The following is a 57,671-nucleotide window of genomic DNA, read 5'->3' as shown; positions in this document are numbered from 1 at the left end:
GCAGCGCTAGTTTCCAACTGATTGATGTTGACCGCATCGGTGCCAAGGGTGCCGGGCGCGACATTGGAGATGGTGGTGTTGCCTGCATCAATGCCCGCAGCGCCGATATTAACCGGGCCAGCGGTCAGCGTGTCGGTTTGGATATCGGTGAAGGTGACGTTGTCCAGCGTGGCGATTTCGATCGCACCGCCATTATCAATCAGGTCGATATTCTGGCCGCTGACGAAATTGGCGACGTTGTCGTTCTGGTCCAGCGTTTTAACGTCTGTACCATCGATCTGGGTGACCACGGTTTGGAGTGCGGAGTCGGCCAGTGTCAGGCTGTCTTTACTGGCTTGACTAAGATCCACGGCGTAGTCAGTTACATTGTCAGCGTTAGGAGCAGCAGCGGTGACGTCGACGGCACCGGAACCCGCACTGACGCTCGCGCCCTCCGCATTCACGGTGTAGATAGTTCCACCATCGGGATTTTCGGTGGCCGTCACGTTGGTAATATTTGTGCCCGCTTCAACATTAGATTGTGCTGCAACTAACTGGCTGACATTAACCGCATCATCCAGCTCAGTACCAGCTGCTACGCTGGTAATCTGGCGGCTACCGATATCTACCGCTGCTTGGGTGGCAACGGTGCCATCTATGGCGGTCGTATCTGCAGCGGTTGCACCAAAGGGCTTATAACCTGATATTCCAGAAGCAGTATTCGCCACCGAATTAGAACCCAGTGCGACGCTATCATCTAGCGTTGCGTTGCTCGAATCACCAATTGCTGTTGAACTTTCGGCATCTGCCGTTGAAAAACTCCCAATCGCTGTTGCATATATTGCGTTTGCATTACTTTCTCCCCCAAGAGCCGTCGCATAATCAGCAAGGGCAAACGCGCCACGGGAAATGGCGATAGAACTCAGCCCAGTGGCCTTTGCTGCGGTTCCTAGTGCTACTGAATCCTGTCCGGAAGATTCTGTATTATGACCAACAGCAAATGATTGCAGGCCTGAGGCTTCAGAATTCCTACCGATGACAACGGCTGCTTCACCGGTGGCGACAACACCGCTACCAATCGCACTCGAATCTACACCTTGAGCAGAACTTAGATAGCCTCCAGCATAGGAGTTATTACCCACAGCCTTCGTTTGATAGCCAACCGCAGTAGAAAAATTCCCCTCTGCTGACGCTTCTGTACCTAAAGCACTCGAACGATCACCCGTTGCTGTTGCGCTTCGGCCGTAGGCGGAAGCATTGTTGCCACTGGCGGTGCTGAATTCACCGAAAGCCTGACCGCCGTTACTGGCATTGGCCCCGGTACCCACTGCCCAGGAGCCAGTAGCAACCGCCCCCCGGCCAATAGCGCCAGTGTCGATACCCGATGCGACACTGTCTTTACCAATAGCAATGGCATTGGTAGCGGATGCTTCGGCATCAATCCCCATCGCAATAGCATTTTCGGCAGAAGCTTCAGCTAAACTGCCTATCGCAATCGAGTCATCCCCACTTGCACGGGCATCAAAACCCTGAGCAATGGCACCACGCCCTGCTGCAATGGCAGGTGCATAGGCAGCCGGAGAAATAGCGATTGAAACATTGCCGATCGCCTGTGCGCCTGCACCTATAGCAGTCCCAGTATTCGTAGTTGCCCCAATATCCTGGCCTGCTACGGCATCGTGCCCAATAGCAGTCCCTGCAATGGCTTGAGAGCCTGCTCCCACAGCAGTCGTTGGTAAATCATCACCCAATGTATATCCATTTGGGTTACTAGCGCCGTCCAATGCATCAACTGATACGACGATGCCTTCGGACAAAGCATCATCACCAATAGCGACCGAACGATTACCTTGTGCTGTTGCATTAGTACCAAGAGCGCTAGAAAAATCACCCGTTGCTGTTGCACTTTGGCCGTAGGCGGAAGCATTGTTGCCACTGGCGGTACTGAATTCACCGAAAGCCTGACCGCCATTACTGGCATTGGCCCCGGTACCCACTGCCCAGGAGCCAGTAGCAACCGCCCCCCGGCCGATAGCGCCAGTGTCGATACCCGATGCAACACTGCCTTTACCAATAGCAATGGCATTAGTAGCGGATGCTTCGGCGTCAGTACCCATGGCAATGGCATCGTTATCCGTTGCACGCGCATCCAGACCTATACCAATGCTTTGAACTCCAGAGACTTCAGTACGCCGCCCCACCGCCACACTACTTTCAGCCAGCGCTTTTGCCGCTGGCCCTAATGCCAGAGAAGCAAGCCCTCCTGCTTCTGATTGCACACCTAATGCATTAGCTAATTGTGCTAATGCATTAGCACCTTGGCCAACAGCTAGACTATTCTCACTTGAGGCTATGGACGCTCTTCCCAACGCTGTTGCTGAAACACCCGTTGCAGAGGCTTGCCGCCCAAGTGCTGTCGCCCCAGCGCCTCCTGCTGTTGCATTTGAACCTATTGCCGTTGCTTGATTGAAGTTAGCCCGCGTGCGTTGATGTTCATGAGTACCGATAGCAATGGAAAAGTTACCTAATGCTTCGCTGCCCGCACCTATGGCAACTGAAGGAGAATTCAGTGATCCGCGAGCTAAATCTCCTATCGCTACGCCACCCCACGTTGCGGAATTAAAACCAATGGCCACACCCGCTTGCTCGTTACCACCAGCATTAACCACGTTAAATGCTTCAGAATTTCTGCCAATTGCAATTGTATTTAGAGTGCTAAGCGTCGCCGCTCCCCCTGCGTTTTGCCCGATCGCTATAGCGCCTTCACTACATGCGGTAGCGTCTTCTCCTATACCTATTTGCGTATCATTGCTAGCACAGGCATCTGCTCCAGCCACGGCATAGGCATAAGCGTTGTTAGGCGTAAAAAAAGCGCCACCAAGAGTTATGGAGGCGCTAAACATAAAAGCAGACAGCATTTTTTGCGGACATGCTAATAACGGAATCTGGTTTACTGTCCGACTGCAGTTTGCAGCCTTCCTACGACTACGCGCTGCTTCTGATGCAACTACTAACCGCCCAAGTGAACGATTCCAAACTAAGCGAAATACGTTATTCATGCTCTTGCTCCCATTAAACTCGCCAGGTGTTCTTATGATTAGTGTTCACTAGCTTCTTGGGCGACAGGCATGACGTTGCTAATTAAGCACACTTTTATAGGTACGCTTTGGAGCCGCACTCTCCCCGCTTCATAAGACTTTTCTACGAAGCAGTTATTAAATGCGTACAGAAGCAGAACCTGCGCTAGAAACAATATTTAATACTGAAGCTAGCACAGAGGTGTGGCCGTATCCACACTGTAAATAAACGTTAATTACTAGATTAATAGAAACTTTTTTAGTTTTTATTGATGAAAGATAGTGAAAAAATTGAACATTATCCTGGATCAAAACAATTATTTTTATCAGATACCACATGGCACAATGGCTAAAAGAAGAGTAATCACTTACTAATCAGCTCGCTAAAAAATCGATTTCCTTTATGAATGTCTGCTTTTTACTTAATTTTATTTTTGTAACTGTATTCACCAATTTACATTTCAGCCGACATGCGTATTCTTGGAAGCGGTTAGCCTGCAACGTGATCAATCATGCTTCGACCATGGCCTTACCGCTGCTAAGCCTTAGTTAAAAGAAAGCGAGAAGATACCAAGGCCTAACTGGGGGTAAGTTCAGTACCGATTACTAGATTAGTAGCTAATAAAAGAAGCACTTAACGAGTTTTTCTACTTGCAAAACTCTTATTTCAGAGTAAGTATTTAACAATGGCACTATGGTGGTTTCTAAAATCTAATAAAAATTGCGACCTATACTGCTCACTTTCACTGACGAGACCTAACTTGGACACAGCCTATGCGCATTGCAGTAGTAGAAGATGAAAAGGTGGTATCAGAGCGCATTGAGAAAGCGCTTACGGATGGCTTTGCCGAACGAGACATAGAAGCAAACATCTTCTCATTCGAGACCAGTAAGGCATTTATTCATACCGCCAGCCGCAATACGTTCGACTTAGTCATCCTTGACTGGCATTTGCCTGATGGCACCGGTATTGCGCTGCTCAACTGGATGAAAACCTATTTACAGATTATTCCTGCTGTCCTGATGGTTACTCTGAGGCAGGAAGAAACCGATATCATTCAGGCCTTGAATGCTGGGGCTGATGACTTCATTAGCAAACCCTTTAGGCCACGTGAACTTGCCGCGAGAGCCTACGCATCTACTCGGCGTCACTCGTTACGCACGCCAAGCGCCGCCCAACAGCAAACGTTAGAATTTGGCCGCATTAAGCTTAATACTAATCGCGAAACAGCCTATGTAGACGGAGAGGAAGTGTCGTTGACTAGGCAGGAGTTTCGTTTAGCATATCTTTTACTAAACCAGCTTGGCAGCCCGCTTTCGCGCTCATACCTCTATGAGTATGTATGGGGTAAAAGTGATCCCCCGGGCACACGTACACTAGACGTTCATATACATAGGGTGCGCAAAAAGCTGAATCTCACCTCAGAGTTTGGTTGGAATTTAGTCTCAGTGTATGGGTACGGCTATCGACTACAAGCGCTTGATGAAATTGAGGATGAGTCTACTAACGACACCCCTTCCAGTGATGAAGCTAAATAACCAGGCGATGAAACAAAAAAACCCGCTTCGGAGAAAACTTTCCAAAGCGGGTCTTGACTATGCTTGTATCGACTATGCTTGTCTTGACTAGGCGAACCTAGCTAACAGTAATGACCATTATCGATTAATCGATATGAATACCAATCCGCCGAGCTACTTCTTCGTACGCTTCAATGACGCCGCCTAACCCCTGTCGGAAACGATCCTTATCGAGCTTCTCACGAGTGTGTGCATCCCATAAGCGACACCCATCCGGAGAGAATTCATCGCCTAGTATTACATCACCTTTAAAGACACCGAATTCGAGCTTGTAATCGACTAGCAGCATGTCACCTTCGGCAAAAAGCTGCTTAAGAATATGGTTCACTTTAAAAGTAAGTGACTTCATTTCCGCTAGTTGCTCAGGCGTTGCCCAACCAAAGGTTTCTGCTAGTGACTCGTTAATCATAGGGTCTCCCTTCTCATCGTTCTTTAAGAACAATTCAAAGGTAGGTGGATTCAAGCTAATGCCCTCTTCCACACCCAATCGCTTAACGAGGCCACCTGCTGCAATGTTGCGCACAACGCACTCAACAGGAATCATTTCCATTTTTTTTACTAAACTTTCAGTATCAGAAAGCTGCTTTTCAAAATGCGTAGGAATCCCCGCCTCTTCCAGGCGTTGCATAATGAAGGCATTGAAGATGTTGTTTACTTTGCCCTTGCGGGCTAGTGACTCTTTCTTTTTACCGTCGAAAGCACTGGCATCATCACGAAAATGCAGTACTAACAAGTCGGGGTCGTCGGTGGTGTAAACTGACTTTGCTTTACCAGTGTAGAGTTCTTGGCGCTTTTCCATAGGGACTCCGATGGGTTTTAAAATCGAAAATTAACGCAGATAGCCGGAGACACGCTCAAGCAGCTCTCGCTGATCGTCAGCATTTAAACGACGCTCACTGGCATTAATCGCACGCAAAATAGTTTGATCACCGTTTGGCTGAAGGGCAAGACGAATTTGCTGCGACATACGGCGCACATCAGGACTAAAGACGATTTGCAGTGGATTACGGCCTCGCTCAGTCTGCGTCATGTACTCAACCAGGAATTCATAGCTTTCAGCAGAAGTGGCTAATAGATCTCGCTGGCCTTCGACACTAAAGTCGAGCTCAAGATAATGATCTAACTCTGCCCATACTCGATCAATGGATTGAGGAATCACAACTTCCCAGTCGTCGCCCTGCTGTCGCATTTGAAGCGCCTGATCTTGGGAAAGTCGCTGGGCCGTCCAAGAGGAAGCGCTAGCAGTGGCGCTACGTGCGCCTAAATACTGTTCTAAGGCATCAAGGCACCCAGCAACGCTTTGTCCTGCTTGTTCACAGCGCACTTCGCTACTGCCTGCTCTGAGCGCGCTTTGCAGCGACAATGTGGCTTGAGAGGTCACGATGACGCCTTGATTCGCGTCGCTTTGCTGCACACCTAACTGGCGACTATTCGCAAACGATTCTAACTGAGGCCAAACAGCTCCTGTGTCTGCCGCCACCACCAGCCATGTCTGATTACCCACCTGGCGACGCTCTACAAATTCAGGTTCTAGACCACTCCCAATCGTTAATGTCTGAGGAGGAGCAATCTCGGCCGCCTCGTCAACACGACCACCTTGCACCGCCACCTGAGGCACAGGCATTGCATCTCGATACCGCTGAGTATTGCGGGTTTCTGGAAGTACTAAGGGAGGCGCTGGGGCGGCTTCAGTGTAATCCAAATTGCGGTCGTGGTAGTAACCATCGCGTGCGCACCCAGCAAGTGCTACAGCCGTTGCGAGAGCCAGCGGTATCCATTTAAGCGCACGTTTTTCAAGCACAGAGCTCATCAAGCCACCTTAACAGTCAACAGATCGAGTACTCGGCGCATAAACGAAGCACGCCGAGTAGCAAAGGGGTTGCGTCGAATTACTCCTCTACGACGCCCGCCAACTGCAGCGCTTCACTAACAGTGGCGTGGTACTTTTCCGACAGCCAAGTCAATGGCAGACGAATCCCCGCGTCCATATACCCCATGCGATGCAGTGCCCACTTAACCGGGATTGGGTTGGCTTCGATACCTAGGTTGGTATGAAGCGGCATCAAACGCGTATTAATTTGGTGAGCCGTGTCAGAGTCACCAGCCACAGCTGCAGCACATAATTCATGCATCACTTTTGGTGCTACGTTCGCAGTAACAGAGATATCGCCATGGCCTCCCATCAACATAAAGTCACAGGCGGTGGCATCGTCTCCGGAGTAGAGCATAAAATCGCTGCCCTTCAAGCGGGTAATTAGATCCTCAGCGCGCTCAAGGTTCCCGGTAGCATCTTTCAAACCGATAATATTCTTTACCTCGGCCAGACGCACTACCGTTTCATTATACAGGTCAGAGCAGGTGCGGCCGGGAACGTTATAAAGAATTACCGGCAATTTGCTGCCTTCAGCCACTGCCTTGAAATGCTGATAAAGACCTTCCTGAGTCGGCTTGTTGTAGTAAGGGCAAACCGATAGGCAGTAATCTGCGCCGACTTCGCTGGCGTAACGTGCTAACTCAACCGCCTCTGATGTGGCGTTTGCTCCAGTGCCGGCGATCACCGGAATACGGCCATTCACCTCTTCTACGACGCTGCGAATCACATCAAAGTGCTCAGCAAATGACATGGTAGTCGGTTCGCCCGTGGTGCCCGCTGCGACGATGGCGTCAGTGCCATTATCGAGGTGGAAGTTCACCAGACGACGAAGCGCCTCCCAGTCGATGTCGCCATTGATCTTCATCGGCGTCGCCAGGGCGACAATGCTGCCTGTGATCATCCGTTTTTTCCTCACCTGCAAATTATAAAAGTAAGCTACTGACGATGTTCATTGAAAATCAAGCATTGAAAATCGAGAAGCTTTAACCATAAGCGCTCTTTTCATAAGCGCTCTTTCCATAAGAACGGGGCACATCGAGGCGATTTCACCTACTGCCCATTTATGCCTTGAGCACCGTGTTTTCGTCCCGAGGAATCCTACAGAAGGCAAATGGTACTCAGGCGGCTCGAACCTGTACAGCGTAAAGCGCTGAGAGTTTTCTCACCCACTAAGATGCCAGGCGTTTATTCGCTTTGACATAATAGCGTTACTTGCGTGTAATCAACTAAGTAAACCACCTCATTAAAGGCGCTACTCATGTCAGTAAAACTCAACCAATCAGTACCTGATTTTTCCGCCCCAGCCACTGGTGATACGACGGTGACACTGTCTGAACTCCGCGGCCAGCAGGTGGTTATCTATTTTTACCCTAAGGCCAGCACACCGGGCTGCACTACCGAAGGCGGCGACTTTAGAGACCGAAAGCCACGTTTCGATGCGGCAAACACCGTCATTATTGGCGTTTCTAGAGACGGCATCCGTGCTCAAGAGAACTTCAAAGCAAAGCAAGATTTTAGTTTCGAGCTTATCTCCGATAAAGACGAAACCGTGTGCCAGATTTTTGACGTTATCAAACTCAAAAAAATGTACGGTAAAGAGCATATTGGCATTGAACGCAGCACCTTCCTAATCGATAGCGAAGGTAAGCTCGCACAAGAATGGCGCGGCGTTAAAGTACCTGGGCACGCTGATGAAGTATTAACTGCAGCAGAAGCGCTTCATGCCAACTAGCTGAACTATTTCATAACGCACCTAAGAAGCGCTTTATCGCAAAGCGCTTTATCACGAAGCGCCAATAATGCCGGGCGCGTTATTTATCAACTATATTTTATCAACTATATTCAAAAACTTAATGCACTATGATTGTTAGCGCGGCTATTGCAGTTCCCGCTCAACCGCTGGAAGCTTTTTTCCTCCATCTCTCTCTGCAATTCCTCTTGGCCACGCATAAACCAACGCTTTGAGCAGTGTGGCCAGGGGTATTGCAAAGAAAACGCCCCAGAACCCCCATATACCGCCAAAAAACAGCACCGCAACAATAACGGAGACCGGATGGATATTGTTCGTTTCTGAAAACAAAACCGGTGCAAGCACGTTTCCGTCAAGCGCTTGAATAACCCCATAAGCGACAACCACATAAGCAAACTGATCGCTGATTCCAAAATGAAACCCTGCCACGGCTGCCACGGGAATAGTGACCACTGCCGCGCCAATGTAGGGCACCAAAACAGAAAAACCAACAAGGACAGCTAATAAGGCGGTATACGGCAAACCAAAGAAAGCGAAGGTAAAAAAAGCGACCGTGCCAACAATAATAATTTCTATCGATTTACCGCGGATGTAATTGGCAATCTGACGATCCATTTCACGCCAGATACGGGTTAGCAGGGTTCGCTTTTGCGGCAGCAACGACAGCGTAAACCCTACCAACGACTGACGATCCTTTAGCATGAAGAACACTAATATCGGCACTAACACCAGATAAATGATCAACGACATAATGTTGCCAAGCGATGCCAATGACAGTGTTAATGCACGCTGCCCTAGCTGGCTAATTTCGCGGCTGGCAACGCCTATCCAGCTTTGCATTTGATCGGGGGTTATTAAATTTGGATAACGGGCCTGAAGCTCGTCTAACCACCCTTGGCCGCTAGCAAACATCCGCGGGGTTTCCTGAACAAGCCCGACGAGCTGATTCCATATCAGTGGCATCAAAATAAAAGCTAAGGTCAGCAAAACACTAACAAATCCCACAAACACGACGATGACTGCCAGTAAATGAGGCACACCTCGTCGGGTAAAGGCACTCACTACGCCCTGCAGCAAAAAGGCTATCACAAGCGCGGTGAAGAACGGCGCCAACATCCTGCCAAACCAAATAATGGCCGCAAAACCGCCTACTAATACCAAGAGAAGAATTAACGCTTCTTCGTCTGAAAAGTAGCGATCAATCCAACTTTTCAGAATAGTGCGCATGGTCATGAGTGAGACATCCCTGCTTTACGTATCCAAAAATAGTACACATCACCATGCTGCTCGCGTGCCTCTAACACATGATCACTAAGCTCTGTGAATGACGCCATATCTCGCCACGAACCAGCATCGGTTGCCCTAACTTCAAGCAACTGGCCAGGGGCTAGTCCAGCCAATGCCTGTTTGGCTTTTAATAATGGCAGCGGGCAGTGCAACCCGGTAGCATCCAGCACTGTATCGGGCTTAATGCTATCGTTCGATCTGGACTCTGTGTGCTCAGACATACCCTCTCCCTCAAAATACTGACTTGAATACGGCATTGTTACATAAACTATTTCTTTAAAATGAACGCTGCCAAATTGATTTAACGGCACTTCCCTGCCTGAATCAATGTCACATCGCTGTTTGCTGCATATATTACTTGAACTCAGGATCATCAATGAGGATGCCATGCCGCACCTTCGACTCGCACTTTCTCGCCGGACCTTCGCGTTAGCGCTTATGCTGAGTGTCGCCAGCGTTAGCTCTCCTAGCATTGGTTTCGACGATTACCAGCTTCCTAGCCTTGGCGGCGCTTCAACCTTTGTCAGTAACGAGGAGTACCGGTTGGGTCGCGCTTGGCTTCGTCAATTCCGTGCCCAGGCACCCCAGTGGCAAGATCCTATCGTAAATGACTACCTAAGCAGCCTCGTTGCACGCCTTGCTCCCCATAGCCAGATTGGCAGCCTTCGTACGACTACCGTGATGGTTGATAATGGCTCTCTCAATGCTTTCGCAGTGCCCGGCGGCGTTATAGGCATCAATTCAGGGTTATTCGCCTTTGCTGAAGATGAAGGCGCTTTTGTATCGGTTATCGCCCATGAACTGGGCCACTTATCTCAACGACACTACGCTAGAGGCAGTGCGCGCGCAGAGCAAACGCAGCTGCCAGCAATGGCCGCCATGCTGGCAGGCATGCTGATTGCCGCTAGCGGTGCCGGCGAAGCGGGCATGGCCGCGGCTATGGGTTCTCAAGCGGCGCTAATTCAAGATCAATTGTCTTATTCACGACGCTTTGAACAAGAGGCCGACCGAATTGGCTTGCAGGCAATGGCTAGTGCTGGCTACAACCCAGACGCGATGGTGCGAATGTTCGGCGCCATGCAGCGGATGGCACGCCTCCAAGGCGGCACGCCACCAGAGTTTTTACTTACTCACCCCGTGAGCGATAGTCGCCTAAGCGATGCTCAAGCACGCGCATCACAGCTAAACATTGCCGATACTTATACCAGCGACACTTTATACGACATGATGCGCGCTCGCGCACTTTTAAGTATCCATCAAAACACGCCGCAACAAGCGGCATCACGGCTTGCTCAAGAAAGTAGCGAAGAACAGGCACAACGCTATCTATCAGCGCTCATCGCCGCTCGAAACGGCCAAACAGACAACGCGCTGAAAACCATCGATCAACTAGCCCGCGAGCTACCTGACTACGGCATGCTCCCAGCTTCTGCCGCCACCGTCGCGCTCGAAGCACAACGCTATGATGAGGCGATTACGCGTAGCCAGCGTCTACTGCGCATCATGCCTAACTACTTACCTGTTCAGTTGGTGTTGGCCGAAGCCCAACTCCAGCGCAACCCGCAGGCCGCCTACGAATTATTACGCGACATGACTGCTCAGCACCCTGAAAACCCTCAGGGCTTCAATCTTCTTGCCGAAGCGGCAGGACGCAGTGGTTATAACGGTTGGGGACACTTAGCGCGAGCAGAACACTTACAACTAACAGGCAGAATTGACCGTGGTATTCGCCAGTTAAGCATCGCAAAAGATGCCGCACAGCAAGAGAACGATCAGCAGGCACTGGCGCGTATTGAGCAACGCCGGGAAGCGTTCATTGAATATCGTGAGGCACTAGAAAAGTTTTGACGCCGCTAAAAACACAGCCCGAATGCTTATCGCATCCGGGCTGTCGCCTTCGAGCTGTCATGGCGAGTATGCACTAGGCATTAAAATTCAACATCCGCTCTAATGGTTTTAACGCCTGCAGACGCAGCGTGTCATCTACAAAGATTTCACCACTCCCGTCACGCAACGCACCCGCCAAATTATCCAAAGCGTTCATCGCCATCCACGGGCAGTGCGCGCAGCTACGACAGGTAGCGCCGTTACCCGCAGTGGGCGCTTCGAACAACGTTTTATTCGGCACTGCCTGCTGCATTTTAAAGAAAATGCCGCGATCAGTGGCAACAATCAGTTTGTCATTGGGTAAGGTTTGCGCTGCTTTAATCAATTGAGAGGTAGAGCCTGCCACGTCAGCCAGAGCAACGACTGCATTTGGAGACTCGGGATGTACCAGCACCGCGGCTTCAGGATAAAGACGCTTGAGATCCTCAATGCCTTTTGCCTTGAACTCTTCGTGAACGATACAGGCACCGTCCCACATCAGCATGTCTGCGCCAGTTTTTTTCTGGATGTAGCCGCCTAAATGCTTATCTGGAGCCCAAAGTATTTTTTCACCCTTGGCTTGTAGATGCTCAACGACCTCAACCGCAATCGAAGACGTAACAACCCAATCAGCGCGCGCTTTCACGGCAGCAGAGGTATTGGCATAAACGACAACGGTCCGATCGGGATGCGCATCACAGAAAGCGCCGAACTCATCGGCAGGGCAGCCAATATCCAGCGAACAGGTAGCTTCCAGGGTGGGCATTAGTACGCGCTTTTCTGGCGATAGAATTTTTGCTGTTTCCCCCATGAAGCGCACACCAGCAACAACCAGCGTCGTCGCATCGTGCCGCGCACCAAAGCGCGCCATTTCCAGGGAGTCAGCAACACAACCACCGGTCTCTTCGGCCAGTTGTTGAATGGCATCATCGGTGTAGTAATGGGCGACAATCACTGCATTGCGCGCTTTCAGCAACTGCTTGATTTCGGCTACCCGAGCCTCATCTTCCGCAGGAATACGGGTGGGGCAGTACGGGCTGGGGAGCGGAGCATCGAACTCAGCTTTAGTAGTCATAATAGTCATCGTGTCTACCACTGTGACGAACAGGGAATCCCCCTGTTAAACACCGGCAACGGCGCGTGCACTCCGCAAACGCCGCACTCGATGCGACAAGTCGCTGCGTCTCTCGCGGTGACTCATCGCTCTGCCCGCCATTAGCGCGGACAGCGCTACCGTGACATCATTGGTAGCTACAACTAAGACCATTGTGGTGTTAAATCGTTGCCCGCTGCAAGCATAAAGTGTGCGTTAGGCCGCTTTATCACCAAATAGCAAAACGCCCCTGATAGCAAGCTACCAGGGGCGTTGAATTTGGTGGGTCGTGTAGGATTCGAACCTACGACCAATTGATTAAAAGTCAACTGCTCTACCAACTGAGCTAACGACCCAAATTTTTACTGCGCAGCTAGTAACTATATAGCGCTAAAAATTGGTTCGATTGGTGGGTCGTGTAGGATTCGAACCTACGACCAATTGATTAAAAGTCAACTGCTCTACCAACTGAGCTAACGACCCCCTCGAACGGATGCATATAGTACGGATAGAGCTTGCCAATAGCAAGCCTTTTTTACCTTCTACCGATAGGCATCCGTCAAAATCATTCTTATTAATTACCTTTAACTGTTATTGATTACGCTTAGGCTTGCGCATAGCTTGAACCGGGCGACGCTTGTGTTTATCGCGGCTCCAGCGGTTTTTCTCATCGGGTGTTAATGCGGGTACCTTGCGGGCTTCCAAGTTTGCCAGCGTGGCCAAGTCGTCGACCTCATCCTGGGAGAGCTCCACCCACTCGCCTGCTTTAGCGCGCTTATCCAGGAAGATATTCCCATAGCGCACCCGCTTCAACCGGCTAACCGTAAGCTCCTGGGATTCCCACAGGCGGCGCACTTCGCGGTTGCGACCTTCTAAAATCACCACGTGGAACCAGGTATTAATGCCTTCACCGCCAAACTCCTGCACGTCAGTAAAGCGCGCGGGGCCATCCTCTAGCATCACGCCATCGACCATAGCAACAATGTGCTCGCGTTTGACTTCACCCATCACTCGAACCGCGTACTCACGCTCCACTTGGGTCGAGGGGTGCATTAGACGGTTAGCCAGCTCGCCGTCTGTGGTGAATAACAGCAACCCACTCGTGTTGATATCCAAACGACCAATGGCAATCCAGCGCTCACCTTTCAGGCGTGGTAAGCGTTCAAACACCGTGCGACGCCCTTCCGGGTCTTTGCGTGTGCACAACTCACCTTCCGGCTTGTTGTACATAATGACACGGCGCGGCACTTCCTCTTCAGGCCGTAGCGACACAGGGCGATCATCGAAACTTACCTTGTCGCGGGCTTCTACCCGGTCGCCTAACTTGGCTACCTGGCTATTAACTTTTACCCGGCCATCGGAAATAGCCGTTTCCATTTCGCGGCGTGACCCCAGCCCTGCCCGGGCCAGTACTTTTTGCAGCTTTTCGCTGGTAGGGGGCGTGGTGTTATTACTCTGACTCATGGTCGTCCGACCTCACATCGTTAGTCTGCGTGCGCGCATCATCGTCGTTGCGCTGCGCACGTGCCGCTAAGCGCGCCTCTAAATCGGCAAAACTCAGCGGCTGGGTTAACGCCGTCTCGGCGTGTTTATCAGCTATCTCAGCTGTGACGGGCTCTTCTCTTTGGGGTGGCGCATCCTGCACGGTTTCGGGCGTTTCGTCCAGTGCTGGTTGTGTCTCATCTTGGTTATGGCTGCTTTTTGGGTGAACACTGTTAGTAGTTTCTTCTAGCCCGCTATCGCTAACGTCTTGCTCAATAGCAGTGTCGCTGTCATCGGCATTAACCAATGCATGCATCGGCGGCAACGCATCCAGGGTTTTCAGGCCAAAATCATCTAAAAAGCTACGGGTGGTGGCGTAAACGGCTGGCCGCCCTGGCACATCTCGATGACCTACCACGCGGATCCAGCCCCGCTCCATTAACGTTCGCATAATAGAACTACTGACACTCACACCGCGTACGTCCTCAATATCTCCCCGCGTCACCGGCTGACGATAGGCAATCAGCGCCAGCGTTTCCAGCAATGCCCGGGAGTATCGTTGTGGCCGCTCATCCCAAAGGCGCGATACCCAATGAGAGAGCCGTGGCCGAATACGTAACTGGAAGCCCGACGCGGTTTCTACTAGCTCTAGTGCGCCTTCTTCATGGCGCAGAACAAGGCGGGACAATGTATCCCGCAGTGCTTTTTTGGACGGACACTCATCTTCTAAAAACAGCGTTTCAAGCCGCTCTAGGGAAAGCGGCTCGCCAGCAGCAAGCAATGCCGCTTCAATAATATCGTCTAACGTGGTGTCTCTCACAGCGACTCCTCGTCAGGCACAACTATTGGCTCTTCGAACGCAGACTCAGCGGCGTCATCGTCTGAATCAGCCTCTTCAAATGCGCTCTCTTCTCCATCCGTGAGTGCTGCACGCCGCGCACGCAAATGAATGGGCGACAGTGGCGCATTCTGAACAATTTCGATCATAGCTTCTTTGGCTAATTCTAAAATGGCCATAAACGTCACGACCACCCCGGCACGCCCTTCCTCCAGCGTAAACAACGCTTCAAACGGGGTATAACGCTGGTGATCACCAGGGTGATTTAGCTGCTCCATAATTGCCAGCATTCGCTCGCGGGTAGAAAGCACCTCACGGCTGATTTGGTGGGCTTGCGCCAGCTCAGCACGTTTCAGAATATCCGATAGCGCCCCAAGCAGCTCGTCTAACCCCACATCAGGATGAATCACCCGCGCCTCCAACGGTGGCAGCCCCGCCTGCACACTAAACCAGTCACGCCCTACCCTAGGCAGCGTGTCTAACGTTTCGGCTGCTTCTTTTAAACGCTCATACTCTTGCAGGCGGCGAATCAACTCGGCTCTGGGGTCTTCTTCGTCTTCGCCCTCAGCTTTCGGTGGGCGTGGCAGTAATGTGCGAGATTTAATTTCCGCCAGCATAGCCGCCATTAACAAATATTCTCCGGCCAGCTCAATCTCCATGGCTTTCATCAACTCTACATACTCAATGTACTGATGCGTAATGGTCGCGACATTGATCGACAAAATATCCAAGTTCTGACGACGAATAAGGTAGAGCAGTAGATCAAGCGGCCCCTCGAAGGCTTCCAGAAACACCCGTAGCGCCTCTGGCGGTATGTAGAGATCTTCCGGCAACTGCATGATTGGCTCATCAAACAGACGGCCAAGCACTTCCACTACCGGTTCGGCAGTTAGCTCGACAGGGTCATGATCAATGGTGGCATTTGGCGTCTCGCTCACGCGGGGCGTGTTCCTTTATTGGTTATACGTCCATGTTTAATTAAATGGCCATGATTGATTGAACGGCCACGCTAGGCAGTGTAACAGCGCATCATCTATTGAGGCATCATCGTTACCCAGCCTCCGCCGCCTTGCGGTAGCGCCCTTGGTAGTCGAACAGCTTGTCGCGAAGCTGCCAGTGTCGCCCGGCTTTACGGCCCACGACAAAATCTGGATAGCGCAGGCGACGCTGCTCCTCAACCACTTCGTTTGGCGTGACAGGCTGCCACTTAGTGCCTGGGGCACGCAGGTGATTGCGTAAGAAAACAGCATAAAATGCTCGCCGCTGAGCAGGCGTTTCTAGCGCAAACCATTCCGCCAAGCTCGCGCCATCTTCATCGTAATAGGTTACTTTTAAGCGCGGCAGCCCCCGCCCGTTGGTGGTTGCCTCTAACTGCATACCACTGACGCGCAGCACCTTGGCATCCTTTAATTGAAGGGCATCTTTCAGCTTATCGTCAGCATCCACCAGCAGTTGCTCGCAGCCGTGGCATCGGCGGGCAGCAATATCATTTTCTGCACCGCAACACTCGCAGACCTTAAAGCGAAAGCGGAAATCACACTGCTTTTGATAACTGCTCTGCCTGCCCTTTCCTGCCTCAACAGGCGAGTTGGGATGATCTACCAGCCCCTGACAACGACGGCCAAAATGCTCTATTACCAGCTCGCCATCACGTTTACCCCAAAATAGATTGGCATGGCCGCAGGCCGGGCACTCGACCTGCACCGGTTCGCTGTCACTGTCCGGCTTTGGCTCACCCACTTCCGGCGCGTAAAGGTCCCAAGGGTTGCCCGCAAAATCCAGCACCAAACAGTTGGTTTTATCCGGCGATAAACGCAGCCCCCGACCAACAATCTGCTGATAAAGGCTCACTGATTCAGTGGGCCGCAGAATCGCGATCAAATCAACATGTGGCGCATCGAATCCTGTGGTTAGCACGGCAACATTAACCAGGAACTTAATCTCACGGGCCTTGAACGCGTCAATGAGCGATGTGCGCTCTTGTGAGGCCGTTGCACCGGTAATCAGAGCCGCCTGATCCGCAGGCAGGTAACTGATGATTTCTTCGGCATGCGCGACCGTTGCGGCAAAAATCATCACGCCTTGACGCACGTCGGCGTAAGCAATCACCTGTTGAATGATGCCTGGCGTGGCTCGGTTCCCTGCGACGACGCGATTAAGCTCCTCTTCGCGAAACAGCCCACTAGACGCAGGGGCTAAGGCGGAGAAGTCGTAGCCTTCAATGGCCATATCCAGCCGCTTTGGCTCTGCTAAAAACCCCTGTTTCACCATCAACCGTAATGGCTGCTCGAAAACGCAGTCGGCAAAGAAGCTCTCTTCATCGCCGCGCACCATGCCATGATGATGACGATGGTAAATAAACCCCTGGCCTAACCGGAACGGCGTAGCGGTTAAGCCAAGAATTTTTAGCTGCGGATTGTGACGCTGAAGATGCTCGATCACTTGGCGATAGCTGGCCTCTTTTTCCAGCGATACTCGGTGGCACTCGTCAATCACCAGCAGCGTAAAACTGGCGTCACTGAAGCGTTCAAGATCACGCACCACCGACTGCACCGAGCCAAATACCACTTGTCGGCTGGCTTCTTTACGCTTGAGTCCCGCGCTAAAAATATCGGCCTCGAGCCCGTAGGCTTGGTACTTGGCATGATTTTGCTCCACCAGCTCACGCACGTGAGCCAGCACCAGTACACGACCACGGGCAAGCCTGGCAAGCTCGGCAATCACCAGTGACTTGCCACTCCCGGTGGGCAATACCACTACCGCAGGGGCACTGGTTCCACGAAAGTGCTCCACCACACGCTTTACCGCTTCCCGCTGGTAGGGGCGCAGCGTTGGCACGGTAGCGTTAGCCAAGAAAGGCGGCCCAGAGGCCGCCTTTTCACAATGGGTCATTGATCACCTGTGTTATGAAGGCGTTAACCCAGCCACACCCGCGCATTGCGGAACAGGCGCAACCAAGCGCCATCCTCAGTCCATTCGGCCGGGCGCCAGGAATTGGTGACCGCACGTGACACCCGCTCAGGGTGGGGCATCATGATGGTCACGCGACCGTCTGGCGTCGTTAAACCAGTAATCCCTGACGGCGAGCCGTTGGGGTTGGCAGGGTAACGGGTCGTTACTTGGCCATAGTTATCGATATAGCGCAGCGCTATTTGGCTGCTGGACTGCATGCTGCGCAAATGCGCGGTATCGCGGAACTCAGCACGTCCTTCGCCGTGGGCCACAGCAATCGGCAGCTTAGAGCCTTCCATCCCGGCCAGCAGAATCGACGGGCTTTTCTCTACCCGTACCATCGCCACGCGTGCTTCAAACTGCTCGGATTCATTACGCTCAAATGCAGGCCAATTTTCAGCACCAGGAATCAGCGTCTTTAGCTGCGAGAGCATCTGACAACCGTTACACACGCCCAGCGAGAAACTGTCATCACGGGCAAAGAAGCTGGCAAACTGCTCACGGGCACGCTCATTGAAAAGCACTGATTTCGCCCAACCGCCACCGGCTCCCAGCACGTCACCGTAAGAGAAGCCACCGCAGGCTACTAAGCCTTTGAACTCATCAAGGGAAACACGCCCTTCCAGGATGTCACTCATGTGTACATCCACAGCGTCGAAGCCTGCTTTGTGAAACGCCCAGCCCATTTCGACCTGGCCATTGACGCCTTGTTCGCGCAGCACGGCAATCGCGGGCTTGGCAGTATTGATAAACGGCGCGCTGACATCCTCATTGATATTAAAACTAGGTGTGGCACTCAGACCAGGATCGCGAATATCGAGCAAGTTATCGAACTCGTTCTTGGCGCACTCAGGATTATCACGCAGTGCCTGCATACGGTAGCTGGTCTCAGCCCAGGTACGCTGCGTCAATTGGCGGGTTGTTTCGAGCAACGGCTCTTCAAACAGCGTCACGCGTACTTGATCATCGTAACGAGGGCGCGCAATGACACCGCACGTTTCGATACCCGCAACAGCAAACTGGGTGAGCACTTCTTCCGTGTGTTCACGACTTACCTGAATCACCGCGCCCAACTCTTCGGAGAATAGCGCGTTGAAGGCTTCCACCGGTTCATCAATCAGCCAATCCAGCTTAATTTCAAGCCCCGCATGAGCAGCAAAGGCCATTTCTAACAGCGTGACCAGCAGGCCACCATCGCTACGGTCATGGTAGGCCAGCAGTTTTCCATCGCGATTTAGCCCCTGAATGACCTCGAAAAACGCTTTCAAGTCTTCTGGGTCATCGACGTCGGGACACTCGTTACCGACTTGACCATAGACTTGCGCCAGCGCAGAGCCACCCAAACGGTTCTGGCCATTACCCAGATCGATCAGAATCAGGTCTGATTCATCCTGCTCTAGATTGATTTGTGGCGTCAGCGTTGCCAGTGCATCGGTCACCGGCGCAAACCCTGTCACTACCAGCGAAAGCGGTGACGTAATGCTCTTTTCGTCAGCCTCGTCGCCTTCTTGCCACGCGGTGCGCATGGACATGGAGTCCTTACCCACCGGAATAGCAATGCCCAGTGCCGGACACAGCTCCATACCTACCGCGTGTACAGCGTCATAGAGCGCTTGGTTTTCACCAGGATGGTCGGCGGCACTCATCCAGTTGGCTGACAGCTTAACATCCGACAGCTTAGCAATTGGCGCAGCGGCTAAGTTGGTAATCGCTTCGGCAACGGCAAGCCGGGCGCTGGCAGCGGGGTTAATAAGCGCCACCGGCGGGCGCTCGCCCATGGCCATGGCCTCACCTGCGTGGGTGTCGAAGCTAGCGGTGGTCACGGCAACATCGGCTACCGGCACTTGCCAAGGGCCAACCATCTGATCACGGGCGACTTGGCCGGTAATTGAGCGGTCGCCAATGGTAATCAAAAAGCTCTTCGATGCCACGGCTGGCAGGCGCAACACCCTATCCATCGCTTCACGCAGATCTAGGTTGTCGAGCATGACGCCTGACAGTTCAGGCGTTTGACGCTCAAACGAACGCGTCATTTTAGGCGGCTTGCCAAACAGCACGCTCATCGGGAGATCGACCGGCTTGGTATCAAAATAGCCGTCACGAACTTCCAGGTGATGATGCTCCATCGCCTCGCCTACCACCGCATAGGGGCAGCGCTCGCGCTTGCACAAGGCGTCGAAGGTGTCCAGGTCGTCAGGGGCAACGGCCAGCACATAGCGCTCTTGAGCTTCGTTACACCAAATTTCCAGCGGGCTCATACCCGGCTCAGCGTTAGGCACCGCACGCAGATTGAATAGTCCACCGCGGTTACCATCTTTGACCAACTCCGGTAGGGCATTGGAAAGCCCGCCTGCGCCGACGTCGTGAATAAAGCGAATCGGGTTTTTATCGCCCAACGCCCAGCAGCGGTCGATGACTTCTTGGGCACGACGTTCAATTTCCGGGTTTTCCCGCTGTACCGAGGCAAAATCCAAGTCTGCGCTAGACTCACCTGACGCCATGCTCGATGCAGCACCACCGCCCAAACCTATCAGCATGGCCGGGCCGCCCATCACAATTAGCTTGCCGCCAACAGGAATCTCACCTTTCTGCACATGATGAGCGCGAATGTTGCCATAACCACCGGCCAGCATAATCGGCTTGTGGAAACCGCGACGTTCGATGCCATCGTCGCTCAACGTATCCTGCTCGTAGGTACGGAAGTAGCCGGTCAGGTTAGGGCGGCCAAATTCATTGTTAAACGCTGCGCCACCGATGGGGCCATCCAGCATAATTTGCAGCGCTGACTGCATCCGCTCGGGCTTGCCATAATCAAAGGCTTCCCAGGGCTGAACGAACTCTGGGATACGCAGATTGGAAACGGTAAAGCCTGACAGCCCCGCCTTCGGCTTGCCGCCGATACCGGTCGCCCCTTCATCACGTATTTCGCCGCCAGAACCAGTCGCCGCGCCTGGAAAAGGCGCAATCGCTGTGGGGTGATTATGGGTCTCCACCTTCATCAAGATGTGGATTGGCTCTTGATGGGCATCGTAGCTAGCCCGCTCGCCCTCAGCACCAATCAGCGGCGTGGGGAAGAAGCGCCCCCCATGGCTTCCCTTAATAACCGCCGCGTTGTCGCTGTATGCCGAGAGCACATTATCTGGCGAGGTTGCAAAGGTGTTCTTAATCATCTTGAACAGCGAATGGCTCTGGGCTTCGCCATCAATCACCCAGTCCGCGTTGAAGATTTTGTGGCGGCAGTGCTCAGAGTTTGCCTGGGCAAACATCATCAGCTCTACATCACTAGGGTTGCGGCCAAGCTCAATAAACGCTGCAACCAGATAATCGATTTCATCGTCGGCAAGCGCCAGCCCTAACTCGCGGTTAGCCGTCGCCAACGCTTCACGGCCGCCTTCCAGTATATCGACGCTGCCCAGCGGAGCAGGTGCTTGATGAGCGAATAACGCAACCGCGTCAGCAACGTCAGCCAACACGTTTTCCGTCATGCGGTCGTGAAGTAGAGCGCTAATCGCCTCTAAATGCTCGTCACTAGGTTCGCCGCTCAGCGCGACTCGGTAATCAACACCACGCTCTATACGATCAATGTGGTGCAGACCGCAGTTATGAGCAATATCCGTTGCTTTAGAAGACCATGGCGACTGGGTACCCAAACGTGGCACAACTAGGAAGCGCTGGGCGTTTTCAGGGATGTCTTGGCTTGCGTGGCTACCATAATCAAGCAGCTTGGCCAAACGTTCCTGGGCAGCGTCATCCAGCGTCTCGTGGTGGTCAATGAAGTGGACGTAATGGGCGGACAACGCCTTCACCTCAGGAACACGTTCACGCAACACCGTTAACAGCCGTTCATGGCGGAAGGCAGAAAGGGCGGGTGCGCCTCGCAGTTCGAGCATATCTGGGAGCCTCTAAAGCAGGAAGAGTTCGTGCAGAAAATCAACAGGCCGCAATACGGCCCTCTTTAATGACACTGATTAGGGCTATGATACTGGAAAGCGGCGGCCACACGAAATCAACAAGGTGACAGCTTCACTCAGGCTGGGTATCGTTACAGACTGTTTCACCTTAACAAGACACCATGCTGACGTTGATTTACCGACACTTCATGAGGCGTTCTCGCGTCTATTTCGCAGTAATTGCTACGCTTTTCTTAGCGTTAGTTCCGCGTGTCACTCCGGTACCGCACGGGGAGCACTTGGCTCAAATCACTGCGAAAGATTTCATTACCATTCATACACGCAACACGCCAACTACCTACTATGAAGGTCGCCAGGGCCCCACAGGGTTTGAATATGAACTGATGCATCGCTTTGCTGATTACCTGGGTGTTAGCTTAAATCTCAATGCAAGCCACCACCCTGAAAGCGTGCTACCTGCGGTGCGACAGCAAGGTGACCTAGGGGCAGCAGCACTGCCCCTGCAGCCCGATTCGCCCGGCATTCATTACACCCGTTCAATTATTCAGATGCAGCCACTGGTGGTTTATCGGCGCGGCTTGAACGGCATTAACGAGCCGAAAAATTTAGTTGGCCTAGAATTAGGCACGCTTAGCGAAGCGGGTACCAGCCAATCACTTCTCGCCCTTCAGCGCGACTACCCAAGTTTGAGCTGGAAAGAGTCCCATGAGCTTGAAGTAGCAGAACTGCTGGCGCGGGTAGAAGACGGTACGCTGGATGCAGCAATCATTTTTGATCACCAGTTTCGTCTCAACCGACTTTTTTTTCCTAACGTCGAGCGCGGCTTCTTGTTAGGAGAACCATTGTCTTTAACCTGGGCGGTACCCAGCGGGCGCGGGCTTGGGCTGTTGGAAGCCGCCAACCAGTTTCTTCAAGAATTACAGGGAAATGGCACGCTGGAACAGCTTGTTAGCCGCTATTTTGGCCATGATGATTATTTGGAGTACGTAGGAACGCGTACGTTTTTAGCCCATTTAGATGAGCGCCTGCCAACCTATACCGAACTTTTCAAAAAGGCCGCTCGAGACACGGGGTTTGACTGGAAATTGCTGGCCGCCGTCGGTTACCAAGAGTCTCATTGGGACCCTGATGCGGTATCCCCAACCGGGGTGCGTGGCTTGATGATGCTCACTAATCCAACCGCCGCCGAGATGGGCATCGCTGACCGCACGAATCCGGCCCAAAGTATTGATGGCGGAGCACGCTACCTGCGAAGCATTAAAGATCGTCTGCCAGAAAGCATTACCGGCAATGATCGGCTCTACATGGCAATGGCCGCTTACAACGTGGGGCTTGGCCACTTATACGATGCTCGTAAGATTACCGAAATGCGCGGCGACAACCCAGACAGTTGGCAGGATATCCGCACAGCGCTTCCACTACTTCAACAACGGGAATGGCACAGCCAAACACGCCATGGTTATGCACGCGGCGGCGAACCGGTCATTTATGTACGCAACATTCGTCGCTACTACGAGATGATTGAGTACGTTGAGCGCAGTCGACAGCAATTTTTTCAGTTAGAAAAAACGCAGATTAGCGATGAGCCTCTTTTACTCTTTGATATTATTCCGCCAGTGGAATAATCAACGGTTGCGAACACGAAGGCCGTTACCTTTTGAAGGGGCAGCAGATTAACGCTTCGTGGCAAAAAACTGTTTCAACAATTTTTTTGCTGGCACTGCCAACACACCACTGGTCACAGCCACCTGGTGATTGAACCATGGCTGAGCAAGCAAATTGGCTTTTGATTCGACCATCCCCGTGCGTGGCTCTGGCGCACCGTACACTAACCGCGTTAAACGGGCATGGACCATGGCACCAGTGCACATCATGCATGGCTCAAGCGTCACAAACAGCGTGCAGCCTTCTAAGCGATAGTTACCCAGCTGTTGCCCCGCTTCTCGCAGCGCACGAATTTCCGCATGACCACTGGGATCGCAACTCGCTACCGGTGAGTTGCGCCCGACGCCTATAATGGTTCCCAGGGCATCCACCACAACCGCCCCCACCGGTACCTCGCCTTCCGCAGAGGCAAGGTGTGCTTGGTCAAGCGCTCGGTGCATGTAAAATTCATCGCTGCGTATCAAGGCAAACTCCGCTAAGGTAGCAAAACGATCGTTTTAATTGTGCCATAGCCGCCTAAACACCCTGGCAATCACTAGCGGCAAAACAGACAGCACTAAGGATACCGAGAATGAACGATGCGCTGAAGACACTGGTAAGCTTACTTGAGCTGGAAACACTTGAAGAGACGCTGTTTCGTGGTCAAAGCCAAGATCTAGGCTTTCCCCAGCTCTACGGCGGTCAAGTATTAGGACAAGCACTAGCAGCTGCAGCCCGCACCGTGCCTGATGATCGCCGACCACATTCACAGCATGGCTACTTTCTGCGACCAGGCGACCCCCACCGCCCCGTGGTCTACCAAGTAGACACTATTCGCGACGGCGGCAGCTTTACCACTCGCCGCGTTACCGCCATACAAAAAGGGCGGCCTATTTTCTTCTGTAGTGCATCGTTTCAAAGCGAGGAAGAGGGCATTAGCCACCAACGCACGATGCCTAGCGTAGCCACGCCAGAGGCTATCATCGAAAGGGGTGATGTGAAGCATACCCGCTTCCCAGGCCATCCTATCGAGTTTCTGCATTTAAAGGGCAATCCTGACAACGCATCGCCTGCAGGTCAGTGTCTTTGGTTTCGCTTAGCTGGCGGAACGCTGCCCGACGATCCTGCACTGCATCGCCACCTGCTTTCCTACGCGTCAGACTTCAACCTGCTAACGACCGGGCTGGTTCCCCACGGCATCAGGTACACCGACCCCAAGCTGCGCATTGCTAGCCTGGATCATTCCCTTTGGCTACACGAAGATACTCGCCTGGATGATTGGTTACTTTACGTGATCGACTCGCCCTGGGCAGGCGGTGCCCGTGGTTTAGCCCGAGGTCATATCTACCGCCGCGACGGGCGTTTGATAGCCTCTACCGCTCAAGAGGGATTAGTACGATATCCACAATAATGCTAAATCGCATCAACAAAACCGATACGCAAACGCGCCAACGCCCGCTATAGGCGGGCGCTGGAGAGTGCATCAACGTGCGCGTAACAATTTACGCGCCGTAAACATCATTAATGGTTTTGAGTGGATAGTGTGCTGGGTAAGGCTTACGCGCCACGCCGGAGTCGACTGCTGCCTGAGCCACCGCAGAGGAAACACGATCAAGCAAGCGAATATCTACAGGCGTAGGAATGATGTATTCGCGCCCAAAGCTCATTTCAGTACGCTCGTAGGCGTCTAACACCTCTTGGGGAACCGGCTCTCGGGCTAGATCCTTAAGGGCATGAACAGCTGCCAGCTTCATGGTTTCATTGATGCGAGTCGCCCGAACATCCAAAGCACCCCGAAAAATAAACGGGAAACCCAACACGTTATTGACCTGATTGGGGTAATCCGAACGGCCTGTCGCCATAATCACATCAGGTCGTGCTTCACGGGCCACCGCTGGATGAATTTCTGGGTCGGGGTTAGTGCAGGCGAAAATGACTGGGTCTCGAGCCATTTTCTTAACTTGCTCGGCAGAAAGAAGCCCTGGGCCAGAAAGACCAATAAACACGTCAGCACCGTCGATGGCATCGTCGAGTGTGCGCATGTTGGTGTTGCGAGCAAATTCAGCTTTATATTCATTAATACCATCGCGATCAGTGTGAATAACACCACGACGGTCAAGCATCACCAAGTTCTCTTTACTCGCACCACAAGACACCAGCAAACGCATGCAGGCAATGGCTGCAGCGCCTGCGCCCATACAAACAATCTTCACATCTTCAATACGCTTATCCGCAATATCCAGCGCATTGAGCATACCAGCAGCAGTCACAATGGCCGTTCCATGCTGATCATCGTGAAATACCGGGATACTGCAGCGATCAATCAAGGCTTTTTCAATTTTAAAACATTCGGGCGCTTTGATATCTTCTAGATTAATCCCTCCCCAAGTATCCGCAATACGCGCCACTGTGTCGATAAACGCCTGAGGACTTTCAGCATCCACTTCAATATCGACTGAGTTAATGCCCGCAAAGCACTTAAAGAGTACACCCTTACCTTCCATGACCGGCTTGCTGGCCAACGGGCCAAGGTTACCCAGGCCTAAAATAGCAGTTCCATCAGAAATGACGGCGACCAGATTCCCTTTACCAGTGTAGCGATAGGCATTTTCCGCCTCACGAGCGATTTCGCGAACCGGCTCAGCAACGCCAGGGCTATACGCCAGCGCCAGATCTCGCGCGGTAACCGTGGGTTTGGTTAACTCCACAGATAGCTTACCGGGAATCGGTTTAGCGTGATAATCCAAAGCCGCTTGCTTATTTGCATCCATCATGGTCAGAGTCCAATCAGCCTAACGTAAAAAAGTCACACCAGAATATAGAAAAAACCTATGCGCCTCAAGCACGTAGTAAACTTTGCAAAAAAACAGTCGTTTTAACTCAGTTTGCGTCATGTTCGAAACTTTTCAACACTATTTGCTGAAACTTATGCCTAAACGCACTAGCCATAAAGGTTTGCTTATTGATGCAGCGCGGCATTTTGTGGAAATAAATTCCATTTAAAGAAAGAAAAAAGCCGATTCTTCAACAGGCTAGATTCTTCAATAGGCTAACCAGAAAGGGAGCGAAAAAGAGAAAAAGGAAAAAGCATATTACTGAAAGTAAAAAACCCACGCCGTAGCGTAGGTTTTATTTATGCAAAACACATTGAATGTTTGCAATGGCAAAAATCCGTTAGGATTAGCCGCGCTTAACAGCAGCGCCGAAACGCTTGTTAAAGCGTTCTACACGGCCACCAGTGGTCGCTTGCTTCTGCTTACCAGTGTAAAACGGGTGGCAGTTGGAGCACACATCCAGAGAAAAGTCATGACCAGAGGTAGAACCAACCTGGAAGTTTGCACCGCAAGAACAGCTAGCGGTGACCGTGTTGTAATTTGGGTGGATACCTTGTTTCATCTTGAGCCTCATGAGCTGTATGCCGCCACTTGATCCGTTGCCAAGCACCGCATACGGGTTGAAAAAACTGCTAACCGGTTAACCGCTCCATCCTATAGATTCAGAGCGGCCGCGCATTCTAGCAAACTAAACGCCGGAGGCCAATTGCCCGACTCTGTTTCTAACCAGGCGCGCCCTCAGGGCACGACCTCAGCACGTTTTCAAGTGTTAACAATAGCCCTGCCATCACCGCTGCGGCGTTTGTTTGACTATTTGCCAACACGTCAACCACCCGCTTGCGGTTGGCAGGTAGGTCTTCGAGTGCGCGTCCCCTTCGGTCGCAGGGAAGTGGTCGGCGTGGTGGCAGAACTCGCCAATGGCAGCGAACTGCCTCACGACAAGCTGCGCGCTATCAGCGAAGTGCTCGACGACGCCCCTCTGCCCAATGACTGGCAGTGGCTATGCCATTTCGCTGCCCGCTATTATCAGCATAGTTTAGGCGACACTATGCAACTGGCTATGCCCGCTCGGCTGCGCCAGGGCCACCCAATGGGGGGACGAACGCAAACCCTGTGGCTACCACTGTCACCTGGCGATGACCTGATACTTCAGCGAGCTCCAAAGCAGGCCGAGCTATATGCACTGCTGCGCCAGCACCCACATGGGCTGGCGGGCCGAGCAGTCACTGCGCATGGTTTTACCCGCGAGCAGCTTCTAGCCTTGCAAAAAAAGGGCTATGCCCGTGCTCAGGAAACCGCACTAACCGCAGCGCAGCCTGCTAGCGGCGGCTTGTTGGCATCGCCTTCACTTCCTCTGAATAGAGAGCAGGCCTCGGCACTTGCCGTATTGCATGAAAAACTCGAAAGTTACCACCCCTGCCTGTTAGAAGGCGTGACCGGAAGCGGTAAAACCGAAATTTACCTTCAGCTAATTGAAGCTCTCGCTGCTAAAGGCAAGCAGTCGCTGGTACTGGTGCCTGAAATAGGTCTCACTCCTCAAACCCTGGCGCGCTTCAAAAGCCGCTTCAGGGTGCCTGTCGTAGCACTGCACTCGGGACTTACTGATCTGGAGCGTCTGGACGTATGGGAAGCTGCTGCCAATGGACGCGCGCTCGTCATTATCGGCACCCGATCCGCTATTTTCACGCCGCTTAAAAACCCCGGGGCCATTATCGTCGATGAAGAGCATGATAGTTCCTACAAACAGCACGACGGGCTACGCTACCATGCCCGGGATTTAGCCGTTGCAAGAGCGCACTACCACAACATTCCCTTGCTGCTGGGTAGCGCGACACCTTCCTTTGAGAGTTTGCAGCAAGCGCTTTCCGGCACATATCGCCACCTGCGGCTCACCCAGCGCCCTAGCCGACACCCGCCGGCCAAGCTGGAGTTGATTGATCTGCGTCACCAACGGCGTCAGGGCGGGCTTCTGCCTAATGCCATCAGCGCCATTAAAAGCACCTTAACGTCAGGTAAGCAGGCGCTGGTATTTATTAACCGACGAGGGTTCGCACCCACGCTTGCTTGCCATAGTTGCGGCTGGATAGCCGAGTGTGGGCAGTGCGATTCGCGCATGACACTTCACCGCCAACCCCCACTGCTGGCCTGCCACCATTGCGATAGCCGGCGAGCACTGCCAGATGCCTGCCCCGAATGCGGAAGCGGCGACCTACGCGCTTTGGGCAGCGGCACTGAGCGAACCGAAGAAACGCTGCAAGGTTTGTTCCCAAACGTTACCGTGCATCGCATTGACCGCGACAGTACGCGCAAAAAAGAGAGTTTTGAGCAGATACTCAAAGAGATTCAACGAGGCGAGCCTTGCTTGCTCGTCGGCACCCAGATGCTGGCGAAAGGTCATCACCTTCCCCATGTCACGCTAGTTGTTGTCGTCAATGCAGACGGAGGACTCTACGCTGCCGACTTTCGTGCTTTGGAGCACAGTGCGCAGCTATTGGAACAAGTTGCTGGTCGCGCAGGGCGCGCCGCTCACCCGGGGCGAGTACTGGTGCAAACGCTGCATCCGGATGACCCACATCTAGGCCAACTTGCTGAGCACGGTTATGGCGCACTCGCACGCAGCCTGCTGGAAGAACGTCGACTCGCCGGACTGCCACCTTTTTGCTTTATGGCATTGCTACGCATTGAAAGCCCCCATGAAGAAGCGGCGATTGCTTTGGGTCAACAAGCCGCTCAAGCACTTCACCAATGGTTAACAATAGTAAAACTACCAGTGCGCTGTTTAGGCCCTGTTCCAGCGCCCATGGAGCGCCGTCAAAACCGTTATCATGTCCACATCATGCTGGCAGCGGACAAACGTAGCCAGCGCCACACGGCTGCTAACTGGCTAGTGCAGTGGTTAGAAGCCAATCGAGAAGCACGCAAAGTCCGTTGGTCAATTGATATTGACCCTCAAACGCTCGCGTAAAGACAAGCATTACGAGGGCAATTTGCTCATCCTGTAACGCAATACGGCTTTGAAACTGAGCGCCAATTGCCGATAATGACCGCTTTGCCGCTGCCTGACCTGAGCGCATGCACACGCCGCCACCGACGACATCCGGATATTTAAATGAAAGACACCATTGTTACTTTGCTAGCAGGCGCGATTGACGCGCTTAAGCACCAAGGCGTGCTGCCCGACGATTCACAGCCGACGATTAAAGTTGACCCCACCAAAGATAAAGCTCACGGCGACTACGCCACAAACCTAGCCCTTATGCTGGCGAAGCCCGCAGCAATGAAGCCTCGCGAGCTTGCCGACTTACTGGTTGCCTCCCTTCCCGCGAGCGATGCGATTCAAAAAACGGAAATCGCAGGCCCCGGCTTTATTAATTTTTTTGCGGCCACGGATGCCGCCGCTCAAATTGTTGCCCAGGTGCTCGATAGCGGTGATGCCTTTGGCCGCTGCCTAATTGGCAAGGGCGAGAAAGTCCAGGTGGAGTTTGTTTCTGCCAACCCGACAGGCCCTCTTCACGTGGGCCATGGCCGTGGCGCTGCGATAGGCGACTGTATCTGCCGCCTGTTAGAAGCCACTGGCTATGACGTAACTCGCGAGTTTTATTACAACGATGCCGGCGCCCAGATCAAAAATCTGGCACTTTCTGTCCAGGCTCGTGCAAAGGGCCTTGGCCCCGATGACCCCAGTTGGCCAGAAGACGGCTACCGCGGCGAATACATTGTTGATGTGGCCAACGACTACATGGCAGGCAAAACGGTGACCGCCGATGACCGTGAAGTCACCGCTAAAGCAGAGGTTAACGAGTTAGACGCCATTCAGGCCTTTGCGGTTGCCTGGCTGCGTCGTGAGCAGGATTTAGACCTAAAAGCGTTTGGCGTTGAGTTTGATGTCTACTTCCTTGAGTCATCGCTGTATCAAGACGGCAAGGTAGAAGCAACCGTCGAAAAGCTGGTCGCTAATGGCCATACCTATGAAGAAGACGGTGCCATGTGGCTGCGCACCACTGACTTTGGCGACGACAAAGACCGCGTGATGCGCAAGCGTGAAGGAGGTTATACCTACTTCTTGCCAGATGTGGCCTACCACTTGAACAAGTGGCAGCGCGGCTTTAAAACCGTGATCAATGAGCAAGGGGCTGATCACCACTCTACGGTCACCCGCGTTCGCGCTGGCTTGCAGGCACTGGAAGTTGGCATTCCAAAAGGCTGGCCCGACTATGTTCTGCATCAAATGGTCATGGTGACCCGCTCAGGCGTAGAGGTGAAACTTTCCAAGCGTGCCGGTAGCTATGTCACTGTGCGCGACTTGATTGATGAAGTTGGTCGCGATGCTACCCGCTTCTTCCTGGCGGCCCGCCGAGCGGATTCGCAGCTTACCTTTGACATCGACTTGGCACGCTCGCAGTCGAACGATAACCCGGTGTATTACATTCAATACGCCCATGCGCGGGTATCCAGCATGCTGCGCAAAGCCGAAGATGCAGGCCAGCCCTTCAACCATGGCGTCGCGCTGGCTAATCTCGCATTGCTCGATAGCGATCAGGAAAAGGCCGTACTTAATCGCTTGGCGCGCTACCCAGAGGTGGTTGAGAACGCTGCTAAAAACCGCGAGCCGCAACAAGTTGCTCAGTACCTGCTGGATCTTTCGGGTGATTTTCACACCTGCTACAACGCCGTTAAAGTCATGGTTGATGACGATACCCTGCGTAACACACGCTTAGCGCTTGGCCTGGCAACCAAGCAAGTGCTGCGTAACGGTCTCGATCTTATGGGGGTCAGTGCCCCAGAGGAGATGTAAGCGATGGCCAGTTCAAAAGAAAAGCCAGCCCGCCGAGGAGCAACCTCTCAGCGCAACGCCGGCAAACGCTCAGGTGGCGGATTCAGAATCCCCGGCTGGCTTTGGGGGTTAGCGGGGTTAGCGGTGGGGTTTTTCCTGGCGCAGCATCAACACGGCACCGCACCTTGGCAAAAGCAGGAAGACACGCCCCAGGCGACCGTGTTGCCGAAGCCTGCCGACAGCGATGAGCGCAGTGCCGCGCGCCAAACAGAGAGCGCCACCGAAACGGCAATGCCGACGTTTGAATTTTACACGCTGCTACCTGACACAGAGATCATTGCGCCGGGAGTTTCGCTACCGTCGACGGTGAATCGCCCCGAAGCAACGGCACAGCAGCGACAAACGACGGCAAATAACGACACAACGGCAAGCAGCGAAAGTGCGCGTCAAGATGACCCCATTGCCCAGGTGATCGCGGCTAATATGCGCCCTGAAGAGCAAGTCGCCGCCGCCCAGCAAGCGACTGCCAACAGCGCGCCTAACCGTTATATGCTGCAGGCCGCATCGTTTCGTGAATTAAGCGATGCCGAGCAGCTGCGTGGCCGTCTGCGCAATTTAAGCCTGCTTGCCCAAGTTAGCGAGGTAAAGGCCAATGGCGATACATGGCACCGTGTTCAAGTAGGCCCTTATGAAGACACGCGAGAGTTAAACCGCGCCCAAGATTTAATGGCCACCCAAGGCATTGAGCCACTTCTAATCCAGCTTCAAAACTAGTTTAACCAAAGGCTGCTTTAATCACAGACTGTTCTAATCACAGACTGTTCTAATCACAGGCTGTTCTAACCCAAAGACCAAGCGGGCTTGCATTTCACAAACCCCGTTTAAAAGCACATTATCCGAAGGCTTTAGTTAGCGGGCGGTTGATTTTTTATCAGCCGCCCGCACTTTGTGGTGAGTCGCTTTTTTTACGGTCTTTTAAAAAACGGCCGATCAGTCATCGGGAGCGAGTGTCTCCCCCAAGGAGTTATCTCCATGACCACTATTGTATCCGTACGCCGCGGTAACCAGGTTGCCCTTGCAGGCGACGGCCAAGTATCACTGGGCAACACCGTAATGAAAGGCAATGCGAGTAAGGTACGTCGACTTTATCGTGGCAAAGTGCTGGCAGGCTTTGCTGGCGGCACCGCTGATGCCTTCACGCTATTTGAGCGTTTTGAAGCGCAGTTGGAAAAATATCAGGGCCACCTTACCAAAGCAGCCGTTGAGCTGGCTAAGGATTGGCGCACCGACCGAGCGCTACGCCGTTTGGAAGCGCTGCTGGCCGTCGCTGACCACAGTGCCTCGTTGATTATTACCGGTAACGGTGATGTGGTTGAACCTGAGCGCGGCATTATTGCTATTGGTTCCGGCGGTAACTTTGCTCAAGCAAGCGCCCGTGCACTGCTGGAAAATACCGAACTTTCTGCGCGTGAAATTACTGAAAAATCACTCGAAATCGCCGGCGACATCTGCGTGTTTACCAATCACCACGTCACGCTCGAAGAGCTGAACATCAACGACCGTTGAGGCCCCTTTTTTATGACACAGATGACACCCCGCGAAATCGTTCATGCCCTGGACCAGTACATCATTGGTCAGCAAGATGCCAAACGTGCTGTCGCCATTGCCCTGCGTAACCGCTGGCGCCGCATGCAGCTGGATGATGAGTTGCGCCCAGAAGTAACGCCAAAGAATATATTGATGATCGGCCCTACCGGCGTGGGTAAAACTGAAATTGCTCGCCGCCTCGCCAAGCTGGCCAAAGCGCCCTTCATTAAGGTCGAAGCCACTAAATTTACCGAAGTAGGCTATGTTGGCCGGGATGTCGAGTCGATTATTCGCGACTTAATGGAAGCCGCGATCAAAATGGTTCGTGAGCACGCCAAAGAAGAAGTCGGCCATCGCGCTGAAGATGCCGCTGAAGACCGCGTTCTGGATGCACTCTTACCACCCCCCCGCGGCCAGGAAGATAAGCCTCGGGAAGATAATGGTACGCGTCAAACCTTCCGTAAAAAGCTTCGGGAAGGTCAGTTAAACGATAAAGAGATCGACATCGAAATCTCTTCCCATGGCCAAGGCATTGACATTATGACACCGCCCGGCATGGAGGAGATGACCAATCAGCTGCAAAGCCTGTTTTCCAACATGGGCCAGCAAAAGCGCGAACAGCGCCGTGTGACCGTAAAAGAAGCCTTAATTCTGCTGCGCGATGAAGAGGCAGGCAAACTGGTCAATGAAGAAGAAATCAAAGCCCGCGCCGTCGAAGCCGTCGAGCAGCACGGGATTGTATTCCTGGATGAGATCGACAAGGTTACCAAGGGCAGCGGCCAGTCCAGCGGTGGCGAAGTCTCCCGTGAAGGCGTTCAGCGTGACCTACTGCCATTGATCGAAGGCTCTACTGTTTCAACGAAGTACGGCATGGTGAAAACCGATCATATTTTGTTTATTGCTTCGGGTGCCTTTCACCTATCGCGCCCCTCGGACCTTATTCCCGAACTACAAGGGCGCTTGCCGATCCGCGTTGAACTGGATGCACTGACACCCGGCGACTTCCAACGGATTCTCACCGAGCCCTCCGCTTCGCTCACCAAGCAGTATCAAGCGCTGCTGGCTACCGAAGGGCTGGACATCGAATTCACGCCAGACGGTATCGAGCGTATTGCCGAAATTTCCTGGCAAGTGAACGAAGGCACTGAGAATATCGGGGCTCGCCGACTACACACGGTGCTGGAACGGCTGCTCGAAGAAGCCTCGTTTAAAGGAGGCGACATGGATAGCCCTCTGATAATCGATGCCGATTACGTCAATGCTCAACTGGGCGAGCTAGCGGTGGACGAAGACCTATCGCGATATATTTTGTAAGTTAGCACCCATGGAATGTGGCAGTGACAGCCAGCCACGCTGTTACTGCCACTCCTTTTTAGAGGTTAAACTCATCCATGAACGCTTCTATTCCTACGAACGCCCCCACACCAACGCGGGTTCACTACCATAAGCAGGCCCGCGAACTGGCGCTTGACTATGCCAGTGGAGAAAGCTATCGGCTGCCGGTCGAGTTTTTACGGGTCTATTCCCCTTCGGCCGAAGTACGCGGCCATGGCGGCGACACCGCCGTACTCCAGGTGGGAAAAAAAGATGTCGGCCTACAAAATATTACCCAAGCCGGTAACTACGCACTGAAACTGCATTTTGATGATGGTCACGATAGCGGCCTTTACAGCTGGAACTATCTCTACGACCTGGCCCAACACCAAAATGATTACTGGCAAAACTACCTCGAACGCCTCGAAGAGGCAGGTGCCTCCCGCGAGCCCGCCAGCATTCAATTCAAACAACTGTGACGCTTCACCCCAGGTGAAGCGCAGACAAGCTGGGGGGGAGAAGGCTACAATGTCGCTAATCATTTTTTGCGACGGCCTTTTGGTCGACTATTACCGCCTCGAACTCGGGAGCTAGAGCCCCATGAGCCCCACAGAAGAACGCACCACCCATTTTGGTTTTCAGGAAGTAGCGGTTGACGAGAAAGCATCTCGTGTTGCCGATGTCTTCCACTCGGTCGCTGCTCGCTACGACATCATGAATGACGTGATGTCTATGGGCATCCATCGCATCTGGAAACGCCTTGCGATAGAACGTGCAGGCGTCCGCCCTGGGCATCATGTACTGGATATTGCTGGCGGCACCGGCGATTTAACACTTAAATTCTCACGCTTGGTTGGCCCGCGCGGCAAAGTCATACTGGCTGACATTAACGCCTCCATGCTAAGAGTCGGCCGCGACAAACTGATGGATAACGGCGTCGGTGGCAACGTTGAGTATGTGCAAGCCAATGCCGAGTGCCTGCCGTTTCCTGATAATAGTTTTGATTGCATTACGATTGCCTTTGGCCTGCGTAATGTCACCGACAAAGATGCCGCGCTGCGCTCTATGGCACGCGTGCTAAAACCCGGTGGGCGATTACTGGTACTTGAGTTCTCCAAGCCAAATAATGCACTTTTGTCAAAAGCTTATGACGAATACTCCTTCCGTCTGCTGCCGAAAATGGGCGAACTAGTAGCTGGCGATGGCGAAAGTTACCGCTATCTCGCCGAGTCTATTCGCATGCACCCTGACCAAGAAACCCTGAAAGGCATGATGGAAGCCGCGGGGCTTGAACGGGTGGAGTACACCAACCTGACCGGCGGTATCGTTGCCCTTCACCGCGGCATTAAATTATGAAGTCACCAACAATGAGGTCCGCATGCTAGTCACCCCGACCCTGTTGCTGGCCGGATGTGAACGCATGTTGAATGCCTTGCTTGCCCGAGATCCGGCCTCGCCTGCACGCTTATCGGCGTTAGCAGGCAGCCGACTGCTAGTGAGGCTGGAAAAGCCTCACCTTCAGTTGGTGCTGCACTATCACCATGCGGGTATTGATCTACTGCGTGGCGACGACCTGGATGAAACCGACGTCGACGCCATCGTTGAACTGACCCCGGAAACACTCTCTGAATGGTTAAGCGGTGCTTCTGTTGAACGGTTGATGTTTGATGGCAAACTTTCTGTGCGTGGCCGCATCCATCTATTAGAAGCCACCCGCGACCTGCTCTTTGATCTGGATATCGACTGGGAAAGCGAGCTAGCTCGCTGGCTGGGTGAACTGCCCGCCCATTCACTGGCTGAAGGAATTCGCCGTGCCGCCCGCTGGGGGCTAAGAGCGAAAGATGAACTGCTGCAAGACGTTTCTGAATACGTCTTTGAAGAAGCCCGCTTACTTCCAGGCCGCCAACAACGCGACGTACTTCGAGATCACTTAACTGAACTTGAAATTTCGACCGACCGCCTGGAAGCTAGGCTCAATCGCCTCCACAGGCGCTTGACTCAGTTGACGGCCCAGCAGAAAAAAACGCATTTACAGTCTGAGGAGCCGCACTAATGAGCCTGCGGTTAGTAAAGATCACTTGGATAGTGGCTCGCCATCGCTTAGATACATTAATACCCGTAGAACGACTGCCGTTCTGGCTACGTATCTTGATGAGTATTTCGCCTCTAAAGCTGTTTCCCGTTGGCCAGCGCAGTCGCGGCGAACGATTGCGCCTAGCCTTGGAAGCGCTTGGGCCAATTTTCATTAAGTTTGGCCAAATGCTCTCGACCCGACGAGATTTATTGCCCGAAGACATCGCCGATGAATTAAAACGCTTGCAAGACCAAGTGCCTCCCTTCCCTGGCGAATTAGCCGCTGCACGGGTCGAAAAAGAGCTTGAAATGTCGCTCGCTGAGGCATTTTCCGCCTTCGACCAAGTACCCTTGGCATCCGCGTCAATAGCCCAGGTACATGCAGCCACACTGCATAGCGGTGAAGACGTGGTCGTCAAAATTATTCGCCCCGGCATTGACAGCATTATGCGCCAGGATATGGCACTGATGTATCAAATCGCCAAGCTGCTAGGCAAAGTACCTGACGCAAAACGATTACGCCCAGTCGAAGTGATCCGCGATTACGAAGCCACCTTGTTTGATGAGCTTGATCTCTACAAAGAAGCGGCAAACACGTCACAACTCAAACGTAACTTCAAAGATTCACCGCTGATGTTTGTACCGACAGTCTACTGGCCCTACGCTCGTCGCCATGTCATGGTACAAGAGCGTATTCGCGGCGTACCGGTGGCTGACTTAGACACGCTTATAGCGCGGGGCACCAACCTCAAGAAACTGGCCGAGCGTGGCGTTGAAATCTTCTTTACCCAGGTTTTCCGGGATAACTTCTTCCATGCCGACATGCATCCCGGCAATATCTTTGTTAACTGCGATGACCCTGAAGATCCACAGTACATCGCCATCGACTGCGGCATTGTGGGGAGCCTTACCCGAGAAGATCAGGACTACCTCGCGCGCAACTTACTAGCGTTTTTCCATCAAGATTATTACGAAGTAGCCGCTTTACATATCGCGTCTGGCTGGGTGGGCGAAAACACCCGTGCCAACGAATTCGCAGCCGCCATTCGTACCGTATGCGAGCCCATTCTTGAAAAGCCGCTAAAAGATATTTCGTTTGGGCAGGTGCTGTTAGGACTGTTTCAAACAGCACGCCGTTTTAATATGGAAGTACAGCCACAGCTGGTATTGTTGCAAAAAACGCTGCTTAACATCGAAGGGCTGGGCCGCCAACTTTATCCTGACCTGGATTTATGGAGCACCGCTAAGCCATATCTAGAAAAGTGGATGAAACAGCGCGCGGGTATCGGCGGCCTTTGGGAATCGCTCAAACGCCAGGCACCGGAGCTTTCTCACCAGCTGCCTGAGCTGCCCGTGTTAGCCCACCAGGCGCTGAGCCGAATGGAACATGAGCACCGTCAGCGTCATCAGCAAGCAGCCTCTATTAGTGCTGTTCAACAGCAGCTGACGCGCCAGAATAAACGTCATTACCGTCTGCGTATTGGCCTTATTCTGATCGCTATTGCATTGGCTTGGCAGCCGCTGAGCAGCTGGGCATCGGCGCAAGAATGGCCTGTTTTAGCAGCAGCGGGAGTAGGCTTGGTGTTGTTACTATGGCAATGAATGAATGAAGCAACCAAACAGCAATATAAAGCGTCTAAGCACTGATTTTTGGCAAACGTGCTGTGATGATTGATAAAAGGATGCCTATGACTGATTCTAACCAGACGACGCAAGTGCTAGACGCACTCGCCGAGGTTTTAAAGCAGCGCCGACACGCTAGTGCAGAAAATTCTTATGTTGCCTCCTTGCATCATAAGGGTTTGAACAAGATACTCGAAAAGGTCGGCGAAGAGGCGACTGAGACAATTTTGGCGGCGAAAGATGCCGAGCACGGCGGCGAGCAGGCGCATCAAGCAGTGATCGCTGAAACCGCCGACCTGTGGTTTCATAGCTTAGTAATGCTGTCGCACCTCGAACTGGATCATCAGCGCGTTTTAGATGAGCTAGCACGGCGGTTCGGTATTTCTGGTCATGACGAAAAAGCGTCCCGCACACAACGTTAACCTGCACTGATGAGGAAATGCATATGTTAGGTGGTATCAGTATTTGGCAGTTGCTGATTGTTCTGGGCATCATCATCCTAATTTTCGGCACCAAAAAACTGCGTAATGTGGGCACCGACTTAGGCGGTGCAGTCAAAGGTTTCAAAAAAGCCATTAACGAAGAAGAGAAAGATGGCGATAAAAAAGAAGCCGACCAACCTCAGGCAAAAGTGAGCCACGAAGAGGCTGGCAACACCTACGATGTTCAAGCAGAAGAAAAGCGTGCAGCAGAAGAACGTCCCACAGAACGTAACGAAGAGCGCAAATAACCCATGCTGGATATCGGCTTTCTTGAACTAATGCTGATTGGTATCGTCGGGCTTCTGGTGCTTGGACCAGAACGCCTGCCGAAAGCCGCTCGCACAGCAGGTATGTGGATCGGCAAAATCAAGCGTACGGTATCCGGTATGCAGCGCGAAATCAGCGCCCAACTGGAAGCGGAGGAGTTGCGTCAAAAACTCAACGAGCAACAGAAAAAGCTCGATGACAGCCTCAAAAAAGCCAAGCAGGATGTTGAGAGCATTGCCGACGCCCCCTCTTCTTCCGGCGCTTCCAGCGTTTCTACATCGGCTAACCAAAACGAAACCGAGCAGCGGGTTGCCAACGCTAGCGCCCGGTTAGATGATGCTTTGCAAACAGTCCGCGAAGACACGCCAACAGCCTCTTCCTCAACGCCTCATCAAAGTGCTACCGATGAATTGCGTGCGGTTAATCCTAGCGGCGAAAGTGAGCCTAGCAATGCAAATACTAAGCAGGCGGATATGAAAAAAGCGGATTTTGAAAAGGCTGATTTTAAAAAGGATAGCAATCACCAATGAGTATGTCTGGCGATTCGCAGGAGCCGCGTAAGGACCAAGGCCAAGCGCCCCTTATCGAGCACCTGATTGAGCTACGCTCGCGGCTAATGAAAGCGGTCGTAGTTATATTAGTTGTGTTTCTTGGTCTTTATTCCTTTGCTAATGATATTTACAGCTTTGTGGCTGAGCCACTAATGGCACTGCTGCCAGAAGGCTCACAGATGATCGCCACCGAGGTGGCTTCACCTTTCCTGGCTCCCTTTAAACTAACGCTAGTCGTCGCCGTCTTTATCGCCGTTCCCTTTGTGCTCCACCAGGCATGGGCATTTGTGGCACCAGGGCTTTACGATAACGAGAAAGCGCTGGCAATCCCTATTTTGGTTTCTAGCATAGCGCTGTTTTACGCGGGCGCAGCGTTTGCTTATTACGTGGTTTTTCCGCTGCTGTTTGAGTTTTTCACCCAGACCGGGCCGGAAGACATCGCGATAATGACCGACATTAATCAGTACCTAAACTTTGTATTAAAGCTGTTTTTTGCCTTTGGTGTCGCTTTTGAAATCCCCATTGCGACGTTTTTGCTAATACTGTCGGGTGCGGCCACGGTTGAGAGTCTTTCGAAAAAACGGCCGTACATTATTTTAGGCTGCTTTGTGGTAGGCATGCTGCTTACGCCACCCGACATCATTTCTCAAAGTCTGTTGGCTGTCCCCATGTATCTGCTTTATGAAGTGGGGCTACTGTTTGGCCGTTTGGTCCGCCGAAAAGAAAAGGCAGATGACGCTGAAGAACAAGAGACCTAACAGCGCTATCACATGCAATGCACTGCGCATAAAAAAGCCTCTGCCACTAAAAATGACAGAGGCTTTTTGCCCTTTATACGAAGGGCCTATCGATAGAAAACATTAGCCCACCAAAACATTAGCCCATCATTTCATCAATGCGGTCTACCAATTTAAAGATACCGGTTGCGGCCTCACTAATACGAGTCGCCAACATATAGGCAGGCGTCGTCACTATCCGGTGTTCGAAATCTACCACGATATCTTCTACGCCACAGCTGCGATGTAGTCCTCCCATTGCACTGATGGCGCCAGAAACGCTTGGGTCATGGCCAACGGTCACCGCGACACCCTCGCCAAACAGACGCGGTACCAAAACGGGAGCAATACACAACAAACCAATGGGCTTCGCCTCTTCTTTAAAACCTATCAGCGCCTCTTTTACGCTCTCAAGTACCTGCATGTTGTCGCCCTGAACGGCAAAATCAGACAGATTTTTTGCGACACCAAAGCCGCCAGGCACAATGACCGCATCAAAGTCGTCAGCCTCTAGCTCAGTAATCGGGCTAATATCACCACGGGCCAAGCGAGCTGATTCCTGCAGTACATTTCGCTGTTCACCCTCCACAGGTTCTTGCGTTAAGTGATTAATCACATGATGCTGAGCGACATCCGGCGCAAAGCAGCGATAGCCAATCCCTAACTGATCTAGGCGCAGCAGCGTTAGCGTTGTTTCATAGATTTCAGAACCATCAAAAACGCCGCAGCCTGCTAATACGATTGCTACCTGTTTGGTCATGCTTATCTCCTTATCGTAGCGCTTATTATCGCTATTGAATCGTTGCCACTTAGCGTCGCTGAGCGGCTCACTTTAGTCAGTCTATAAAGCCACTACAAGCGAGCTATCACAAGCCTGCTTTCGCTGCAGTGCAAGACTGATATACTCACGTTAAGCCTTTTAGGGCACCCACTACGCGATTTTTGGAGAACGCTGTTGAACACCCCTGCTCCCCGACACTTCCCTGCTACCCGCCTTCGCCGCATGCGTCGCGACGATTTTTCCCGTCGTTTAATGCAAGAGTCGACGCTGACACCCAGCGATTTGATTTTGCCGGTCTTTGTACTGGAAGGCGAAAATCAGCGCGAAGCGGTTGCCTCAATGCCCGGTGTTGAGCGTCTTTCTATCGACCTGCTGATTGAGCAAGCTCGCGAGGCCTATGCGCTAGGCATTCCTGCATTAGCCCTCTTTCCCGTTATCGGTGCCGCGCAAAAAAGCGAGCTAGCAGAAGAGGCTTATAATGCGAGCGGCCTTGTCCAGCGCAGCGTGCGGGCACTAAAAGAAGCGCTACCAGAACTTGGCATTATTACCGATGTCGCCCTTGATCCCTATACCAGCCACGGCCAGGACGGCATTCTTGATGAGCAAGGCTACGTGCAAAATGACCGCACAGTCGATACGCTACTCAAACAAGCGCTTTCTCACGCCGAAGCGGGTGCCGATGTCGTCGCACCCTCTGACATGATGGATGGCCGCATCGGCGCCATCCGCCAAGTGCTAGAACAGGAACACCTGCATAACGTACGTATTATGGCGTATAGCGCTAAGTATGCCTCTACGTATTATGGCCCTTTCCGTGACGCAGTCGGCTCTGCCGCTAATCTTGGCAAAGCGGACAAACGCACCTATCAGATGGATCCTGCCAATAGTGATGAAGCGTTGCATGAAGTGGCTATGGATATCGCCGAAGGCGCCGATATGGTGATGGTGAAGCCCGGCATGCCTTATTTGGATGTCGTGCGTCGTGTAAAAAGCGAACTGCAAGTGCCGACATTCGCTTACCAAGTCAGCGGCGAGTATGCCATGCACCGCGCCGCTTTCGATAACGGCTGGCTTGAAGCCGAGCCGGTGATTCTGGAGTCGCTGATGTGCTTCAAGCGAGCAGGCGCCGATGGCATATTGACCTATTTCGCGTTAGAAGCAGCACGATTATTACAGCGTTAAATTAACGGGTTAGTCTTTATAGATGACAAATCGGTGACACTTATTTGTCATCTTTTCCCGGCATACTCCTGTTAATAATAGTTATCACGTGATGATGAGTATGAACCACCACCGGGGGCAACCATGGACGATCAATCAATAGATTCCACGCCAGCATCTTCTAACGAGCCCATGAGTGGCGAAGGAGAGGTTTTGCCACTGCGCATCAACCGTACACCCACCGGAGTTCACGCCAAAGAGTCTCATTCGGCAGCCGATCTGGATGATCCGCTGTTGTACTTCAATCGTGAAATATCCCATCTGCAATTCAACATCCGGGTGCTTGAACAGGCACTGGATGATGCGCATCCGCTACTCAACCGGCTAATGTTTCTGCTGATATTTTCATCCAACATGGATGAGTTTTTCGAAATCAGAGTCGCGGGTCTCAAGCACCAAATAGCGTTAGGTGACGACACCGCCGCCGCCGATGGCCGCTTACCCAAAGCAGTGCTGGCAGAAGTTTCCGATATTGCACACCAGCAAATTAAACGCCAATATCAAATATTAAATAAAATATTGCTGCCCGCGCTGGAAGCCCAGGGGCTACGTTTTCGTCGTCGCGACCAGTGGACCAACGAACAGAAAGCTTGGGTTAAAGATTTTTTCGACAATGAGATCATGCCGGTCATCAGCCCCATTGGCTTAGACCCTTCTCATCCGTTTCCGCGCTTGGTCAATAAGAGCCTTAACTTCATTGTGGAACTGGAGGGCAAGGACGCCTTTGGTCGCGCGGGTGGCATGGCAATACTCCCAGCTCCTCGCTCACTGCCTCGTCTGATGGCCCTGCCTAAAGCGCTGTGTGCAGAAGGTTTTTCCGAATATATCTTCTTGTCGTCGATGATTCACTCTCACGCCGAAGAGCTCTTCCCAGGTATGCGCGTTCGCGGCTGTTACCAGTTCCGCCTCACCCGTAATGCGGATATGACCGTAGACCCAGAAGAGATCTCGGATTTGGCGTCAGCGCTACGTGGCGAACTATTGGCTCGCCGCTATGGTAGTGGTGTTCGGCTTGAAGTTGCCGACAATTGTCCAGATGACTTAATCAGTTTCTTGCTGCGCCAGTTTGAGCTAGAAAGCAGTGATTTATATCGTGTCCAAGGGCCGGTGAATCTGACCCGCATGATGGCAGTACTTGGCGATGTAGACCGACCAGAGCTACTCTACCGCCCCTACTCACCTAGTGTGCCAAAAGCACTGAAAGGCGGCAGCCTATTCACCGCTATTGCCAAAAGCGACATTCTGCTCCACCACCCCTTCCAGTCCTTTTCGCCTATCGAAGACCTGCTGCGCGAGGCGGCCCGCGACTCAGACGTACTAGCCATAAAGCAGACGCTGTACCGGACTGGCGCTGATTCAGCCATTGTGAGTGCGCTGGTAGATGCCGCTAGCCAGGGCAAAGAAGTCACCGTCGTTATTGAACTGCGGGCGCGTTTCGATGAAGCCGACAACCTGCAGCTGGCGTCACGCCTGCAAGAAGCTGGCGCTATCGTGATTTATGGCATTATGGCCTATAAAACCCATGCCAAAATGCTGCATATCGTGCGACGTGAAAAAGGCGAGCTTCGCCACTATGCGCATTTAGGCACCGGCAACTACCATTCAAAAACCGCCAAGCTTTATACCGATTACAGTCTGTTGACTGCCAACAAGGCGCTATGCGCCGATGTGCACAAAGTATTTCAGCAGCTTTCCGGTATGGGCCGCGCTCGCAAGATCGATACGCTGCTGCACGCACCCTTTACGCTTCACGAACGCTTAGTCGAAATGATTGATCGTGAAGCGCAGGCAGCCCTTAAAGGTAAACGCGGGCACATTATAATCAAGTGCAATTCGTTAACAGAGCCCAAGCTTATCAAAGCGCTTTATCGCGCCTCGCAAGCAGGCGTAGAGTGCGATCTGATCATTCGTGGCATGTGTTGTTTGAAACCCGGTATCGAAGGTGTTTCGGAAAATATCCGTGTCCGGTCAATTATTGGTCGTTTTTTAGAACATACCCGAGTTTTCCATTTTCACAACGACGGAAAATCAGAAACGTGGTGTTCAAGCGCTGATTTTATGTCGCGCAATATGTTCCATCGCGTGGAGACCTGCTTCCCGCTATTGGATAGAAAGCTTGCCATCCGGGTACGTAAAGACTTGGAAACCTATCTGGTCGATAACTGCCAAAGCTGGCTACTTAAAAGCGACGGTAGCTATCAGCTGCAAAATCCTGGCAACGGCGATGCTATTAGCGCTCAAGAAACACTGCTCTACGCCTATGCATCAAAAAGTTAGCTATCAAACAATTAGTTATCAAAGAATTAGCTATCAACAGTTAGCCGTCGAAACAGCTAGATAGATAACAGGCCCCGCTGCTTGGTCAACGGGGCCTAAAGACACTTACCGATATAGATAAAATTAGCTCAGCCTGTCAGCGCTGATCATGATGTTTTACGCCTATTTTTTATGCGTAGCGCTGGCGCAGTTGATGTGCAGCTTCCACCATATTAGCCAGCGCAGGCTCCACGTCTGCCCAACTGCGGGTTTTTAGACCGCAATCAGGGTTTACCCATAGCCGTTCGGCGGGGATTTTCTCAAGCGCTTTTTCCATCAGCGCCACCATCCACGTAACCTCTGGAATATTCGGCGTGTGGATGTCATAAACCCCTGGTCCAAGTTCATTCGGGTAGGCAAAATCCTGAAAAGCGTCCAGCAGTTCCATATCTGAACGAGACGTTTCGATCGTGATCACATCCGCATCTAACGCAGCAATGGCACCAATGATGTCGTTAAACTCCGAATAGCACATATGGGTGTGAATTTGAGTGCTATCTTTCACGCCAGCGGCACTTAGCTGGAAGCTTTCTACCGCCCAATCTAAATAGACTTGCCACTCGTGCTGGCGAAGCGGTAAGCCCTCACGTAGCGCAGGTTCATCAATTTGAATGATCTGAATTCCGGCTTTTTCCAAATCCGTCACTTCGTCACGCAGCGCCAAAGCAATCTGGCGGCAGGTGGTCGCACGGGGTTGATCATCACGCACAAACGACCACTGCAAAATTGTCACCGGCCCTGTCAGCATACCTTTCATGGGTTTGTCGGTGAGCGACTGAGCATATTCGCTCCAGCGAACCGTCATTGGCACTGGGCGGGTGACATCACCGAAAATAATCGGCGGTTTAACACAACGAGAGCCGTAACTTTGCACCCAGCCAACGCGTGTAAAGGCAAAACCCTCTAATTGTTCACCAAAGTACTCCACCATGTCATTGCGTTCAGCCTCACCGTGGACGGGCACATCAAGCCCTAACGCTTGTTGGCGTTCTACCACGTAGGCAATTTCTTCACGCATACGTGCTTCATAATCCGTTTGGCTTAGATCACCTGCTTTAAACGCTCGACGAGCAGCACGTATCTCGCTGGTTTGCGGAAAAGAACCAATGGTGGTGGTAGGAAACAGCGGTAGCGCAAGCGTTCGGCGCTGGGCCAATGCACGGGCGGCATACGGTGATTGACGCTGGCTATCCTGAGCCGTTACCGCTGATAAGCGAGCACTCACGGCATGCTGATGAATTTGGGTTGATTCCCGACGCGCATCCAAGGCACGCGTTGCCTCGCTCACCCGCTGTTCATCAATAGGCATTGCTCGGTTATCAATAAGCCTGGTGAGCGTTACTACTTCATCCAGTTTTTGTCGCGCAAATGCTAGCCAGCCGACCAGCTCGCTATCCAGCTCAGTTTCCTGAGAAAGGTCTACCGGCACGTGTAGCAGCGAACAGCTGGGGGCCAGCCATAGCCGCTGCCCTAAACGCACTTTTAAAGGCAGTAAACGCTCACGCAGGGCTGCTAAATCAGTACGCCAAATATTACGGCCGTCCACTAAACCAACCGAAAGCACTTGATGAGGGCTTAAACGATCAATCACACTCTCTACCTGACCCGGCGAATGCACGGCATCAATATGCAAACCGGCCACGGGAAGACGTGTGGTGAGCGAAAGGTTGTCACCCAACGCACCAAAGTAAGTGGCAATGAGTAGCTTTAGCGGTGCCGCTTGCAGGCGATGATAGGCACGCTCATACGCCTGTTGCCAGGCTAGCGGCAGGTCTTGCACCAGAGCCGGTTCATCAAGCTGCACCCACTCAATGCCTTGGGTAGCGAGACGCGCCAGAATTTCACTGTACACATTCAACACACTGTCTAGCAGGCTCAGCCGGTCAAATTCACGATCTTTGGTCTTACCCAGCCATAGCCAGGTAAGCGGGCCAGTCAGCGTTACTTTAGGCGTAAAGCCTGTCTGTAAGGCTTCATCAACTTCATTAAATAAGCGATCAGATGCTAATGTAAATGTCTGCCCATCATGCAGCTCAGGGACTAGGTAGTGGTAGTTGGTGTCAAAATACTTGGTCATTTCACATGCAGCCGCTGGCGTGCCGGTAGGTGCACGGCCGCGGGCCATACGAAACGCAGTATCCAAGTCGACGTTACCTGCACTGACTTCCTGCTGGGCATTAAAACGCGCGGGCACTGCGCCTAGCATGACGGAAACATTAAGTACTTGGTCGTAAAACGCAAAATCGCCGACACTAACAAAATCGAGGCCGGCGTTTTGTTGGGCCTGCCAATGAGACAGCCTCAACGCCTGCCCTGTTGTTTCAAGTGCTTCCCGTGATACGTCACCTCTCCAGTAGGCTTCAGTAGCTTTTTTAAGTTCGCGCTGGGCGCCAATACGGGGATAGCCGAGAATATGAGAAACTGTCATGATAAAGCCTTTCAACGTGAATGGTTTCGCATAGTCTGCTCACCCTAAAAAAATGAATCAAACTAAAGTTTTTAATTCAAAACATGAAAAATACTCACAATGATTGAATTACGCCATCTACGCACGCTGCTCGCCCTAAGGGAAACCGGGTCTTTAGTGGAGGCTGCTGAGCGGGTTCATCTAACTCAGTCGGCGCTTTCCCATCAGCTGAAAGACTTAGAAGGCCGCGTTGACAGCGCACTGTTTGTGCGTAAAACGCGCCCAGTGGAGTTTACCCGCGCAGGGCTTCGCCTTTTGGCTTTAGCAGATGAGATTTTACCCGAGGTGCGTAAAGCCGAGCGCGATTTAGCGCGTTTGGCGGGCACAGAGCAGGGGCGATTACATATGGCTATTGAGTGCCACAGCTGTTTTCAATGGCTGATGCCAACGGTGGATTATTTTCGAGACCATTGGCCAGAGGTGGAAATTGACATCCCTAGCGGGCACCACTTCGACCCACTGCCAGCCCTTGCTAGAGAACAGTTAGACTTGGTGATTACCGCCGACCCTCAGCCATTGGATGGGGTTCATTACGCGCCGCTGTTTCGGTATGAGGGGTTGCTGGCGGTTGCGCGACAGCATGCTTTTGCCAGCCGCCCCTTTATCGAACCACAAGCATTAGCCGAGGAAACGCTGATCACTTATCCGGTTGAACACTCCCGACTGGATGTGTTTACCCAGTTTTTATCCCCTGCCAATGTGCGACCAAAAGAAATTCGCACCGCTGAGCTCACCATCATGATGATGCAGCTGGTTGCCAGCGGTCGAGGCGTCTGCGCCCTACCCAACTGGGCACTCACCGAGTATTTAGAGCGCGACTACGTTAGCGCCGTAAAACTGGGTGAGAACGGCGTTTGGAGCACGCTTTATGCCGCCATTCGAGAGGAAAATTTAGAGGCGCCTTGGATGCAGGATTTTTTGCGTACCGCCAAAGAGACGTCATTTGCGGTGCTTTCAGGTATTAAGCCGGCGGCTCGCGACGAGGAACCAGCAACGTAAAGCGCGCACCACCCAAGGAAGGGCTGGAATCGACAGTAACGCTACCGCCGTGACCTGCCATAATTTTTTGCACAATGGAGAGGCCCAGCCCGTAGCCGCCGGAGCTACGCGCGCGGCTGTCATCAAGGCGGGCAAAAGGCTTGAAGATATCGCTACGCGCCTCGGGCGGTATACCAGGTCCATCATCTTCAATATCAATACGCACAAGATGAGGCTCATCCCATAGGCGAATTACCACCTGCGACTTACCATAGCGACAGGCATTGCTGACAAGATTTTGTAAGGCGCGCTGCAAATAGCGGGGCTCGGCGTACAGCTCAACCTCGGAACAGCCCTCCAGCGTTAACGATAAGCTTTGGTGCAGCGGTGACAGTGTATCAATGACCCTCTCGGCCATTGCCCGGCACTCAACTAAGGCCATTTCCAATTCAACGCCATTGATCGACTCTCCACCCAAACGTGCATAGGTGAGAATTTCGTCAACTAATTCATCTAGTTCAGAAATATCAGCATCAATTCCCTGAAGCTGACGACGAATCGCAGGTTGGTCGGTCATATCTTCGACCATTTGTACCGCAAATCGTATTCGAGCCACCGGCGTGCGTAGTTCATGAGACACCGCGCGAATCATCTCTTGCTGGCCTCTTAACAAGCTTTGAACTTGATTCGCCATCCCATTAAATGCCATGCCAAGACGACCTAAAAAGTCTCCGCTTTCTACTTTCACTCGGGTTTCTAAACGCCCGCTGGCGATTCTCGTCGCGGCAAGCTCCAAACGCGCCATGCGCGCTTCAATACTGCGCATAATTAAATAAATAATCAGGCTAAGCACCACCATCAACCCTACCAGTAAAGGTAGGTGCAAATTGACCGGCAACGTATCACCACGAGAGGTCGGCCCCGCCTGCAACCACTGGTTATCACCAGGAACCTGGTAGAGCAGCATCAGTGAAAGCTTATCCGACACCAGTCGTGTCAGCACACCTCCTTGCGCAAGTTGCAACTGTTGCCCTGAGGTGATGTCAGCGGGCGGCGCTGAAAGCAGCGCAAGCGGCCAGCTGCCCGAGTGTAGCGAGGCGACAGCATCAGCCCTCGTCTCGTGAGGCATGCTAGCGAGCCACTCACCGAGCAGTACCATGCTGCCCTGCCACTGCCGCTCGCTCCAAGTAGAAAACGTTGCTTCTAACATCCACACATCGTTGGGTATGCGTTGCCGCAACTGCCAGGGGTTTTCGGCAACTAGAACCGTACCTCGCTCAATACGAACTTGTTCAAAATAGTTAAGCTCTGCATTCTCGATGCGCTTAAGTGAAAGCAGCATACCGAGTTGTTCCGAAAAGCGGCCAAGCATGGCTTCTCTTTCAGCCACTTGCTCAGCCCCCTGAATTGATGCTAACTGCTGCGTCATCAACGACATAGGCAACGCGGCGAGCTGTTCACGATAATCTTCACGACGAACCTGCTCAATAAAAGAACGCCCGCCCAATGCAATAAAAAATACAACGCACAGTGCCAAACCAAGCAGAAGATAAAATCTCAAAAAAGAACCGTGGCCCAGCACTCGCCGCATGCGGTTAACCTCTCTTAGTTAACTGTATTAGTTAACTGTATAAATTAACGGTATTAGTTAACTGTCTTTGACAAAAAGATAGCCTTTGCTTCGCACCGTTTTGATCCGATGGGGCTGATGAGGATCGTCGCCTACTTTGGGACGAATACGCGAAACACGTACGTCAATCGAGCGATCCTGACCATCGTATTTAATGCCGCGCAGCTCATTAAAAATTTCTTCACGGGTTAATACACGCCCCGCGTTGCTCGCCAACAACCACAGCAAATCAAACTCTGCGCTGGTAAGGTCAATACGCTCGCCGAAAAGCCAAGCTTCACGCGTTGCATTATCTATCTCTAGATTTTCAAAACGCAGGCGCATTTCGCTTCCAGGCGCTGGTGCATCTGCACGACGAAGTAGCGCACGCATACGCGCTAGAAGGACACGGGGTTGAACCGGTTTTGGCACATAGTCATCGGCCCCCATTTCCAAACCCAGCACCTGGTCAAGATCATCGGTGCGAGCCGTTAGCATCATGATGGGGCCAGCAAAATTTGGCCTAACACGACGGCAGATAGCTAAGCCATCCTCGCCCGGCAACATTAAGTCCAAAATCACCAAATCAGGCTGAAGCGTTAAAATGCGATCCACGCCCTTTGCACCGTCCGCCTCTAGCGTCACTTGAAAGCCATTTGCCTCCAGGTATTCGCGAGTCAGCTCTGCCAAACGCTGGTCATCTTCAATAATCAACACGTGATCTTGATCGGGATAGTCAGGCGTTACGGCATCTTGAGCCCCAAGCGCCTGAAATTGCTGTTCCAAGTGGTCTACCATCCTTTATACTCACTCCGCTTAGGCAGTTTGTGTTATTACCCGCTCATCCTGTGTAACTGCAGGTTGCACTATCTTCCAGGATACCTCAAAACTGTTCAAACGCCTGCCACCTTACCTCTTTCCCCAACACCATGTAATTGTTTGCCTGCTAGACAACTTGATTATTACACCGCCAAACGCTAGTGTGATTTTGCTAACTGTCTATAATCTGGCAGAAGAAGAGGACATTATGGGAAACAGCAAAACCAAAAGTGTTATCAAGCGTGTTTACGTACCCACTCAGGTGCGCGACCTGCCCAATGGAGAAAAATTGACGATTCCTGGGCATTACAAAGCGCCACCAAGTGAATGAGACGACCTACGTAACGAGCCGCTTAACGATTCGTTAAGCTACCTGATAGCTAGGTTACTAAAAAGGCAGACCAAAGTAATGGCCTGCCTTTTTTATTTTAAAACAACGTATTAGCCGCTACCCCTTGGGCCCAAACAGAAACCATACAATCAGCCCAACCAACGGAAAAAGTAGCAATGCCAAGATCCACAGTAGCTTTGCTAGCCCACTGGCTGAACTCTTCACGACTTTAACAATCGCCCATATAACAATAATGAGCCAGATAAGACCCAGTAACCCGCCGACTTCGATACCCATAACGACTCCTTCCTTAAGGGTTTACTTCCATGAAGTTTTAGCTAAGCACATGGGTTCGATGTATACAAGTAACATTCACTGTGCGGGCAAGCTCAGCACCATCTCTCCATCGCGTATTTCAATCGTCAATAAATTAAGAAAACTCATGCCAAGCAGTACGGTATCGTTTTCCATACCAGGACTTATAGACCCTCGTACATCATTCATACGTATGTTGCCTAAAACAACTTCATCTAGCTGTGTCAGCGAGCCCTCTGCGCGACCGTTTGCAGTGTTAAACCAAGCATTACGACCTGGTTCCAGCCCCAGCTCGCTTGCTAAACTGCCGGGCACAGCAACATAGGTAGCCCCTGTATCTAACAAAAAGGTAACCGGCTTCCCGTTAATTTTCCCCGGCGCTTCAAAATGGCCGGCACGATTACGCGTTAAATTGACAGGCCCATCATCAGGTAAGGCGTACATCACATGGGCATTCGGTGTCATTACCTTTTCGAAACCACCATCCAACAGCCATGTGCCAGCGGCCAATAGCAGCACCCAAAAGAGCAGCATTATGACGATACCACCACGTTGCACAGCGAGGGTTTTCATACGCCACCTCCGAGCTAAGCGCTCCTTTCCCATGCGAGCGCGGCATCGCGCCCCCGTTGTTCATTAACGCCAGCACATATCAGCATCGCAATAACAAACAGTGCTACACATAGCAAGATAGACGCTTGCAGACCAATCAGCGTTTGCAAAACACCGAGCATGACAATCCCGAACACCCCTGCCAGTTTATTGGCGAGCCCCCAAAAGCCGAAAAATTCAGCGGACTTTTCTAATGGCGAAAACACGCCCACTAACGCCCGACTGGCTGACTGACTAGACCCCAAGCTAAGACCCGCCAAGCAACCGACCACAAGAAAAACGTACTGCGCTTGCCACTGCACTGCGTAACGGCTGTTGACCCAGTCGGTTAGCTCTGGTGTCGCCCATATCGAAACAATGGCAATGACCCAAAGCGCTAAGGTCATTTGATACGTGCGTTTGGCGCCCAATTTATCCTGTAAAAATCCAAACCCCAGCGCGCCTGCTGCTGCCGTTACTTGAACAATAATAAACATAATATTGCGAACGCTCTCTTCCCAGCCAATCACTTGAGCGCCATAAATAAAAGCAAACGCAATAATGATGTAGACACCTGCCATTGAGAATAACAACGACACTAAAAAGACCGTTAAGTCTTTAAAGTAACGTAGCTCAGCAAAGGTCGACCGAACACGCTGTAACGCAATACGTCGATAGGAAACACCATGGGGTTGCGGCACACCGCGCTCTTTCATCCACAGGAAAGTAGGGATAGCCGCTACCAAGAAAAATCCAGCGGCAAAAGGCCCTACCCAGCGTATCCGTTCAAAGTTATCGGCTGTCGCTTCCCCTAACACCATTAGCGTAAAACCTGCCGCAAAGAGGCCGCCAATATAGCCAAGCGCCCAGCCAAAACCGGAAATTTTGCCCAACGCATCAGGAGGCCCTAGCTCTGGCAAAAAAGCGGCAATAAACGACTCACCCATTGAGTAAGCATAATTAGAAAGTATGATTAACAGCAGCCCAACAACGACATAGCCCGGCTCGACAAAATAGAGCATGGCGGTAGTCGCCACGGTTGCGAGATAACTTATCAATAAAAAGCGCTTTTTTTCTGCTCTATAGTCCATCACTGCGCCACATAGCGGGGCAGTTAACACGACCATTAGGTAGCTCAACGCTAACGCAAGACTCCACAAAAAATTCGCGAAGCGAAAGCCATCACCCCGGTCTCCTACAATGACCGTCGTAAAAAGCTCACCAAACACGACGGTAATGATGAGCAAGGTGTAGGCTTGGTTGGCAAAATCAAACATTGCCCAACCAAATATTTCACGTCGCGATGCGTAGGTGGAGGCCACCTTGGCGGGATTATCAGGCAACATTCTGACTCTCTCGTGATTAAAAATAAAAACGCCCGGCATTGCCGAGCGTGAGACGCTTATCTATGTCGCTTTTGCCATCCATGGCAACCTGACTCATAGCAACCAGTGGGCTACCACGGCTGCAATACCCACGACCATCGCCGTTATCACAGCAACGGTGACAAGGCGATCCAGCCAACGATCAAAAACCACCCTTTTGGGCTGTTTTCTTGTGGCGCCATGGTGTCCTTGCCGGGCCATCAGCACGCGTTATCCATAGGTGCTTCCCCTGTAAATAAGCAAATAATTCAACTATTAATGCGGCGATTGACGACGCTTGGGGCACGACGTAGGCGCTCTTCTTCACCTAACTGCTCTGCTTCAAACGCATCAGCACCAACAGGCGTTTCCCCATGGCGACGATATAACTGCGTTAGCATCGCTTTGCGGTCAGCCCGAAGCTCACGAATTAGTACCACAATCATCATATACAAAATAAAGGTAAACGGTAATGCCGAAAGCACTGCCGCCGACTGGAGTCCAGAAAGCCCACCCGCCACAATCAGCGTTAAGCAAATGGCAGCGATCAATACGCCCCAAATAATGCGCTTGTAAAGCGGTGGATTAATCGAGCCGTTGTCGGTCATTTGCGCCACGATATAGGAGGCAGAGTCAGCCGACGTTACCAGGAAAATAAAGATAAGCATCATGGCCACCACCGACAATGCACCGGTAAAGGGCATCAGTTCGAACATCTCGAACAACGCCACGGTAATATTGGCCTCAGTGGCAGCCGCTAACCCAACATCGCTGCCGGACATTTCCAAATTAAGCGCGGCACCACCAAATACGCCTATCCATAAACAGGCAAGTAGCGGTGGCACAAACAGCACGCCAAAGACATACTCTTTTATGGTGCGACCCCGGGATACACGCGCTACAAAGGTACCCACAAACGGTGACCAAGCAATGACCCATGCCCAATAAAAAATAGTCCAACTACTCGCCCATTCATTATCGCTGTAGGGTGAAATACGCAAGCTCATACCAATAAAGTTTTGTAAGTAATCACCAATACCCAGCGTAATTGTCTCTAAAATAGCAATGGTAGGACCGGTGATTAATACATAGAGCATTAAGCCAATACATAAAATCATGTTTAGGTTTGATAACCGTTTAATGCCTTTATCCAAGCCTGACCATGTCGATGCCATGTAAGCGCAGAACATGACAAATAGTATGACGAACTGCCAAAAGCCATTTTCCGGCAAACCAAACACCGCATTAAGGCCACCGTTCATTTGCAACACCCCTAAACCTAGCGAGGTGGCGACCCCCATAACGGTGGCAACCACGGCGAAAATATCCAGCCATGATGCATAAGGACGAACCCGGGGATGTTTCGCCGTTACCGAAGAGAGCACGGAAGACACTAGCCCTGCTTGACCTTTCCGGAATTGAAAGTAGGCAATAATCAACCCTACAACAGAAAACGCCGCCCACTGGTGGATACCCCAGTTAAAGTAGCTGTATTGGATTGCATAGCGCGCAGCAGCGTCTGTTTCAGCAGGAACGTCGCCATAAGGAGGGCTGATATAGTGCGTCATTGGCTCAGCCATGCCATAGAACACCAGCCCGACGCCAAATCCCGCAGCCAACAGCATGCTAATCCATGAAAAAAAACTGTAGCTGGGTGTACTGTCTTGAGGGCCAAGGCGTACTTTTCCGTACTTACTCAGTGCTAAGCCTATAAGAAAAACCACAAAACCAAACACTGAAAATAAGTAAAACCAGCCAAACAATTCAGTAATTGAGGTGAGTGCTGCTTGGGCTGCATTACCAAAGCCTTCTGGGAATGCAGCGCCAATAATAACCAAGCCGAATATAATCACCGTAGAAGCGACAAAAACTGACTTGCCTCCATGATTTGCCATATAACCATCCTGTTAGATGGGCGTTGTGTAACACCATATTTGAGATACAGATAAATGCTAGCATTATGAAATACCGAATAAATACCAGACACTTAACATCAGGCTGTTTAACCTAACATACTCGTTAAAAATTTCTTCGCCGCCAGAATAAATAAATGTTAATCCAGACCAGGAACTTGACCTTGGTGCCGTGTTCAAATGGACGCATACGAACGATGGAGGCTTTCATGCCGCAAATGAATCGCGATCAACGCAATGCCGCATGGCAAGCTGCTAATCAGTGGCGTGCCCGAGCAGCTCAAACCCAGCCGAACGGCCTAATGGGCAGTTTCAAATTACTACTGACGTGGCTAGCGTTTGGCGCACTGATGGTCGTTGGTGTCGTACTCGGACTTTTTTTGCTACTTATTGGCTGGGCAATGATGCCATTTGTCCGTCATAAAATGAAAAAACGCATGGAACAAATGCGCGCTGATCACGCTCAGGATGTTGGCGGCAGTTATGCTCAAAATGACGCCTCTACGCGCCAGCATGATGCATTGGAAGGTAGTTACGAAGTTAAAGACGATCACCGTCGGTCTTAACCAGCCGTCGGTCTTAACCAACTTTTAAATACCGCCGCTGCTAAGGCGGCGATTGAATCCAGGCAAACGCCGCTGCCAGTGTCAGCGGCATAACGATTAAGCTACCTAAATTGCCGATTAGCACCAGCGAAGCCACTTTCTGTGGGGAAAGTTTATATTGCTCTGCCACCAAGTAGTTCAGCACCGCAGGTGGCAGTGCAGCAAATACTAGCAGCACAGCCATCTGTAGCGGGTTTAGCGGTAGTAACCACATAAGTGGTAATGCGATCACTAAGCCCGAAAGTGGGCAAAGCACCGCCCCCAATAGCCCCGTTCGCCAATCATTAAAGTCAATGTCCAGCAGCCGAACACCCAGGGCAAAGAGCATCAGTGGAATACAGATGCCCCCTAACATGTGCATCGCTTCCAACAGCCAGCTAGGCAACGCGACACCGCCTACATTAACGACTAACCCGGCCAGGCTTGCGGCTACTATGGGCATTCGCAACAGCCGCCAGAGTGACGTGCGTGGGTCCAACATATAAAGGCCCACTGAGAAATGCAGCAGCATTTCAACAATAAACACGACCACAGCTGCCGGTAGGGCATCTGGCCCAAACGCGAGCACCAATAACGGCACCCCCATATTGCCAGAGTTATTGAACATCATTGGCGGCAAAAATACTTTGATGTCCAGCGACAGCCATTTAGCGACGGGCCAAAGCACAAGTCCAGACCCTAGTACGACGGCCACCGCGGCGGTGGCAAGCCACGCGTAATCTGCCAAAGGTGCTTGGCGATCCGCCAGCACGGCAAATACCAGTAGCGGAACAAACAGCTCCATATTAAGCGTATTAAGGCTGCGAATATCCGGGTTGCGGTAACGCCCATAAACCGCACCACAACCAGCAATCAAGAACACGGGTAACAGTGTGGCGAGAATTTGGCCGATCATGCGCCCTCCGCCAAGTGGCGGGCACAGAGACTAGATATTGCTGGCATAGGGGGACGCATCCTTATTGTTATCAGGCTATCTTCCTTGTCGATGCTACTTAAAGATGGTCACATCACCAATCAAGGTTCAAGAAAACGCTGCCAAAGTGCTATCACCACATCACGATGGGCTTTGAACGCCTGCGCATCCACAGTGGTTTTTTCACCTGTCAACGCTGCACGATGGGTACGGCTACGATAAGCAAGATACGCTTCACGCAGTTGCTCCGCTTCTGATTCGGTGAGATGACCGCTTTCGGCGAGGGTTTCCAAAATACGGATATTATCGCTGTAGGTTTTTAGCGCAGGCGTGTCATGAGCGAGCGACAACACCGCGTATTGGCAGAGAAACTCGATATCGACCATGCCGCCCACATCGTGCTTCAGGCTAAATACCTCCCCTTCCATATTCTCTGGCTGTCCTTTTAAGCCCTGTCCTTTAGAACCCTGCCCTTTTGAACCCTGCCCTTTAGAACCAAGGTGATCGCGCATTTTATGACGCATGCTGACAACATCATCTCTCAACGTTTGCGGATCACGCTCGCGACACAGCATTTCGCCACGGATCGCATCGAATTTTTCCGCAAGCGCATTACTGCCCGCAACGACGCGCGCACGTACCAGCGCTTGGTGTTCCCAGGTCCAAGCGTTTTGGCGCTGATAATCCGCAAAGGCTTCTAACGAGGTCACCAACAGGCCCGCATTGCCCGAAGGCCGAAGACGCATATCAACCTCATAGAGGCTACCTGCAGGCGTTACTGCGGTTAATAGGTGGATAATGCGCTGGCCTAACCGGGTAAAAAAGACCGGTGTATCGATTGGCCTAGCGCCATCGGTAGTGCCTTTTCCATCACTATCATGAAGAAACACCAGGTCCAAATCAGAGCCGTAACCCAGCTCAATGCCCCCCAGCTTGCCGTATCCGACAATCAGAAACGCGGGTTCTCGTGTAGTGAGGCCTTCTGGCACACCATGTTTACGCGTGACATGTTTCCAGGCCATCGCTAACACCGCATCCAGAATGACTTCAGCGATATACGTTAAGTAGTCGCTCACCTTCATCAGATGGCGTGTTCCGGCGATGTCCGATGCCGCAACGTGAAGCATCTGTGCGTGCTTAAACACGCGTAACGCTTCTAACTGCGCTTCATCATCATCTTCCGGTAGACGATTCAATGTTTGGCGTAGCTCGTCTGCTAAGCGTGACTTGTCAGCAGGTGTGTAAAGCGTGTCCGGCGTTAGCAGTTCATCAAGCAATATTGGGTAGCGCGCCAGTTGCTCAGCAATCCAGTGACTCGCCGAGCACAGCTTCATGAGGTGCTCAAGGGCCTGGGGGTTTTCACGCAGCAACGCAAGATAAGCGGTACGCCTTAGCACCGATTCAATCAGCGGCTGAACGCCGCTAAGGGCGTTATCCGGTGATTCACTTTCCGCGACAGCAACCAGTAGCAGGGGCATCAGCGCATCCAGCCGTTCAAAGCCGATACGCTGCATGCTTTGCACTTGGCGGGAATGGTAAAGACCATACAACCGTTTAAGCGCTTTTTCTGGTTCCAGAAAACCGGCATCTGTAAGCAGTGCCGTCGACTCTTCTTGTTCTAGTTCGCCACGCCACAGCAACCGCCATTGCGACAAACCAAGGTTATCGTCACCACTTTCTGCATCGGTATCCTCTTCCGGGTCGGCGATCACCGCATCAAAGTGCTGACGAACCCGTTCGCGCACTTCATCCAACCGTGCGATGAGCCCAGGCCAATCTTCATGCCCCAAAGCAAAGGCAACCCGTTCACGGTCTTCATCATCAACGGGTAGCGTTT

The 57,671-nt window shown here is 52.1% G+C and carries 48 protein-coding genes and 2 tRNA genes (2 of these 50 running past the window's edge); 23 read left to right on the top strand and 27 right to left on the bottom strand.

The window, feature by feature from the left end:
* On the bottom strand, nt 1-3,038 hold the beginning of the coding sequence (locus ELY33_RS17755) for a YadA-like family protein (protein ID WP_167470016.1). It extends 7,891 nt beyond the left edge of the window; only the first 3,038 of its 10,929 coding nucleotides appear in the window; the start codon lies at nt 3,036-3,038; its stop codon lies off the left edge, out of view.
* Between the two features lie 792 nt (nt 3,039-3,830).
* Between ELY33_RS17755 and ELY33_RS00520 the strand changes: the two genes are divergently transcribed.
* Entirely contained in the window at nt 3,831-4,595 is a 765-nt protein-coding gene (locus ELY33_RS00520; RefSeq protein ID WP_126942377.1) for a response regulator transcription factor, read from the top strand.
* Nucleotides 4,596-4,719: 124 nt separating this feature from the next.
* Here the strand turns inward: ELY33_RS00520 and purC are convergent, their stop codons facing one another.
* The 3 genes from purC to dapA form a co-directional block, all read right to left on the bottom strand.
* Entirely contained in the window at nt 4,720-5,433 is a 714-nt protein-coding gene (gene purC, locus ELY33_RS00515) for a phosphoribosylaminoimidazolesuccinocarboxamide synthase (RefSeq protein WP_126942374.1), read from the bottom strand.
* A 30-nt stretch (nt 5,434-5,463) separates the two neighbouring features.
* Entirely contained in the window at nt 5,464-6,444 is a 981-nt protein-coding gene (gene bamC, locus ELY33_RS00510; RefSeq protein ID WP_126942370.1) for an outer membrane protein assembly factor BamC, read from the bottom strand.
* Between the two features lie 79 nt (nt 6,445-6,523).
* Nucleotides 6,524-7,408 carry a 4-hydroxy-tetrahydrodipicolinate synthase gene (gene dapA, locus ELY33_RS00505; protein ID WP_126942367.1) on the bottom strand — a complete coding sequence of 295 codons (885 nt, stop codon included), beginning with the start codon at nt 7,406-7,408 and terminating at the stop codon, nt 6,524-6,526.
* A 357-nt stretch (nt 7,409-7,765) separates the two neighbouring features.
* Here dapA and ELY33_RS00500 point away from each other — a divergent pair, with 357 nt between their 5' ends.
* The gene (locus tag ELY33_RS00500) at nt 7,766-8,239 is read left to right on the top strand and encodes a peroxiredoxin (RefSeq protein WP_126942364.1); all 474 of its coding nucleotides are present in this window, start codon (nt 7,766-7,768) and stop codon (nt 8,237-8,239) included.
* Between the two features lie 144 nt (nt 8,240-8,383).
* Here ELY33_RS00500 and ELY33_RS00495 read toward each other — a convergent pair whose 3' ends face one another.
* Both ELY33_RS00495 and ELY33_RS00490 read right to left on the bottom strand, forming a co-directional pair.
* Nucleotides 8,384-9,490 (bottom strand): AI-2E family transporter, encoded by a 1,107-nt coding sequence (locus ELY33_RS00495; protein ID WP_126942361.1) that lies wholly within the window; start codon nt 9,488-9,490, stop codon nt 8,384-8,386.
* Entirely contained in the window at nt 9,487-9,765 is a 279-nt protein-coding gene (locus tag ELY33_RS00490; RefSeq protein WP_126942358.1) for a sulfurtransferase TusA family protein, read from the bottom strand. Before ELY33_RS00490 ends, ELY33_RS00495 begins: the two co-directional genes overlap by 4 nt.
* Before the next feature lie 166 nt (nt 9,766-9,931).
* On the opposite strand from ELY33_RS00490, the gene ELY33_RS00485 reads away from it, so the two are divergent.
* Nucleotides 9,932-11,392, top strand: coding sequence for a M48 family metalloprotease (locus ELY33_RS00485; protein ID WP_126942355.1), 1,461 nt, complete (start codon nt 9,932-9,934; stop codon nt 11,390-11,392).
* 73 nt (nt 11,393-11,465) lie between these two features.
* Here the strand turns inward: ELY33_RS00485 and nadA are convergent, their stop codons facing one another.
* The 8 genes from nadA to purL all read right to left on the bottom strand — a co-directional run bounded on the left by nadA (nt 11,466) and on the right by purL (nt 21,665).
* The gene (nadA, locus tag ELY33_RS00480; protein ID WP_126942352.1) at nt 11,466-12,494 is read right to left on the bottom strand and encodes a quinolinate synthase NadA; all 1,029 of its coding nucleotides are present in this window, start codon (nt 12,492-12,494) and stop codon (nt 11,466-11,468) included.
* Nucleotides 12,495-12,783: 289 nt separating this feature from the next.
* Nucleotides 12,784-12,859 (bottom strand) — tRNA-Lys (locus ELY33_RS00475).
* Nucleotides 12,860-12,910: 51 nt separating this feature from the next.
* Nucleotides 12,911-12,986: transfer RNA gene (locus ELY33_RS00470), tRNA-Lys, on the bottom strand.
* A 108-nt stretch (nt 12,987-13,094) separates the two neighbouring features.
* Nucleotides 13,095-13,967 carry a 23S rRNA pseudouridine(2605) synthase RluB gene (gene rluB / locus ELY33_RS00465; protein ID WP_126942349.1) on the bottom strand — a complete coding sequence of 291 codons (873 nt, stop codon included), beginning with the start codon at nt 13,965-13,967 and terminating at the stop codon, nt 13,095-13,097.
* On the bottom strand, nt 13,954-14,805 hold the full coding sequence (scpB, locus tag ELY33_RS00460; protein WP_126942346.1) for an SMC-Scp complex subunit ScpB: 852 nt from the start codon (nt 14,803-14,805) through the stop codon (nt 13,954-13,956). Before scpB ends, rluB begins: the two co-directional genes overlap by 14 nt.
* On the bottom strand, nt 14,802-15,761 hold the full coding sequence (locus ELY33_RS00455; protein WP_126942343.1) for a segregation and condensation protein A: 960 nt from the start codon (nt 15,759-15,761) through the stop codon (nt 14,802-14,804). The genes scpB and ELY33_RS00455 overlap by 4 nt, the downstream gene beginning before the upstream one ends.
* Nucleotides 15,762-15,873: 112 nt before the next feature.
* On the bottom strand, nt 15,874-17,715 hold the full coding sequence (gene radD / locus ELY33_RS00450; RefSeq protein ID WP_244208533.1) for a DNA repair helicase RadD: 1,842 nt from the start codon (nt 17,713-17,715) through the stop codon (nt 15,874-15,876).
* Between the two features lie 23 nt (nt 17,716-17,738).
* Nucleotides 17,739-21,665, bottom strand: a complete 3,927-nt coding sequence (purL, locus tag ELY33_RS00445; protein ID WP_126942340.1) for a phosphoribosylformylglycinamidine synthase — start codon at nt 21,663-21,665, stop codon at nt 17,739-17,741.
* Between the two features lie 182 nt (nt 21,666-21,847).
* On the opposite strand from purL, the gene mltF reads away from it, so the two are divergent.
* Complete coding sequence (gene mltF / locus ELY33_RS00440; RefSeq protein ID WP_126942337.1) at nt 21,848-23,311, top strand: membrane-bound lytic murein transglycosylase MltF; 1,464 nt, start codon at nt 21,848-21,850, stop codon at nt 23,309-23,311.
* Nucleotides 23,312-23,359: 48 nt separating this feature from the next.
* On the opposite strand, the gene tadA is transcribed toward mltF, so the two are convergent.
* Nucleotides 23,360-23,812, bottom strand: a complete 453-nt coding sequence (gene tadA / locus ELY33_RS00435; RefSeq protein WP_208644178.1) for a tRNA adenosine(34) deaminase TadA — start codon at nt 23,810-23,812, stop codon at nt 23,360-23,362.
* A gap of 110 nt (nt 23,813-23,922) precedes the next feature.
* Here tadA and ELY33_RS00430 point away from each other — a divergent pair, with 110 nt between their 5' ends.
* The gene (locus tag ELY33_RS00430; protein WP_126942331.1) at nt 23,923-24,741 is read left to right on the top strand and encodes an acyl-CoA thioesterase; all 819 of its coding nucleotides are present in this window, start codon (nt 23,923-23,925) and stop codon (nt 24,739-24,741) included.
* Between the two features lie 91 nt (nt 24,742-24,832).
* On the opposite strand, the gene ELY33_RS00425 is transcribed toward ELY33_RS00430, so the two are convergent.
* Together ELY33_RS00425 and rpmE are read right to left on the bottom strand one after the other, a co-directional pair.
* A complete protein-coding gene (locus ELY33_RS00425; RefSeq protein ID WP_126942329.1) occupies nt 24,833-26,104 on the bottom strand; it encodes a malic enzyme-like NAD(P)-binding protein in 1,272 nt (423 codons plus the stop codon).
* Nucleotides 26,105-26,510: 406 nt separating this feature from the next.
* Entirely contained in the window at nt 26,511-26,726 is a 216-nt protein-coding gene (gene rpmE, locus ELY33_RS00420; protein ID WP_126942326.1) for a 50S ribosomal protein L31, read from the bottom strand.
* A 144-nt stretch (nt 26,727-26,870) separates the two neighbouring features.
* On the opposite strand from rpmE, the gene ELY33_RS00415 reads away from it, so the two are divergent.
* From ELY33_RS00415 to tatC, 13 genes are all read left to right on the top strand, one after another.
* On the top strand, nt 26,871-29,129 hold the full coding sequence (locus ELY33_RS00415) for a primosomal protein N' (protein ID WP_244208532.1): 2,259 nt from the start codon (nt 26,871-26,873) through the stop codon (nt 29,127-29,129).
* Between the two features lie 144 nt (nt 29,130-29,273).
* Complete coding sequence (argS, locus tag ELY33_RS00410; RefSeq protein WP_126942323.1) at nt 29,274-30,959, top strand: arginine--tRNA ligase; 1,686 nt, start codon at nt 29,274-29,276, stop codon at nt 30,957-30,959.
* A 3-nt stretch (nt 30,960-30,962) separates the two neighbouring features.
* The gene (locus ELY33_RS00405; protein ID WP_126942320.1) at nt 30,963-31,712 is read left to right on the top strand and encodes an SPOR domain-containing protein; all 750 of its coding nucleotides are present in this window, start codon (nt 30,963-30,965) and stop codon (nt 31,710-31,712) included.
* A 258-nt stretch (nt 31,713-31,970) separates the two neighbouring features.
* On the top strand, nt 31,971-32,504 hold the full coding sequence (gene hslV, locus ELY33_RS00400) for an ATP-dependent protease subunit HslV (RefSeq protein ID WP_009724832.1): 534 nt from the start codon (nt 31,971-31,973) through the stop codon (nt 32,502-32,504).
* A gap of 12 nt (nt 32,505-32,516) precedes the next feature.
* Nucleotides 32,517-33,839 (top strand): ATP-dependent protease ATPase subunit HslU, encoded by a 1,323-nt coding sequence (gene hslU, locus ELY33_RS00395; protein ID WP_126942317.1) that lies wholly within the window; start codon nt 32,517-32,519, stop codon nt 33,837-33,839.
* Between the two features lie 77 nt (nt 33,840-33,916).
* Nucleotides 33,917-34,318, top strand: coding sequence for a gamma-butyrobetaine hydroxylase family protein (locus tag ELY33_RS00390; RefSeq protein ID WP_126942314.1), 402 nt, complete (start codon nt 33,917-33,919; stop codon nt 34,316-34,318).
* A gap of 121 nt (nt 34,319-34,439) precedes the next feature.
* On the top strand, nt 34,440-35,195 hold the full coding sequence (ubiE, locus tag ELY33_RS00385) for a bifunctional demethylmenaquinone methyltransferase/2-methoxy-6-polyprenyl-1,4-benzoquinol methylase UbiE (protein WP_126942311.1): 756 nt from the start codon (nt 34,440-34,442) through the stop codon (nt 35,193-35,195).
* Nucleotides 35,196-35,217: 22 nt separating this feature from the next.
* Nucleotides 35,218-35,892, top strand: a complete 675-nt coding sequence (locus ELY33_RS00380; RefSeq protein WP_126942308.1) for a ubiquinone biosynthesis accessory factor UbiJ — start codon at nt 35,218-35,220, stop codon at nt 35,890-35,892.
* Nucleotides 35,892-37,514 carry a ubiquinone biosynthesis regulatory protein kinase UbiB gene (gene ubiB / locus ELY33_RS00375; RefSeq protein WP_126942305.1) on the top strand — a complete coding sequence of 541 codons (1,623 nt, stop codon included), beginning with the start codon at nt 35,892-35,894 and terminating at the stop codon, nt 37,512-37,514. The genes ELY33_RS00380 and ubiB overlap by 1 nt, the downstream gene beginning before the upstream one ends.
* Before the next feature lie 86 nt (nt 37,515-37,600).
* Nucleotides 37,601-37,957, top strand: a complete 357-nt coding sequence (locus ELY33_RS00370; RefSeq protein WP_126942303.1) for a phosphoribosyl-ATP diphosphatase — start codon at nt 37,601-37,603, stop codon at nt 37,955-37,957.
* Between the two features lie 23 nt (nt 37,958-37,980).
* A complete protein-coding gene (gene tatA / locus ELY33_RS00365) occupies nt 37,981-38,265 on the top strand; it encodes a Sec-independent protein translocase subunit TatA (protein ID WP_126942300.1) in 285 nt (94 codons plus the stop codon).
* Between the two features lie 3 nt (nt 38,266-38,268).
* The gene (tatB, locus tag ELY33_RS00360) at nt 38,269-38,814 is read left to right on the top strand and encodes a Sec-independent protein translocase protein TatB (protein ID WP_126942298.1); all 546 of its coding nucleotides are present in this window, start codon (nt 38,269-38,271) and stop codon (nt 38,812-38,814) included.
* A complete protein-coding gene (gene tatC / locus ELY33_RS00355; protein ID WP_126942296.1) occupies nt 38,811-39,593 on the top strand; it encodes a twin-arginine translocase subunit TatC in 783 nt (260 codons plus the stop codon). The genes tatB and tatC overlap by 4 nt, the downstream gene beginning before the upstream one ends.
* A 118-nt stretch (nt 39,594-39,711) precedes the next feature.
* On the opposite strand, the gene elbB is transcribed toward tatC, so the two are convergent.
* Nucleotides 39,712-40,371 carry an isoprenoid biosynthesis glyoxalase ElbB gene (gene elbB, locus ELY33_RS00350; protein WP_126942293.1) on the bottom strand — a complete coding sequence of 220 codons (660 nt, stop codon included), beginning with the start codon at nt 40,369-40,371 and terminating at the stop codon, nt 39,712-39,714.
* Between the two features lie 195 nt (nt 40,372-40,566).
* On the opposite strand from elbB, the gene hemB reads away from it, so the two are divergent.
* Entirely contained in the window at nt 40,567-41,574 is a 1,008-nt protein-coding gene (gene hemB, locus ELY33_RS00345) for a porphobilinogen synthase (RefSeq protein ID WP_126942290.1), read from the top strand.
* Between the two features lie 123 nt (nt 41,575-41,697).
* Nucleotides 41,698-43,890, top strand: coding sequence for a polyphosphate kinase 1 (ppk1, locus tag ELY33_RS00340; RefSeq protein WP_126942287.1), 2,193 nt, complete (start codon nt 41,698-41,700; stop codon nt 43,888-43,890).
* A gap of 169 nt (nt 43,891-44,059) precedes the next feature.
* On the opposite strand, the gene metE is transcribed toward ppk1, so the two are convergent.
* Entirely contained in the window at nt 44,060-46,357 is a 2,298-nt protein-coding gene (gene metE, locus ELY33_RS00335; RefSeq protein WP_126942284.1) for a 5-methyltetrahydropteroyltriglutamate--homocysteine S-methyltransferase, read from the bottom strand.
* 99 nt (nt 46,358-46,456) lie between these two features.
* On the opposite strand from metE, the gene ELY33_RS00330 reads away from it, so the two are divergent.
* Nucleotides 46,457-47,395 carry a LysR family transcriptional regulator gene (locus ELY33_RS00330; protein WP_126942281.1) on the top strand — a complete coding sequence of 313 codons (939 nt, stop codon included), beginning with the start codon at nt 46,457-46,459 and terminating at the stop codon, nt 47,393-47,395.
* On the opposite strand, the gene ELY33_RS00325 is transcribed toward ELY33_RS00330, so the two are convergent.
* Together ELY33_RS00325 and ELY33_RS00320 are read right to left on the bottom strand one after the other, a co-directional pair.
* Nucleotides 47,358-48,965 (bottom strand): ATP-binding protein, encoded by a 1,608-nt coding sequence (locus ELY33_RS00325; protein WP_126942278.1) that lies wholly within the window; start codon nt 48,963-48,965, stop codon nt 47,358-47,360. The genes ELY33_RS00330 and ELY33_RS00325 overlap by 38 nt on opposite strands.
* A 57-nt stretch (nt 48,966-49,022) precedes the next feature.
* On the bottom strand, nt 49,023-49,781 hold the full coding sequence (locus ELY33_RS00320) for a winged helix-turn-helix domain-containing protein (protein ID WP_126942274.1): 759 nt from the start codon (nt 49,779-49,781) through the stop codon (nt 49,023-49,025).
* Nucleotides 49,782-50,010: 229 nt separating this feature from the next.
* Between ELY33_RS00320 and ELY33_RS18180 the strand changes: the two genes are divergently transcribed.
* Nucleotides 50,011-50,133 (top strand): hypothetical protein, encoded by a 123-nt coding sequence (locus tag ELY33_RS18180; RefSeq protein ID WP_009724850.1) that lies wholly within the window; start codon nt 50,011-50,013, stop codon nt 50,131-50,133.
* Nucleotides 50,134-50,250: 117 nt separating this feature from the next.
* On the opposite strand, the gene ELY33_RS00315 is transcribed toward ELY33_RS18180, so the two are convergent.
* The 4 genes from ELY33_RS00315 to ELY33_RS00300 all read right to left on the bottom strand — a co-directional run bounded on the left by ELY33_RS00315 (nt 50,251) and on the right by ELY33_RS00300 (nt 54,298).
* Nucleotides 50,251-50,430 (bottom strand): PLDc N-terminal domain-containing protein, encoded by a 180-nt coding sequence (locus tag ELY33_RS00315; RefSeq protein ID WP_126942271.1) that lies wholly within the window; start codon nt 50,428-50,430, stop codon nt 50,251-50,253.
* A 75-nt stretch (nt 50,431-50,505) separates the two neighbouring features.
* Nucleotides 50,506-51,021: a retropepsin-like aspartic protease family protein gene (locus ELY33_RS00310; protein WP_126942268.1), complete on the bottom strand. Its 516-nt coding sequence runs from the start codon at nt 51,019-51,021 to the stop codon at nt 50,506-50,508.
* 14 nt (nt 51,022-51,035) lie between these two features.
* Nucleotides 51,036-52,385 carry an MFS transporter gene (locus tag ELY33_RS00305; protein WP_126942265.1) on the bottom strand — a complete coding sequence of 450 codons (1,350 nt, stop codon included), beginning with the start codon at nt 52,383-52,385 and terminating at the stop codon, nt 51,036-51,038.
* Between the two features lie 287 nt (nt 52,386-52,672).
* The gene (locus ELY33_RS00300; protein ID WP_126942262.1) at nt 52,673-54,298 is read right to left on the bottom strand and encodes a BCCT family transporter; all 1,626 of its coding nucleotides are present in this window, start codon (nt 54,296-54,298) and stop codon (nt 52,673-52,675) included.
* A gap of 227 nt (nt 54,299-54,525) precedes the next feature.
* On the opposite strand from ELY33_RS00300, the gene ELY33_RS00295 reads away from it, so the two are divergent.
* Entirely contained in the window at nt 54,526-54,882 is a 357-nt protein-coding gene (locus ELY33_RS00295) for a hypothetical protein (protein ID WP_126942259.1), read from the top strand.
* A gap of 40 nt (nt 54,883-54,922) precedes the next feature.
* On the opposite strand, the gene ELY33_RS00290 is transcribed toward ELY33_RS00295, so the two are convergent.
* Both ELY33_RS00290 and glnE read right to left on the bottom strand, forming a co-directional pair.
* Nucleotides 54,923-55,816: an AEC family transporter gene (locus ELY33_RS00290; RefSeq protein WP_126942256.1), complete on the bottom strand. Its 894-nt coding sequence runs from the start codon at nt 55,814-55,816 to the stop codon at nt 54,923-54,925.
* A 119-nt stretch (nt 55,817-55,935) separates the two neighbouring features.
* Nucleotides 55,936-57,671: the 3' portion of a bifunctional [glutamate--ammonia ligase]-adenylyl-L-tyrosine phosphorylase/[glutamate--ammonia-ligase] adenylyltransferase gene (gene glnE, locus ELY33_RS00285; RefSeq protein ID WP_126942253.1), read on the bottom strand. The gene runs 1,279 nt beyond the window's last position; only the last 1,736 of its 3,015 coding nucleotides appear in the window; its start codon lies beyond the right edge, outside the window — the gene reads right to left on this strand; its stop codon occupies nt 55,936-55,938.

This window comes from Vreelandella andesensis (genome assembly GCF_003989795.1).
GTDB lineage: Bacteria > Pseudomonadota > Gammaproteobacteria > Pseudomonadales > Halomonadaceae > Vreelandella > Vreelandella andesensis.
This window is presented reverse-complemented; position numbering and strand designations above follow the sequence as displayed.

Bases quoted from the DNA above. Each gene is read 5' to 3' on its own strand.
- ELY33_RS00500 (WP_126942364.1), top strand. From the start codon at position 7,766: ATGTCAGTAAAACTCAACCAATCAGTACCTGATTTTTCCGCCCCAGCC.
- tatA (WP_126942300.1), top strand. From the start codon at position 37,981: ATGTTAGGTGGTATCAGTATTTGGCAGTTGCTGATTGTTCTGGGCATC.
- bamC (WP_126942370.1), bottom strand. From the start codon at position 6,444: ATGAGCTCTGTGCTTGAAAAACGTGCGCTTAAATGGATACCGCTGGCT.
- ELY33_RS00405 (WP_126942320.1), top strand. From the start codon at position 30,963: ATGGCCAGTTCAAAAGAAAAGCCAGCCCGCCGAGGAGCAACCTCTCAG.
- metE (WP_126942284.1), bottom strand. From the start codon at position 46,357: ATGACAGTTTCTCATATTCTCGGCTATCCCCGTATTGGCGCCCAGCGC.
- argS (WP_126942323.1), top strand. From the start codon at position 29,274: ATGAAAGACACCATTGTTACTTTGCTAGCAGGCGCGATTGACGCGCTT.
- dapA (WP_126942367.1), bottom strand. From the start codon at position 7,408: ATGATCACAGGCAGCATTGTCGCCCTGGCGACGCCGATGAAGATCAAT.
- ELY33_RS00370 (WP_126942303.1), top strand. From the start codon at position 37,601: ATGACTGATTCTAACCAGACGACGCAAGTGCTAGACGCACTCGCCGAG.
- tatC (WP_126942296.1), top strand. From the start codon at position 38,811: ATGAGTATGTCTGGCGATTCGCAGGAGCCGCGTAAGGACCAAGGCCAA.
- rluB (WP_126942349.1), bottom strand. From the start codon at position 13,967: ATGAGTCAGAGTAATAACACCACGCCCCCTACCAGCGAAAAGCTGCAA.
- ELY33_RS00295 (WP_126942259.1), top strand. From the start codon at position 54,526: ATGCCGCAAATGAATCGCGATCAACGCAATGCCGCATGGCAAGCTGCT.
- ELY33_RS00520 (WP_126942377.1), top strand. From the start codon at position 3,831: ATGCGCATTGCAGTAGTAGAAGATGAAAAGGTGGTATCAGAGCGCATT.
- ELY33_RS00485 (WP_126942355.1), top strand. From the start codon at position 9,932: ATGCCGCACCTTCGACTCGCACTTTCTCGCCGGACCTTCGCGTTAGCG.
- ELY33_RS00310 (WP_126942268.1), bottom strand. From the start codon at position 51,021: ATGAAAACCCTCGCTGTGCAACGTGGTGGTATCGTCATAATGCTGCTC.
- ELY33_RS00390 (WP_126942314.1), top strand. From the start codon at position 33,917: ATGAACGCTTCTATTCCTACGAACGCCCCCACACCAACGCGGGTTCAC.
- ELY33_RS00330 (WP_126942281.1), top strand. From the start codon at position 46,457: ATGATTGAATTACGCCATCTACGCACGCTGCTCGCCCTAAGGGAAACC.
- rpmE (WP_126942326.1), bottom strand. From the start codon at position 26,726: ATGAAACAAGGTATCCACCCAAATTACAACACGGTCACCGCTAGCTGT.
- ELY33_RS00315 (WP_126942271.1), bottom strand. From the start codon at position 50,430: ATGGGTATCGAAGTCGGCGGGTTACTGGGTCTTATCTGGCTCATTATT.
- mltF (WP_126942337.1), top strand. From the start codon at position 21,848: ATGCTGACGTTGATTTACCGACACTTCATGAGGCGTTCTCGCGTCTAT.
- ELY33_RS00495 (WP_126942361.1), bottom strand. From the start codon at position 9,490: ATGACCATGCGCACTATTCTGAAAAGTTGGATTGATCGCTACTTTTCA.
- ppk1 (WP_126942287.1), top strand. From the start codon at position 41,698: ATGGACGATCAATCAATAGATTCCACGCCAGCATCTTCTAACGAGCCC.
- elbB (WP_126942293.1), bottom strand. From the start codon at position 40,371: ATGACCAAACAGGTAGCAATCGTATTAGCAGGCTGCGGCGTTTTTGAT.
- hslV (WP_009724832.1), top strand. From the start codon at position 31,971: ATGACCACTATTGTATCCGTACGCCGCGGTAACCAGGTTGCCCTTGCA.
- radD (WP_244208533.1), bottom strand. From the start codon at position 17,715: ATGACCCATTGTGAAAAGGCGGCCTCTGGGCCGCCTTTCTTGGCTAAC.
- hslU (WP_126942317.1), top strand. From the start codon at position 32,517: ATGACACAGATGACACCCCGCGAAATCGTTCATGCCCTGGACCAGTAC.
- purL (WP_126942340.1), bottom strand. From the start codon at position 21,665: ATGCTCGAACTGCGAGGCGCACCCGCCCTTTCTGCCTTCCGCCATGAA.
- ubiB (WP_126942305.1), top strand. From the start codon at position 35,892: ATGAGCCTGCGGTTAGTAAAGATCACTTGGATAGTGGCTCGCCATCGC.
- ELY33_RS00290 (WP_126942256.1), bottom strand. From the start codon at position 55,816: ATGATCGGCCAAATTCTCGCCACACTGTTACCCGTGTTCTTGATTGCT.
- ubiE (WP_126942311.1), top strand. From the start codon at position 34,440: ATGAGCCCCACAGAAGAACGCACCACCCATTTTGGTTTTCAGGAAGTA.
- purC (WP_126942374.1), bottom strand. From the start codon at position 5,433: ATGGAAAAGCGCCAAGAACTCTACACTGGTAAAGCAAAGTCAGTTTAC.
- ELY33_RS00325 (WP_126942278.1), bottom strand. From the start codon at position 48,965: ATGCGGCGAGTGCTGGGCCACGGTTCTTTTTTGAGATTTTATCTTCTG.
- nadA (WP_126942352.1), bottom strand. From the start codon at position 12,494: ATGACTATTATGACTACTAAAGCTGAGTTCGATGCTCCGCTCCCCAGC.
- ELY33_RS00305 (WP_126942265.1), bottom strand. From the start codon at position 52,385: ATGTTGCCTGATAATCCCGCCAAGGTGGCCTCCACCTACGCATCGCGA.
- ELY33_RS00380 (WP_126942308.1), top strand. From the start codon at position 35,218: ATGCTAGTCACCCCGACCCTGTTGCTGGCCGGATGTGAACGCATGTTG.
- ELY33_RS18180 (WP_009724850.1), top strand. From the start codon at position 50,011: ATGGGAAACAGCAAAACCAAAAGTGTTATCAAGCGTGTTTACGTACCC.
- ELY33_RS00430 (WP_126942331.1), top strand. From the start codon at position 23,923: ATGAACGATGCGCTGAAGACACTGGTAAGCTTACTTGAGCTGGAAACA.
- tatB (WP_126942298.1), top strand. From the start codon at position 38,269: ATGCTGGATATCGGCTTTCTTGAACTAATGCTGATTGGTATCGTCGGG.
- ELY33_RS00425 (WP_126942329.1), bottom strand. From the start codon at position 26,104: ATGATGGATGCAAATAAGCAAGCGGCTTTGGATTATCACGCTAAACCG.
- ELY33_RS00320 (WP_126942274.1), bottom strand. From the start codon at position 49,781: ATGGTAGACCACTTGGAACAGCAATTTCAGGCGCTTGGGGCTCAAGAT.
- ELY33_RS00490 (WP_126942358.1), bottom strand. From the start codon at position 9,765: ATGTCTGAGCACACAGAGTCCAGATCGAACGATAGCATTAAGCCCGAT.
- ELY33_RS00300 (WP_126942262.1), bottom strand. From the start codon at position 54,298: ATGGCAAATCATGGAGGCAAGTCAGTTTTTGTCGCTTCTACGGTGATT.